The sequence below is a fragment of the Massilia rubra genome (assembly GCF_011682065.1).
Lineage (GTDB): Bacteria > Pseudomonadota > Gammaproteobacteria > Burkholderiales > Burkholderiaceae_D > Telluria_A > Telluria_A rubra.
In genome coordinates, this window is record NZ_VUYU01000019.1 from 1 (window position 1) to 57,671 (window position 57,671).

At 64.4% G+C, this 57,671-nt stretch carries 50 protein-coding genes and 1 tRNA gene (1 of these 51 running past the window's edge); 20 read left to right on the plus strand and 31 right to left on the minus strand.

The window, feature by feature from the left end; genetic code table 11:
• Positions 1-331: 331 nt before the first annotated feature.
• The 5 genes from F0185_RS23765 to F0185_RS23785 all read right to left on the minus strand — a co-directional run bounded on the left by F0185_RS23765 (position 332) and on the right by F0185_RS23785 (position 2,266).
• Positions 332-517 (minus strand): hypothetical protein, encoded by a 186-nt coding sequence (locus tag F0185_RS23765; RefSeq protein ID WP_167228638.1) that lies wholly within the window; start codon positions 515-517, stop codon positions 332-334.
• Positions 514-936, minus strand: a complete 423-nt coding sequence (locus F0185_RS23770; protein WP_167228640.1) for a hypothetical protein — start codon at positions 934-936, stop codon at positions 514-516. The genes F0185_RS23765 and F0185_RS23770 overlap by 4 nt, the downstream gene beginning before the upstream one ends.
• Positions 933-1,265: a hypothetical protein gene (locus F0185_RS23775; protein WP_167228641.1), complete on the minus strand. Its 333-nt coding sequence runs from the start codon at positions 1,263-1,265 to the stop codon at positions 933-935. The genes F0185_RS23770 and F0185_RS23775 overlap by 4 nt, the downstream gene beginning before the upstream one ends.
• Positions 1,266-1,427: 162 nt before the next feature.
• Complete coding sequence (locus F0185_RS23780; protein WP_167228643.1) at positions 1,428-2,069, minus strand: KilA-N domain-containing protein; 642 nt, start codon at positions 2,067-2,069, stop codon at positions 1,428-1,430.
• Positions 2,066-2,266, minus strand: a complete 201-nt coding sequence (locus F0185_RS23785) for an Arc family DNA-binding protein (protein ID WP_167228645.1) — start codon at positions 2,264-2,266, stop codon at positions 2,066-2,068. Before F0185_RS23785 ends, F0185_RS23780 begins: the two co-directional genes overlap by 4 nt.
• A 130-nt stretch (positions 2,267-2,396) precedes the next feature.
• On the opposite strand from F0185_RS23785, the gene F0185_RS23790 reads away from it, so the two are divergent.
• Together F0185_RS23790 and F0185_RS23795 are read left to right on the plus strand one after the other, a co-directional pair.
• On the plus strand, positions 2,397-2,780 hold the full coding sequence (locus F0185_RS23790; protein ID WP_167228647.1) for an Arc family DNA-binding protein: 384 nt from the start codon (positions 2,397-2,399) through the stop codon (positions 2,778-2,780).
• Positions 2,781-2,793: 13 nt separating this feature from the next.
• A complete protein-coding gene (locus tag F0185_RS23795; protein ID WP_167228649.1) occupies positions 2,794-3,432 on the plus strand; it encodes a hypothetical protein in 639 nt (212 codons plus the stop codon).
• Between the two features lie 321 nt (positions 3,433-3,753).
• On the opposite strand, the gene F0185_RS23800 is transcribed toward F0185_RS23795, so the two are convergent.
• Positions 3,754-3,830 (minus strand) — tRNA-Pro (locus tag F0185_RS23800).
• Positions 3,831-4,072: 242 nt separating this feature from the next.
• On the opposite strand from F0185_RS23800, the gene F0185_RS23805 reads away from it, so the two are divergent.
• Both F0185_RS23805 and F0185_RS23810 read left to right on the plus strand, forming a co-directional pair.
• On the plus strand, positions 4,073-5,575 hold the full coding sequence (locus F0185_RS23805) for an ATPase domain-containing protein (RefSeq protein WP_167228651.1): 1,503 nt from the start codon (positions 4,073-4,075) through the stop codon (positions 5,573-5,575).
• A 14-nt stretch (positions 5,576-5,589) separates the two neighbouring features.
• A complete protein-coding gene (locus F0185_RS23810) occupies positions 5,590-7,122 on the plus strand; it encodes a hybrid sensor histidine kinase/response regulator (RefSeq protein WP_167228653.1) in 1,533 nt (510 codons plus the stop codon).
• Here the strand turns inward: F0185_RS23810 and F0185_RS23815 are convergent.
• The 3 genes from F0185_RS23815 to F0185_RS23825 form a co-directional block, all read right to left on the minus strand.
• Positions 7,119-9,335, minus strand: a complete 2,217-nt coding sequence (locus F0185_RS23815) for an ATP-binding protein (RefSeq protein WP_167228655.1) — start codon at positions 9,333-9,335, stop codon at positions 7,119-7,121. The genes F0185_RS23810 and F0185_RS23815 overlap by 4 nt on opposite strands.
• 128 nt (positions 9,336-9,463) lie before the next feature.
• Positions 9,464-11,350, minus strand: a complete 1,887-nt coding sequence (locus F0185_RS23820; protein ID WP_167228657.1) for an MFS transporter — start codon at positions 11,348-11,350, stop codon at positions 9,464-9,466.
• A gap of 63 nt (positions 11,351-11,413) precedes the next feature.
• Complete coding sequence (locus F0185_RS23825) at positions 11,414-12,148, minus strand: helix-turn-helix domain-containing protein (RefSeq protein WP_229477165.1); 735 nt, start codon at positions 12,146-12,148, stop codon at positions 11,414-11,416.
• Between the two features lie 140 nt (positions 12,149-12,288).
• Here F0185_RS23825 and F0185_RS23830 point away from each other — a divergent pair, with 140 nt between their 5' ends.
• Complete coding sequence (locus F0185_RS23830; protein WP_167228659.1) at positions 12,289-12,702, plus strand: hypothetical protein; 414 nt, start codon at positions 12,289-12,291, stop codon at positions 12,700-12,702.
• Positions 12,703-12,704: 2 nt separating this feature from the next.
• The gene (locus F0185_RS23835) at positions 12,705-13,499 is read left to right on the plus strand and encodes a DUF2145 domain-containing protein (protein WP_167228661.1); all 795 of its coding nucleotides are present in this window, start codon (positions 12,705-12,707) and stop codon (positions 13,497-13,499) included.
• Between the two features lie 6 nt (positions 13,500-13,505).
• Here the strand turns inward: F0185_RS23835 and F0185_RS23840 are convergent, their stop codons facing one another.
• The 5 genes from F0185_RS23840 to F0185_RS23860 all read right to left on the minus strand — a co-directional run bounded on the left by F0185_RS23840 (position 13,506) and on the right by F0185_RS23860 (position 19,634).
• Entirely contained in the window at positions 13,506-14,570 is a 1,065-nt protein-coding gene (locus tag F0185_RS23840; RefSeq protein WP_167228663.1) for an ABC transporter ATP-binding protein, read from the minus strand.
• Between the two features lie 24 nt (positions 14,571-14,594).
• Complete coding sequence (locus F0185_RS23845; protein WP_167228665.1) at positions 14,595-16,361, minus strand: ABC transporter permease; 1,767 nt, start codon at positions 16,359-16,361, stop codon at positions 14,595-14,597.
• 63 nt (positions 16,362-16,424) lie between these two features.
• Complete coding sequence (locus F0185_RS23850; protein ID WP_167228667.1) at positions 16,425-17,516, minus strand: ABC transporter substrate-binding protein; 1,092 nt, start codon at positions 17,514-17,516, stop codon at positions 16,425-16,427.
• A gap of 26 nt (positions 17,517-17,542) precedes the next feature.
• Complete coding sequence (locus tag F0185_RS23855) at positions 17,543-18,487, minus strand: tripartite tricarboxylate transporter substrate binding protein (RefSeq protein WP_167228669.1); 945 nt, start codon at positions 18,485-18,487, stop codon at positions 17,543-17,545.
• Between the two features lie 70 nt (positions 18,488-18,557).
• A complete protein-coding gene (locus tag F0185_RS23860; RefSeq protein ID WP_167228671.1) occupies positions 18,558-19,634 on the minus strand; it encodes a porin in 1,077 nt (358 codons plus the stop codon).
• Between the two features lie 144 nt (positions 19,635-19,778).
• Here F0185_RS23860 and F0185_RS23865 point away from each other — a divergent pair, with 144 nt between their 5' ends.
• Positions 19,779-20,471, plus strand: coding sequence for a response regulator (locus F0185_RS23865; protein WP_167228673.1), 693 nt, complete (start codon positions 19,779-19,781; stop codon positions 20,469-20,471).
• Between the two features lie 7 nt (positions 20,472-20,478).
• Positions 20,479-21,957: a sensor histidine kinase gene (locus F0185_RS23870; RefSeq protein WP_167228675.1), complete on the plus strand. Its 1,479-nt coding sequence runs from the start codon at positions 20,479-20,481 to the stop codon at positions 21,955-21,957.
• Here F0185_RS23870 and F0185_RS23875 read toward each other — a convergent pair.
• Both F0185_RS23875 and F0185_RS23880 read right to left on the minus strand, forming a co-directional pair.
• A complete protein-coding gene (locus F0185_RS23875) occupies positions 21,954-23,276 on the minus strand; it encodes a homoserine dehydrogenase (RefSeq protein WP_167228677.1) in 1,323 nt (440 codons plus the stop codon). The genes F0185_RS23870 and F0185_RS23875 overlap by 4 nt on opposite strands.
• Before the next feature lie 22 nt (positions 23,277-23,298).
• On the minus strand, positions 23,299-24,528 hold the full coding sequence (locus F0185_RS23880) for a pyridoxal phosphate-dependent aminotransferase (protein ID WP_166897618.1): 1,230 nt from the start codon (positions 24,526-24,528) through the stop codon (positions 23,299-23,301).
• 239 nt (positions 24,529-24,767) lie between these two features.
• Here F0185_RS23880 and F0185_RS23885 point away from each other — a divergent pair, with 239 nt between their 5' ends.
• From F0185_RS23885 to F0185_RS23900, 4 genes are all read left to right on the plus strand, one after another.
• The gene (locus F0185_RS23885; RefSeq protein WP_167228679.1) at positions 24,768-25,175 is read left to right on the plus strand and encodes an Mth938-like domain-containing protein; all 408 of its coding nucleotides are present in this window, start codon (positions 24,768-24,770) and stop codon (positions 25,173-25,175) included.
• Between the two features lie 258 nt (positions 25,176-25,433).
• Entirely contained in the window at positions 25,434-25,904 is a 471-nt protein-coding gene (locus F0185_RS23890) for a peroxiredoxin (RefSeq protein ID WP_167228681.1), read from the plus strand.
• A 248-nt stretch (positions 25,905-26,152) separates the two neighbouring features.
• Entirely contained in the window at positions 26,153-27,958 is a 1,806-nt protein-coding gene (locus F0185_RS23895) for a PhoH family protein (protein ID WP_167228683.1), read from the plus strand.
• Positions 27,959-28,171: 213 nt separating this feature from the next.
• Complete coding sequence (locus tag F0185_RS23900) at positions 28,172-28,576, plus strand: hypothetical protein (RefSeq protein WP_167228685.1); 405 nt, start codon at positions 28,172-28,174, stop codon at positions 28,574-28,576.
• Positions 28,577-28,697: 121 nt separating this feature from the next.
• Here F0185_RS23900 and F0185_RS23905 read toward each other — a convergent pair whose 3' ends face one another.
• The 4 genes from F0185_RS23905 to F0185_RS23920 form a co-directional block, all read right to left on the minus strand.
• Positions 28,698-29,393: a FecR family protein gene (locus F0185_RS23905; RefSeq protein WP_167228686.1), complete on the minus strand. Its 696-nt coding sequence runs from the start codon at positions 29,391-29,393 to the stop codon at positions 28,698-28,700.
• A 28-nt stretch (positions 29,394-29,421) separates the two neighbouring features.
• The gene (locus F0185_RS23910) at positions 29,422-33,969 is read right to left on the minus strand and encodes a two-partner secretion domain-containing protein (RefSeq protein WP_167228688.1); all 4,548 of its coding nucleotides are present in this window, start codon (positions 33,967-33,969) and stop codon (positions 29,422-29,424) included.
• Between the two features lie 12 nt (positions 33,970-33,981).
• Positions 33,982-35,556: a ShlB/FhaC/HecB family hemolysin secretion/activation protein gene (locus F0185_RS23915; protein WP_167228690.1), complete on the minus strand. Its 1,575-nt coding sequence runs from the start codon at positions 35,554-35,556 to the stop codon at positions 33,982-33,984.
• Positions 35,557-35,772: 216 nt separating this feature from the next.
• The gene (locus tag F0185_RS23920) at positions 35,773-38,040 is read right to left on the minus strand and encodes a CHASE2 domain-containing protein (RefSeq protein WP_167228692.1); all 2,268 of its coding nucleotides are present in this window, start codon (positions 38,038-38,040) and stop codon (positions 35,773-35,775) included.
• Positions 38,041-38,281: 241 nt separating this feature from the next.
• Between F0185_RS23920 and F0185_RS23925 the strand changes: the two genes are divergently transcribed.
• The gene (locus F0185_RS23925) at positions 38,282-39,172 is read left to right on the plus strand and encodes an MBL fold metallo-hydrolase (protein ID WP_167228800.1); all 891 of its coding nucleotides are present in this window, start codon (positions 38,282-38,284) and stop codon (positions 39,170-39,172) included.
• 22 nt (positions 39,173-39,194) lie between these two features.
• Positions 39,195-41,561 carry a GspE/PulE family protein gene (locus tag F0185_RS23930; RefSeq protein ID WP_167228694.1) on the plus strand — a complete coding sequence of 789 codons (2,367 nt, stop codon included), beginning with the start codon at positions 39,195-39,197 and terminating at the stop codon, positions 41,559-41,561.
• 18 nt (positions 41,562-41,579) lie between these two features.
• Here the strand turns inward: F0185_RS23930 and lepB are convergent, their stop codons facing one another.
• On the minus strand, positions 41,580-42,491 hold the full coding sequence (lepB, locus tag F0185_RS23935; protein ID WP_167228696.1) for a signal peptidase I: 912 nt from the start codon (positions 42,489-42,491) through the stop codon (positions 41,580-41,582).
• A 108-nt stretch (positions 42,492-42,599) separates the two neighbouring features.
• Here lepB and F0185_RS23940 point away from each other — a divergent pair, with 108 nt between their 5' ends.
• Entirely contained in the window at positions 42,600-42,956 is a 357-nt protein-coding gene (locus F0185_RS23940; protein ID WP_167228698.1) for an antibiotic biosynthesis monooxygenase family protein, read from the plus strand.
• An 8-nt stretch (positions 42,957-42,964) separates the two neighbouring features.
• On the opposite strand, the gene F0185_RS23945 is transcribed toward F0185_RS23940, so the two are convergent.
• Complete coding sequence (locus F0185_RS23945; protein WP_167228700.1) at positions 42,965-43,129, minus strand: hypothetical protein; 165 nt, start codon at positions 43,127-43,129, stop codon at positions 42,965-42,967.
• Positions 43,130-43,503: 374 nt separating this feature from the next.
• Here F0185_RS23945 and F0185_RS23950 point away from each other — a divergent pair, with 374 nt between their 5' ends.
• Together F0185_RS23950 and F0185_RS23955 are read left to right on the plus strand one after the other, a co-directional pair.
• Complete coding sequence (locus tag F0185_RS23950) at positions 43,504-43,911, plus strand: hypothetical protein (RefSeq protein ID WP_167228702.1); 408 nt, start codon at positions 43,504-43,506, stop codon at positions 43,909-43,911.
• A 105-nt stretch (positions 43,912-44,016) separates the two neighbouring features.
• The gene (locus tag F0185_RS23955; protein WP_167228704.1) at positions 44,017-45,783 is read left to right on the plus strand and encodes a GspE/PulE family protein; all 1,767 of its coding nucleotides are present in this window, start codon (positions 44,017-44,019) and stop codon (positions 45,781-45,783) included.
• Between the two features lie 63 nt (positions 45,784-45,846).
• Here F0185_RS23955 and F0185_RS23960 read toward each other — a convergent pair whose 3' ends face one another.
• The 8 genes from F0185_RS23960 to F0185_RS23995 form a co-directional block, all read right to left on the minus strand.
• Positions 45,847-46,857 (minus strand): inorganic phosphate transporter, encoded by a 1,011-nt coding sequence (locus F0185_RS23960; protein WP_167228706.1) that lies wholly within the window; start codon positions 46,855-46,857, stop codon positions 45,847-45,849.
• 11 nt (positions 46,858-46,868) lie between these two features.
• Entirely contained in the window at positions 46,869-47,495 is a 627-nt protein-coding gene (locus F0185_RS23965; RefSeq protein WP_054263945.1) for a DUF47 domain-containing protein, read from the minus strand.
• Between the two features lie 85 nt (positions 47,496-47,580).
• Entirely contained in the window at positions 47,581-48,966 is a 1,386-nt protein-coding gene (locus tag F0185_RS23970) for a replicative DNA helicase (protein WP_166891655.1), read from the minus strand.
• A gap of 141 nt (positions 48,967-49,107) precedes the next feature.
• A complete protein-coding gene (gene rplI / locus F0185_RS23975) occupies positions 49,108-49,560 on the minus strand; it encodes a 50S ribosomal protein L9 (RefSeq protein WP_166891657.1) in 453 nt (150 codons plus the stop codon).
• Positions 49,561-49,586: 26 nt separating this feature from the next.
• Positions 49,587-49,877 (minus strand): 30S ribosomal protein S18, encoded by a 291-nt coding sequence (gene rpsR, locus F0185_RS23980; protein ID WP_008450941.1) that lies wholly within the window; start codon positions 49,875-49,877, stop codon positions 49,587-49,589.
• Positions 49,878-49,911: 34 nt separating this feature from the next.
• A complete protein-coding gene (gene priB, locus F0185_RS23985; protein ID WP_167228708.1) occupies positions 49,912-50,205 on the minus strand; it encodes a primosomal replication protein N in 294 nt (97 codons plus the stop codon).
• 40 nt (positions 50,206-50,245) lie between these two features.
• The gene (rpsF, locus tag F0185_RS23990) at positions 50,246-50,650 is read right to left on the minus strand and encodes a 30S ribosomal protein S6 (protein WP_166891664.1); all 405 of its coding nucleotides are present in this window, start codon (positions 50,648-50,650) and stop codon (positions 50,246-50,248) included.
• Positions 50,651-50,939: 289 nt separating this feature from the next.
• A complete protein-coding gene (locus F0185_RS23995) occupies positions 50,940-51,386 on the minus strand; it encodes a DUF29 domain-containing protein (RefSeq protein ID WP_167228710.1) in 447 nt (148 codons plus the stop codon).
• Between the two features lie 231 nt (positions 51,387-51,617).
• Between F0185_RS23995 and lexA the strand changes: the two genes are divergently transcribed.
• The gene (gene lexA, locus F0185_RS24000) at positions 51,618-52,253 is read left to right on the plus strand and encodes a transcriptional repressor LexA (RefSeq protein ID WP_166891669.1); all 636 of its coding nucleotides are present in this window, start codon (positions 51,618-51,620) and stop codon (positions 52,251-52,253) included.
• Between the two features lie 34 nt (positions 52,254-52,287).
• On the opposite strand, the gene F0185_RS24005 is transcribed toward lexA, so the two are convergent.
• Positions 52,288-53,013, minus strand: coding sequence for a tetratricopeptide repeat protein (locus F0185_RS24005; protein ID WP_167228712.1), 726 nt, complete (start codon positions 53,011-53,013; stop codon positions 52,288-52,290).
• Positions 53,014-53,202: 189 nt separating this feature from the next.
• Here F0185_RS24005 and F0185_RS24010 point away from each other — a divergent pair, with 189 nt between their 5' ends.
• Complete coding sequence (locus F0185_RS24010) at positions 53,203-56,889, plus strand: WGR and DUF4132 domain-containing protein (protein ID WP_167228714.1); 3,687 nt, start codon at positions 53,203-53,205, stop codon at positions 56,887-56,889.
• Positions 56,880-57,671, plus strand: the 5' portion of a protein-coding gene (locus tag F0185_RS24015) for a DUF4132 domain-containing protein (protein ID WP_167228716.1). 318 nt of this gene lie beyond the right edge of the window; 792 of the gene's 1,110 nt are visible here — the first part of the coding sequence; its start codon is at positions 56,880-56,882; the stop codon falls past the right edge of the window. The genes F0185_RS24010 and F0185_RS24015 overlap by 10 nt, the downstream gene beginning before the upstream one ends.

The window sequence follows — 57,671 nt, forward strand, 5'->3', positions numbered from 1 at the left end:
ATGCGCCGCCCAAAAGGCAAGAGTAAACGCGATCTCGGCAAAGTTTACAAGCCCCTCTGCAACTCATTGAATGTAAAAGACTTTATTGGGTCCTGGCGACTTATGTATAAGGGCATGCATGACGCCCCCGACCGCAAGAGCGCTGTCAACCCTTTGCCTATGTCCTCGGCGTGATTCCGCGCTTGGATCAGAGTCCACGTCCTGATCTCGCGTGGCACGCCCTGGTCGCTTGCCAAGATCGCAAGCAAGCATGCGGCCAGGCCGGCGAGCCTATTCATCTCTTCGGCATGCTCGGCGGGTTCAACCGGGACGACCTTTTGCTTAGCGGCGGTCATATCGCCTCCTTGGTGATTTTGTCCAGTTCGTCAGCCACGTCAGCCGCCATAGTGGCGCAGGTTTGCAGGGCATCCGCCTGCGTATGAGACGCCAAAATAGGAATCGCGGCCAGCAACGCGCTGATTACGTTGGCCAGGCCTGCCAGGCGGCGGACGGTTACTTCGTCGACATTACGGTTCACGCTTCACCTGCGCTTTCTGCTGAAGGCTTGGGACCGTCTTTACGGCGCATTGGCGATGTGACTGCTCGCCTCTCATCTGTGTCCAAGTCGGATTGCAGGTTAGCCTGCTCTTCTTGGAGAAACTGGGCTTCCACTGCAATATGCTTAATCAGCCCGCCGAGATGTTCCAGAACGCTCGCTGATGGAGGAAATTCGCTGTTATTTGCAGCACTGAACAGCAGATGTCCAATCGCTTCGATCCCACCCATCAGCATGTAGTTAGCGTTGAACGCGTGCTTGATGGCTGCCGTCACCATCTGACGCTCATCGCTCGACATGACGCGATCAACTGGGAAATGGCTAGGCAACTGCCTGAGGAGACTGCCTAACTCGTACGGCGCGCGTTCGACATTTTGGAGGTGCGGGTTTGCGGCGCTCATGCTGGGACTCCGCATATAGGGCTGCCTTTTGCGAAAGCGAGCTCTTCAATTTTCGCGCTTCCGTCCTTGATCTTTTCGATTGACGAACCCAGCAGCCGAGTGAACGCGTACAGGGTGTCGATAGTTTCTTGGTCGCGCTCGGTGTACTCGAAATGCTCCAGCAGACCCATGATCGCCAAGTTGAGCGCACGCATGTCCATTTGCGCAGTATTGATATCGCTGGCGGCTTTCTTTACCGCGTCCAGACTACCGCGTACCGCCAAGGCGAATGCGGATTCAGATAAATATTGCGCTTTAGGTAAGTTGGTGCTATCGTTCGTTTTGTGCATTTTAGTCTTTCAAAGGGACGAAAAAATCCACGCGGCCCGGAATGTCTCTAGCATCCCTGTGGCCACAACCCCTGGTTCCGCCAGGCCGGTTGGTACTGACTTCGAGGGGCGCCCGGCAAGGCGCCTCTTTTCACGTCAGGGTATGTTTTCCTTTTTTGCTAATTAACCTTCCACCTCCTCAAAACCTGACAAGGCCAACTGACCAGCGCCAGCTGTCGACATCTGGCCAGTAACATGTAGCAGGCGCCAGTCGGCGGGCGTATCGGTGCCGCTAGCGATGCGCGCGGCCACGGGAACAACACGATTGGCTTGGGCCTTGGTCATAAATCGGAAGTTGGTCGAGCCGGCGGCCGCGTTGAAGGCGCGGTAACTTACCGGGAAGGCAAGGCGGTACCGGGCCAGTGCGTGGGCAGCGGCAAGGTAGAGGGGCATGCGTTCGGCTACCGTACTCAGGTCGCCGGCGAGGTCGCCGCACGTCGGGTCGCCGCGCAGGATCAAATCGATCTGGTAATCGCACCAGACAGCAAAGCGCATGTCGAGCCACTGTGAGAAGCGTACAGCCAGCTTCGGGTGCAACCAGGTGCCACCGTTGTTACCACGCTTCGTTTTATGCCAAATGCGATTTTGGCTCGCATTTGAAATGGAACTCAAGACTGAGATGTATTCCTTCGTTTCATCAAGCTTGAGCCAGTCGTTCGGCTTTTTTCCATACTTCCCCGCCGCCGTAGTCGCGTTGAACCAGCCGTCGTCTTGAAAGCTGAATGCGACACCCTGGTACTCGGCGGTCACTAAAGCGGCGGTCATGAGGTAGCCCGTCCGACGTCCGCAAGCGCCGTCGCCAGCCCTTGCTCAATCAGCACAAGGATCTCAGCATTCATCGAACGCTTGTTTGCTGCCGCTCGGGCCTTCATGGCCGCGCGCTGCCCTTCATCGTGAAATCGAAGTATGAAACGATCTTTTGCATTGTGTTGTGCTTGTCCGCCACTCTGAATTTGGCTCATGTACCCTCCTAGTTTTCGCATGGCCCCGTGCCATATTTTTACTATAAGGCACGAGGGCATATAGCGCAAGGAAATTTATGCCCTCGTGCCATCCTTACCTAAAGGGCCTTGTGCCAGTATCATTGAGGGTATGGAAAAACCTACCAGAGCAGCGACGGGGCGCGACTCCGACAAGTACATCGTCCGCTTCCCAGACGGCATGCGCGACCAGATAGCCGAACTGGCCAAGGCGAACAACAGATCCATGAACGCGGAGATCGTCGCTCGCCTCCAAGAATCCATTACCGACGTTGATCCGGATGCCCTGCCGCAAATTAAGATAGTGCTGGATGCGGGAGACCAACCTATAAGTTGGGACGAGATCCACGAGTACATGGCCGCCCTACGGAAGAAAATGCAGATCAATGATGTGGTCTTAAACGTGACCGTTCTCGCAGGGGAACACGTATCCAGCGACGAGCGCGACGCTGAAGTCGCTGCGCTGGCGAAAAAACTGCGAAAAAAACCTGCCTAGGCACATCCAAGTCGTGCCGAGTGATTTTGAGACCTTTTTAATTGCGATGAGATCGTCGTTCCGACGAATATCGTACGCCACCAAAGGTGAAGTGACGCCCGAGGATCTGCATAGCGACGCATGGCTGGTGGCGATCAAGATCGAAGCGAAGCGAGGTCACGCAGTCGATTTTTCCAATCCCGAAGATCAAGACTTGCTCATGCGAGACCTTTACTGGCATGCGGTGCGCGGACGAGACTTCACTCTACGGCATGCGGCTAGAATCGATGAGGTTCGTCCAGACGCAGCGCCGTTGGCCGACGTACTGCCTGGACATCCCGACGAAGATCCGCTCATGCAGCTGATCCGGCGCGAGGAGTCGGCCGCCGGGGACCAACGACTGATCGACAGTTTCTCCCAAGCTGTCGCGTACATCAGGACGAATGAGAATTTTCGTAACGACCGGCCGGCGATCTGCCGCCATCTGGCTATTTCCACATGGGTATATGATCGGCGCGTTTCCGATGCATCGGAAATCTACAGTCGGCAGGATTCGCTATTTGATCGCAAAACCCGGATAGCCAAGCGTTTTAAACCGGCACCAGGCAGGCAATACGCGCCGACGTGCGCGCTCTTGGACGTCGATGCGATGCAATTCACTTTTGGCTTCTAGGAATGGCACGCGTGGCGGAGCAGCCGTTTTTCATTACCGTAAAGCACCGGACGGCCGGATCACGATGAGCATGCCGGCGCACTACCAGTGGGTGGAAACGCCAGGGTGACGGGTGGCTCATAACGACGGGTGGCACCTCCAGAATGCGACAGGAAGTCGGGCATTCTTCTGGGACGGAATCATCCATTGCGAACCAAAGCGATGCGGTACTGTATAACCAAGAACTAAGGCACCTGTAAGGCACGAACCCTAGAAATGCAAAAGGTTGCCATTTGGCAACCTTTCTATACTTCGTAACTGCTTGATTTTATTGCTTAATTTTGGTCGGGACGGAGTGATTCGAACACTCGACCCCTTGCACCCCATGCAAGTACGCTACCAGGCTGCGCTACGCCCCGACGAGTTGCGAATTATATCAGAGCATCTTGCGTTTTTGTGACACAAAATCGTACCTCGCGCGTGCGGCCGGACGCACTTTGCGCTGCCTCAAACTCCTCCCAGAAATACGCCTTGTCTGTCTACAACCCTACTGGCGGTTTGCTTCCGTACAGAACTACGACCCAATCCGCATTCATGTACTATTTCTTAAACAGTGTTGTAATTTACGAAATTTACGATGAGAAAAACGGAGATGCCCTCCATGGAAATTCAGAACAGCGACACCAGCCGCTTTCTTTCAACCGGCGTCCCCGGACTGGACACCATTCTCGGCGGCGGCCTCACCAGCGACCGCCTGTTTCTGATCGAAGGCGAGCCCGGCACCGGCAAGACCACGCTCGCCCTCCAGTTCCTGTACGAAGGCGTGCGCCGCGGCGAATCGGTCATCTATATCACCCTGGCCGAAACGCGCGTCGAACTCAAGGCGGTGGCGCAGTCGCACGGCTGGTCGATGGACGGCATCCACGTCGAGGACATCATCCCCAACGAGAACATCCTCCACCCCGACCACCAGTTCACCATTTTCCACCCGTCCGAAATCGAGATGGGCATGACCACCCAGCGCATCCTCGACACGATCGAAAAGTACAAGCCGACCCGCGTCGTCCTCGATTCGCTCTCCGAACTGCAGCTGCTGGCCGAAAGCCCGCTGCGCTACCGCCGCCAAGTGCTCGCGCTCAAGCAGTACCTGTCCGGCAAAGGCTGCACCACCCTGTTCCTCGACGACCGCACCGCCCTCTCCGGCGACCTGCAGGTGCGCAGCGTGGCGCACGGCGTCATCACGCTCGAACTGATCAACCAGGACTACGGCTCCGAACGACGCCGCGTGCGCATCGTCAAATACCGCGGCATCGCCTTTCGCGGCGGCTCGCACGACTATAAAATCGTCACCGGCGGCCTGGTGGTGTTCCCGCGCCTGATCGCCGCCCACACGCGCGTGCACACCGAACGCAAACGGCTCTCGAGCGGCATCGCCCAACTCGACGCCCTGACCGGCGGCGGCCTCGATGAAGGCACCAGCACCCTGCTCTCCGGCCCACCGGGCACCGGCAAGTCGTCGCTGTGCGCCCAGTATGTGTATGCGGCCACGCAGCGCGGCCAGAAAGCGGCCATGTTCCTGTTCGAGGAAGCGGCCAACAACCTGCTGCTGCGTTCCACCGGTCTCGGGATCGATCTCGAGGGCGCGATCGACAGCGGCCTGCTCACCATCAAGCAGATCGACCCCGCCGAAATGGCGCCCGGCGAATTCATGCAGGCGGTGACCGACGCCGAAGCCGGCGGCGCGCGCGTGATCGTCATCGACAGCCTCAATGGTTTTCTGAAGGCCATGCCCGACGAGCGCTTCCTCGCCACCCACATGCACGAACTGCTCACTTACCTGGGCCAGCGCGGGGTAGTCACCATCCTGGTCGGCGTGCAGCCTGGCCTCATCGGCGGCAGCATGAGCACCACGGTCGACGCCAGCTACATCGCCGACAGCGTCATCATGCTGCGCTACTTCGAAGCGCGCGGCAAGGTGCGCCAGGCCATTTCGGTGTTCAAGAAACGCGTCGGCCTGCACGAGCGCACCATCCGCTTGTTCTCGATGAGCAGCAAGGGCATCGAAGTGGGCGAAGTGCTGACCAACTTCCACGGCATCCTGACCGGTGTTCCCACCTTCGACGACAGCCAGTCCCACGTGCTGTTCGACGACGACAACGGATAAGCGAAAAGCAGCTTATGGAAAAGCGTATCCTGATCTACGCCCCGACCGGGCAAGACGCGGTGCTGGCGTCGAAAATGCTCACCCTCGCGCAAGTCGACAACCTGGTCGCCGAAAACGTCCAGAAACTCGCCGAAGAACTCTTGATCGGCGTCGGCGCCGTGCTCACGGTCGAAGAAGCGCTGCCGAACGGCGGCATGAAAGCGCTCGGCGAATTCGTCCAGCGCCAGCCCAACTGGTCGGACCTGCCGATCGTGCTGCTCACGCACCGCGGTCCCGACTCGCTCAGCGTGCGCCAGGCCATCAGCGCCCTCGGCAACGTCACCCTGCTCGAGCGCCCGGTGCGCACCCTGACCCTCATCACGTCGCTGCAATCGGTTCTGCGCGCCCGCGAAAAGCAGTACCAGGTGCGCGAGACCGACCGCCGCAAGGATGAGTTCCTGGCCAGCCTCGGTCACGAACTGCGCAACCCGCTCGCGCCCATCCGCACCTCGATGAGCGTACTCAATCACCTGTATCCCGACCAGGCGCCCGTCAAGAAGGTGAGCGACGTGATCGAGCGCCAGGTCGCCCATCTCACCCGGCTGGTCGACGACCTGCTCGATGTGGCCCGCATCAACAGCGGCAAGATCGAACTGCAGCGCGACTACACCACCTTTGCGCAGGTGATGGAACACGTCACCGAACTGTGCTCGGCCGCGGCGGCGAGCAAGCGCATCAAGATCGACGTGGCCATGCCGCCGGGCGACGTGGTGCTCTACGCCGACTACGCGCGCGTGGTGCAGATCGTCGCCAACATCGTCTCGAACGCGGTCAAGTTCACGCCGGCCGACGGCTGCATCACTGTGCGCGGGCAGGTCGAATTCGGCGCCCTGAACATCTACGTCAAGGATACCGGCATCGGGCTCGAGGCAGCCGCCATCGGACGCATCTTCTTCATGTTCGAGCAAAGCCGGCCGCCCTCGGGCCAGATCGCCAGCGGTCTCGGAATCGGTTTGAGCCTGTCGCGCCAGTTCGCCGAAATGCATGGCGGCAGCGTGCACGTCACCAGCGAGGGACTTGGCAAGGGCAGCGAGTTTATCGTCACCCTGCCGGTGGTGACCGAAGCGCGTCCGGCCATGGCCACGCCCATGGCCGACGTCATCGGCTCGATCGACCGGCGTCCCAAGGTGCTGGTGGTGGACGACAACCGCGATGCGGCGGACTCGCTGCAGGCGCTGTTCGAAATGGAAAACTGTAACGTGGCCACCGCCTACGACGGCTTTGAGGCGGTGCAGGCGGTGGAACAGGGCATGCCCGACATGATCGTGATGGACCTCGGCATGCCGAGCATGGACGGTTACGAGGCGGCGCGCCGCATCCGCTTGAAACCCGGCTCGCAGTCGGTGCTGATGATCGCCCTGACCGGCTGGGGCCAGAGCGACGCGCGCCAGCGCACCCTGGACGCGGGCTTCGACCATCACCTCATCAAACCGGTCAACTTCGACGACATCAAGCGCCTGGCCGACGGCCGCCTGGCCAAGGCGCAGGGCTTGCGCCTGATCGGCTAGCCGGCCGTTTTCGCCAGCTGCGGCGCCTCGAGCGCCTCCATCAGGCGCGCCATGTCCACCGGCTTGACCAGGTGCGCGTCGAACCCCGCGCCGAGGGCGCGTTCGCGGTCGCTGTCCTGCCCATAGCCGGTCAGCGCCACCAGGCGAACCTTGCTCGTTGCCGGGTCGGCGCGCATGCGCCGCGCCACCTCGTAGCCGTCGATGCCGGGCAGGCCGATATCGACCAGCGCAATATCGGGGCATGCCAGCGCAGCCTGGCGCAGGCCGTCGACGCCATCGATGGCCGTGTCGACCCGGTACTGCTGCGCTTCGAGCATCATGGCCATCATCTCGCGCCCGTCCTCGTTATCTTCGATCAGCAGCACGCGCTGGCGCGACGAGGGCGCCGGCGCCGGCACGCTCACTTCGGATTGGGGCGCTTGCACGCGCGGCAGGCGCAGCTCGAAACTGCTGCCCAGGCCGATGCCGGCGCTGCGCACGTCCGCCCTCCCGCCATGCATCAGGGCCAGTTGGCGCACCAGCGCCAGCCCCACGCCCAGGCCGCCCTGGGCGCGGTCGAGCGGGCGCGCACCCTGCACGAACAGGTCGAACACATACGGCATCAGCTCCGGCGCGATCCCGATGCCAGAATCGGATACGCACAGCACCGCTTCCTCGCCTTCGGCCTTCACGCTCACCGAAATCGTACCGCCGGCCGGGGTGTATTTGAGTGCGTTGTCGAGCAGGTTCGAAACGATCTGCTCCAACCGGGTCGGGTCGCCATCGACCCACACCGGCGCGCTATCGACGCGCAACTCGTGGCGCGCCGAGCGCTGCGAGGCGCGCAGGGTGGCCATGTAATTGTCGATCACCTGGTCCAGGCGCAGCGCGCGCCGCTCCAGCAGGATCTTCCCGGAGTGAACCCGCCCCATGTCGAGCAGGTCGTCCACGATGCGGGTCAGGTGCCCGCTCTGGCGCGTGATGATCTCGCGCGCGCGCTCGCTGGCGGCGGCCGGCATGCCCGGATGGGCCATCACGCCCGTCGCGTTCACGATCGCCGCCAGCGGGTTGCGCAATTCGTGCCCAAGCATCGCCAGGAATTCATCCTTGGCCCGGTTCTGCTGTTCGGCCTTGGTGCGCGCCTCGTGTTCGCGCTCGAACAAAATCTCGCGCTCGGTTTCGGCCGCAAGGCGCGACTGCTTTTCCTGCTCGACCACCGCCGCCGCCGCCGCGATCGCGGCCTGCACCTCGTCCACCTCGGCCACGCCCGAGACGTCGCTGCGGGCCGCCTCGCCGCTGCCGCCGAGCGCATGCGCCGAGCGCGCCACCTGGCGGATCGAGCGCGACAGCCGGCGCGCAAAGAACACGGCGGCGAGCGTGGCGCAGCACACCGCCGCCGCCAGTCCGATAATCGACACCATCAGCGCGCCCCGCGCCGCCGATTCGATTTCGGCTTCCGGCACGCCCACGGCCACCGTCCATCCGGACAGCGCCGAGCGTTCCAGCACCGTGTACAGCTTCATATTGTCGTCGCTGGCGTTGCGGATCACGCCGATGGTTTTGCTGCGGATCGCTTCGCGCAGGTCCGGGCGGGTTTCGCCGCGTCCGCTCGCGCCGCCGCCGTAGGTCTGGGCGATCGTCATGCCATTGCGGTCGTACACGCCGGCCAGCCAGGTCGGCGGCGCGTTCACCTGGGTCAGCACGCCGTTGAAATGGTCGATCTTGAAACCCTGCGCGATCACGTAGCGCATGCCATCCGGCGTCGTGACCGGCACGTCGACCACCACCAGCAAGGCTTGCGTGACGACCCCGCGAATCAGGTTGGAAATTTGCGGCGTGCCGGCGCCCAGCACCTGGGCCACGCGCTGGGCCGCATCCGGCTCCGGCAAGGGTGCGCCGAACGGCACCGCGGTATTGATCAACTGCTGCCCGCGCTCGTCGAGCAGCGCGGTCCAGGTGGCGCCCACCTTGTCGGCGAAGCGCGCCTGCTCGTAGAAGCCGGCCAGGTCGCCGCGCGCCAGGTGCGGCGAGGTGGCCAGCATGCGCACCGCGCTCTGGGTGTTGGTCAATTCGCGGTCGATGCTTACCAGCGAGATGCGCGCCGTTTCGCGCACGCCCTTGAGCGCCGCTTCGCGCTCGGCCTTGAGCAGCATGTTGAGCGAAATCGTCGAGAACAGAATGACCGGAATCAGGATCGCCGCGACCATCAGCGCGAGATAAGCGCGGATTTTCATGGCACCGGCGTCAAAAGACTGTTCATGGAATGCTGCGGCCTTTGAAAAGCGGGAGAAGTGGCAAAATGGCGTACGATTGCAATTATAACCACTTTCTCACGAATTCTTACCGTCGGATAAACCCGCCCTTACTTCCAGTCGCCGCGCAGCGCCAGCACCTGCTGGTGCAGGTAATCCGGGGTGGCCTCTTCCGGCGCCACCGGCGCGCCGACCGCCAGCGCCAGGCGCGAACGCGGTCCGCGCGCAAAACTGCGCTCGAACAAGTTGCCCGGGTCGCGCGTGAGCAAACTGCCCCACAGGCCGCGCAGCGCCATCGGAATGACCGGCACCTTGCTGCGTTCGACGATCTTGGCGATCCCGCCGCGGAACTCGCCCATCTCGCCGGTCGAGGTCAGGCGCCCTTCCGGGAAGATGCATACCAGGTCGCCTTCGTGCAGCGCCTGGGCGATGTCGATGTACGCCTTCTCCATCAGGAACGGGTCTTCCTTGGCCGGCGCGATGGGAATGGCGCGCGCGGTGCGGAACAACCAGCCCATGAGCGGCATCTTGAAGATCTTATGGTCCATCACGAAGCGGATCGGGCGCGGGCTGGCCGCGCCGATCACCAGCGCATCGACATAGCTGACGTGGTTGCACACCAATACCGCCGGGCCTTCCTCGGGAATGCGCTCCACGTCCACCGTCTTGACGCGGTGGATGGTGTGGATCAGCATCCAGGCCACGAAGCGCACCAAGAATTCCGGCACCAGCGAGAAGATGTACAGCGCCACCAGGGCATTGAGGATCGCGGTGGCGAGGAACATCTGGGGTATCGTGAAGTGCAGTTTGATCATCAAGATCGCCATGCCGGCCGCGCCGATCATGAACAGCGCGTTCAGGATATTCATGCCGCCGATGGTGCGCGACAGGTGGGCCGGCTCGCAGCGTGTCTGGATCAGCGCGAACAGCGGCACGATGAACAGGCCGCCGAACACGCCCACCATCGCAATATCGAACAGCACGCGCGTCACGCCCGCCTGCGCCAGCATGCCGAGCATGTCGACCGGCAGCGCCGGGCGCACATAGCCCATGCTGGCGAAATACAGGTCGATCCCGAACAGCGACAGGCCGATCGAGCCAAACGGCACCAGGCCGATTTCGACCTTGTGGCCCGAGAGCTTTTCGCACAGCAGCGAGCCGACGCCCACCCCGACCGAGAACACGGTGAGCAGCATCACGAACACGCTGTAGTCGCCATTGAGGAACTCCTTGGCGTACAGCGGGAACTGCGACAGGATCATGGCGCCATAAAACCAGAACCACGAGTTACCCAGCATCGACAGGAACACGGTGCGGTTCTTGCGCGCGTGGCCGATGTTGCGCACCGATTCGGCAAATGGATTCGGATTGATTTTCAGGTCCGGCATCGGCGCCGGCGAGTGCGGAATGCGGTAGCTGGCCGCAAGCCCAAGCACCGCGAAGAACATGGTGGCGCCGGCCACCAGGACCAGTCCATTGGACTTGACGACCAGCGCCGCGCCCAGGATCTGCCCGAGCAGGATGCCCACAAACGTGCCCATTTCGACCACCCCGTTCCCGCCGATCAGCTCTTCCGGTTTCAGGTGCTGCGGCATGTAGGCATACTTCACGGGGCCGAACAGGGTCGAATGCACGCCCATGCCGACCACGGAGGCGATCAGCAGCCACAGGGTGTGCGTCATCCAGCCGATGCCGGCCACCAGCATGATGGCGATCTCGAACATCTTCACGAAGCGCGCCAGGCGCCCCTTCTCGACCTTCTCGGCGATCTGCCCGGCGGTCGCCGAAAACACGACGTAGGGCAAGATGAACAGGCCGGGAATGAGGCTGTTCAATACGGCCGGATCGAGCGTGGTCCAACTGGCCGCCTCGTACGTCAATATCACCAGCAAGGCGGTCTTGAACACGTTGTCGTTGAAGGCGCCGAGGAACTGGGTCCAGAAGAACGGCGCGAAGCGGCGCTGCGTCAGGAGGGAAAACTGGCTGGCTTGACTCATGCTGATCGTTCTCTCAGGGTCTTGATGTGGCAAAAAAGGTGGCTGTTCATCGTCAGGGTACCATCACGGCTGGCGCAGCAAGGCCTTGAAGGCCTGCGGCACCCACGGCCGCGCGGCCACGATGAAGCTGATCGCGTGGCGCTGGTCGAACGGCAGGCGCGTTTCGTGCTGGTGCTGCTGCGAGAATTCGGCCGCTACCTGCTTGAGGCGTTCGAGCAGCGCCGCGCCGGACTGCTTCGACAGCATCACGTTCACCAGCCGCATGACTTCATCCTCGCCATCGAAGCGCGAGTTCAGGTAGTCGGCCGCCGCCTCGTGCCGGAAGTAGCCCTGGATCGGGCCATTCGCGATCCAGCCGAAGGTGCGCGCGATCAGCAGCTTGACCCGGTTATTCGGCAGCAGCTCCAGAAAGCCGATGCGGTCCAGGCGCAGCAGGTATTTGGTCACTTCCGCTTCGGTCATGTCGTAAAAACGCACAATATCGTCGAAGCAGATGTGGTTCATGGCCGACACGGCCACCACCAGCAGGCGCGGGTCGCCAATGATTTCGCGCTCCTGCGCCAGTGTCAGGTGCGAAATCAGGGTCGGCGCCGACTGCGCCGCACTGAGCTCGTCGAACTCGATACCGGTGGCGGTCAGTATCTCGTCGAGCCGCTGCAAGGTGAAATTCTTCTGTGAAAACATACGCTTAACGCTGGCCTCCGACATGCCGATCCGTCCGGCCAGGTCGCCGTAAGTGATGCCGCGCCCCTTCAACAGGCGCTTCAAGGTGTCGACAAGTGTAATTGCGTGCGGCATTTCCGTATCCCTATGAATTCTGGTAGCAAATACTAATACTTATTCGCAATAAAAGCGATACGGCCTATCATTTCATTTAGCAAACACAAATTTTGCGTAAGATGTCCTTGCCAACCCGGCCAACCCGATGAAAGAACCGCATGAAAACCAAGCTGATGATCGTCGCCCTCGCCTGCGCCCTGTTCGGCGCCAATCCGGCCGCGCTGGCCCAGGGGTCGAACCTGTCGTCCACGCCGAGCAATGCATCGGGCGCGGTGGTGATGGGAAGCCTGCTGGTGGTCGCCGTGGGGGGCAGCGTGGTGGCGCAAAGCGTGGAGAACGTGGCCGACGGCACCCTGGTGGTGCTCAAGAACGTGGCCGACGGGTCCACCGCCACCGTCAAATTGAGCGGCGACGGCGCCAGGGGCTTGTCCAACCTGGTCGGGCAGACCGTCACGGTCACCGCCACCGCCAGCGGCCATGTGCTGATCGCGGCCGGCAAGGTGATCGCCTTCATTCCGACCGAAATCGGCAAAAGCCTGCTGCACCACTCGCAAAACGGCGAGAAGGGCTGAGCATGATCGGCCTTGCTCTGCGTCTGCGTTTGCTCCTGCTGCTGGCGCTGGCCATGGCGCTGCCATTCGCGCACGCCGGCACCGCCTGCGAGGAAGTCGCGCAGGATGCAAACAACTTCGTCAAGGCGGTCAAGCTGGCCGAAAACACCAGCGCCGCCCTCGACGCTTCAGGGGCCGAGGTGGCGCTTATCGCGCGCGTCGGCCAGGATCTGTCCAAATACGACCTGCGCTACTCGCACATGGCCTACGCCTGGCGCGACCATCCCAAAGGCCGCTGGACCGTGGTGCACCTGCTGAACCAGTGCGGCACCGCCAGCTCCAAGGTGTTCGACCAGGGCCTGGCCAACTTCTTCCTCGACGACTTGTTCGCCTACGAGAGCCAGATCGTGATCCCGGGCGCGCAAAGCCAGAAGCGCATCGTCGCCATGCTGGCCTCCGAGGCGCCGACGCGCCTGCACGGTGCGCACTACAACATGCTGGCCTTCCCGTTTTCGACCAAGTACCAGAACTCCAACCAGTGGGTGCTCGAGACCTACGCCGCCAGCGAGTCCGCCATCGGCGATCGCAGCGCCGCCCAGTCCTGGCTCAAGCAGGCCGGCTACGCGCCGAACACGATCTGGGTGCCCTCGGTCAAGCGCCTCGGCGCGCGCGTGTTCCGCGCCAACGTGGCCTTCGACGACCATCCGCTGGGGCGCCGCATCGCCGGCCAGATCGACATCGTCACCGTCGAATCGGTGGTGCGCTTCGTGAAGAAGCGCGATCCGGCCGTCACCGAGAGCGTGGTCGGCATCCGCTAAGGCAGGTCAGAACACCCACAGCTTCTCGGGCGGCATGTGCAGCCAGTAGCTGCCCGCCTCCAGCCGGTGCTTGGAATACGCGCGCAGGCTGAACTCCCCGCGCTTGAACAGGCATTCCCAGCGATCGCCCAGGTACATGCAGGTCAACAGCGGCAACTCGAGCGCGTTATCGACCTGCTGGGCGCTGATTTTCACATCCTCCACCCGGATCAGCGGCGTGGCCTCGCCACCGCTGCGCGCGCCGCGCGCCGTGCCGCGCATGCTCACCCCATCGACCAGCACCGTCAACGCGCCATCGCTGGCGGCCACCACCTGGCCTTGCAGGCGGTTGTTACTGCCCATGAATTCGGCGGTGAACAAGGTCTCGGGCGTCTCGTACATGCTCTGTGGTGAGCCCTGCTGCTCGATCTTGCCGTTATTGAGCAGCAGGATGCGGTCCGAAATCGCCATCGCCTCGCCCTGGTCGTGGGTGACCATCAGGGCCGACAGGCCAAGCCGCACGATCAGCTCGCGCAGGAACGCGCGCGCCTCTTCGCGCAGCTTGGCGTCCAGGTTCGAGAGCGGTTCGTCGAGCAAAATCACGGGCGGGTTGTACACCAGCGCGCGCGCAATCGCCACCCGCTGCTGCTGGCCGCCGGAGAGCTGGTGCGGATAACGCTCGCCCAGGTGGCCCAGGCCCAGCTGGCCCAGCACTTCCTTGACCTTCGATGCGATATCGCTCTTGCCCATCTTGCGCAGGGTCAGCCCGTAAGCCACGTTGTCGAACACGGTCTTGTGCGGCCACAGCGCGTACGACTGGAACACCAGTCCCAGGCTGCGGTGCTCGGCCGCCATCTCGAACTTGCGCGCGCCGTCGAACACGCGCCGCTCGCCGATGTCGATGGTGCCGCTCTTCGGGCTTTCCAGCCCCGCCACGGCGCGCAGCAAGGTGGTCTTGCCGCTGCCCGAAGGCCCCAGCAAGGCCACCACTTCGCCGCGCTGCAGGTGCATCGATACGCCCTTGAGGATCTGGTTGGCGTGCGCGCCGGTGCCATAATCGAGGTGCAGGTCGTTGACAGTCAATTCATTCATGAAAATTTCCGATCCGGATAGAGTTTATTGATGCAGCTTGACGCCGAAGCGCAGCGCAATGCCCAGGCCAATGGCCACCAGCGTGATATTGATGAACGAGAGCGCCGCCACCAGGTCGGTCGATCCACCGGCCCACAGCGACACCAGCATCGCGCCGATGACTTCGGTGCCCGGCGTAAGCAGGTACACCCCGGTCGAGTATTCGCGCTCGAAGATCAGGAACACCATCAGCCAGGCGCCCAGCATGCCGAATTTGATCAGCGGCAGCGTCACGTCGCGCGTGACCTGGCCGCGCGTTGCGCCCACCGCGCGCGCCGCCTCTTCCAGTTCCGGCCCCACCTGCAGCAGCGCGGTCGAAATCAGGCGCATCCCGTATGCCAGCCACACCACCGAATACGCCAGCCACAGGGCGAAGATGGTCGAGCGCACTTCGCGCAGCAGCGGAATCGCATGCTCGCTGAGCCACAGCGCCGGACCGAGCCCGCTCGCCTTGAGCATGCCATCGAGCCAGCTTGGCACGAACAGGAACACCCACAGGAACGACAGGCCGGCCAACAGGCCCGGTACCGCGCGCGGCACCAGCACGCTGTAATCGAGCATGCGCGTAATGCCATCGGGCTTGCGGTGCATCGCCAGCGCGATGGCCGTGTAGCACACCACCGCCAGCGCCCCGCCGATCACGCCGATCAGCACCGTGTTGATAATCCCGCGCACCAGAGAATGCTGCTCGAGGATGTCGCGGAAGTGCTGCAAGGTCAGCACGTCCCACAGCACCACGCCCTCGCCCCAGTTCTGCACAAAAGAGCGCAGCACGATGCCCGACAGCGGCAGGATGATCGTCACCAGCAGCCAGCCGGCCAGCAGCGCGAACGCCAGCCACTTCCAGCGCCCCAGCGGCATGGCCTTCTGGCGCGCGCCCTTGCCCTTGATCGACACGTACTTGTTGGCCGACTTGAGCAGCCAGCGCTGGATCATCACCAGCGGCATGGTCACCATCACCAGGCACACCGCCACCGCCGCCATCAGGTGGTACGAGGGCGTGCCCATCTTGTTGGTCAGCTTGTACAGGTAGGTGGCCAGCACCAGGTGGCCTTCCGGGTCGCCCAGCACCAGCACCAGGCCGAACACTTCGAAGCCGAGGAAAAACACCAGCACGCCGGCATACGCCAGCGCCGGCATGATCATCGGCAGCGACACGTTCATCATCACGCGCAGCGGCGAGGCGCCGGCCACGCGGGCCGCCTCCTCCACGTCCGAACCCAGGCTTTTCAGCGCCGAGGAAGCGTACAGGTACACGTGCGGCACGTGGGTCAGGCCGGCGATGATGACGATGCTGGTGAACGAATAGATATTCCAGGGGATGAAGCCGAGCAGCTGCTTGGCCCACACCGAATAGAAGCCCACGGGTCCCATCGACACCACATAGCCGAAGCCCATCACCATGGGCGAGACGAAAATCGGCACCAGCAGCAGCGGCGCGATCGCCCCGCGTCCCGGCAGGTCGGTGCGGACCATCAGGAAGGCCAGCATGCCTCCCAGCGGCACCGCGATGGCGGCCAGGCCGCTGGCGAGGATCATGCCGTTCTTGAAGGCCTGGGTGAAATCGGGGTCGTCGAAAATGAAGGCGTAAGCTTCGAAGCCCAGGGTTTTTTCCGGCATGAAGAACGGCGCGGACAAAAAACTCTGGTAAAAAATCAAAAACAGCGGCAGGAAGATGGCGACGCAGGCGAGCGTCACCACCAGGCCGCGCGGCCAGTTAAGCCGCGTGGCCCGCAATGATAAGGTGGTCATGTCAGGTCCGATCTTGGGATGAAGGAGGTGGGCGCTGGCCCACCGTGCTGGCGCTTACAGGGCTTACTTCTTGCCGGCGGTTTCTTTCCACTGCTTGAGGAAGGCCATGCGCTTGGCAGGCCCGAGGAACTGCAGCACGATCGGGTGTACCGGAATCGGCTTGACGTTCTTTTCGCCGATGATCTTGATCAGTTCCGCCGACGTGGTCTCGCCCTTGACGTCGGAGCGGATCGCGAACAGCTTCGCATCGTTGGCGATCACGGTCTGGCCACGCACCGACAGCAGGTAATCCATCCACAGCTTGGCCGCGTTCGGATTCTTGGCAGCCTTGTTGATGAACTGGACGCGCGACATGATCAGGGTGTAATCGGCCGGCAGCACCACGCCCAGCGACGGGTCGGTCTTGGCGCGCACCAGCGCGTAGGAACCGAGCACGTTGTAGCCGATCAGGTTTTCGCCCGACGAAATCCGCTCCAGCATGGTGCCGGTGGACGACTGCACCCGCACCTTGGCCGCGCCGAAGGCGTTTTCCAGGTCCAGGAACTGCGGGTTTTCGCGCGCATCGGCGGTCATGAACATGAAGCCCACGCCCGATTTTTCGATATCGTAGGTGGTGACCTTGTCGCGGAATTTTTCGGTCTTGATCAGGGTCGCAAAGGCGGCGTGGGTGCGCGGTACTTCGTTGACGGCCAACAGGCGCTTGTTGTAGACGATGGCGGCCGGCTCGAAGGTGGTGCCGTAGGCGCTGTCGTTCCACACCGCCCATGCCGGCAGCTTGGCCGCTTCGTGCGACTTGTACTGCAGCGCGTGGCCGTCCGAGGCCAGGCGCATCTGCAGGTCCATGGCCGACGACCACACCACGTCGGCCGTATTGCCGCCGGCGGCCGCCTCGGAAATGAAGCGGTTGTACACTTCGGTCGAATTCATGTCGTTGTATTCGACCGTCACGCCCGGATACAGGGCGTTGAAATCCTTGATCAAGGGCTGCGCGGCCTTGCTGTCGGTGGCCGAATAGATCACCAGCTTGGCCTCCTTTTTGGCGCCGTCGATGATCTTCTGGTAGTCGGCCGGGTAGCCCGCCGGGACCTGCGCCAGGGCGCTTCCCGCGAAGGCAAGGGCAATGCTGGCACTGATAAAGGAACGTTTGATATTCATGGTGTCTCCGGATTGTTGTTGTGTTTTTAACGAATCAGTTTGAATTGCCTGGCCTGCCGGTTGTAGTCGGCGACGGCCTTGTGGATGTAATCGGTCAGTGCCTGCCCGGTCAGCGTGAACGGATACAAGCCGTGCGCCGCCCGCAGCTTGTCGAAATCGGGGCTGGCCGTCATGCGCTCGAAACTGCCTACCCAGCGCCGGTACTCGCTGTCGGCCACCTTGGGCCCCATCCACACGCCGCGGATGATCGGCCACACCACATCGACGCCCTGCTCGCGCGCGGTCGGCGCCTGCGCCAGCACGCCCGGCAAGCGCTGCTCCGACAGCACCGCCAGCACCCGCACCTTGCCGGCGCCCGAGTACAGGCTCGCTTCCGAGGCGTCGCCCGAAACCACCTGCACATGGTTGGCGTGCATCGCGGTAAACGCCTCGCCGCCGCCTTCCAGCGCCACGAAACGCAGCACCTTCGGGTCGATCCCCGCGCTTTTGGCCAGCAGCGCCATCTTCATCCAGTCCTGGCTGCCGATGGTGCCGGACACGCCGATCAGCACCTTTTCCGGCTCGCGCCGCAAGGCACCCAGCAGGTCGGCCAGGTTGCGGAAAGCCGAATCGGAACGCACCGCGATCATCCCGTAGTCGGCACCCAGGGCGGCCACCCAGCGCACGTCGTTTTCGCTGGCCTTGCCGAACTTGCCCTGCGCCAGATTCAGGAGCGAGCCGCCCGAAAACGCGACCAGCGTATCTTTCTCGCTGCCGCGCTGGGCCGCCATGGTGTGCCAGGCCACCGCGCCGATCCCGCCCGGCAGGTACGACAGGCGCAGCGCCGGGGCATCTGCATCGCCCTTGAGCCCTTCGCGCGCCAGCTTGCAGGTCAGGTCCATCGCGCCGCCCGGCTTGGACGGCACGATGCATTCGGCGCCGGCGGCATGCACGGCGGCGCAGGCGATCAGGATGGAAAACAGGGTCTTCATGGCGGTGGCCTCTCAAGTCGGGCGCGGCGATCGGACAACCATGATAGCCCCGCCAGTCATGCACAGCGCATCAGAAGCGATGCTGGATACCGGCCGTGAGCCCCTTTTGCGTCGTGCCGAAACCGGCGTCGTCGCGCGACAGTCCCACCAGCTTGCCGTTATCGGCCTTGGCGTAGGCCGCCGCCACATACAGGTCGGTGCGCTTGGACAGCGCATACATGCCGCGCGCCACATACATGACCGGGTCGGCGTCGGTGTTGCTTGGGACGTTCTTGACGTTGACGTAGTACACCGCGCCGGTCAGGGTCACCGCCGGCGTGGCGAAGTAGCTGGCGCCGCCCCACCAGGTGGTGGCGCGCACGTCCGGGGTGGCCGCCTTGGCCGCTTCCAGGGTGTAGTCGCGCGCGCCGGCGGTCAGGCGCATCACCTCGGTCTTGTAGTCGACGGCCGCATGGTAGGCCGTGGTCTGGTCGCGCCGTCCGGTGCCGGCCAGCGTATTGGCGTTCACCTGCTCGTAGGCCGCCATCGCCGCGAAGCTGCCGCGCGTCCAGGAGCCGGCCACCGAATACTTGCGGCTGTCGGCGCTGCTGCCGGCCTGCTCGCCCAGGCCGATGCTGGCGCCGTATTTGAAGTCGCCGCTCTTGCCGGAGTATTTGACCAGGTTGTCGAAGGCGGTCGTCATGCCGTATTTGGACGGACCGGTGGCGTTCGACGAGGTGGCCCACGAGTAGTTCGGCGCGTAGCCGAGCGGGTCGAACAGGATCACGAAGTCGTAGGTGGTGGTAAACGAGCGTCCGATCACCACCCGGCCAAAGCCGCCGTCCAGCCCCACGAAGGCCTGGCGCTTGAACAGCGCGCCGTCGGCGGCGCCGGTATCCATCAGGATCCCGCCTTCCAGCCCGAACACGGCTTTCAGGCCGCCGCCCAGGTCTTCGGCGCCGCGCAGGCCCCAGCGCGAGGTGTTTTTACCGCCCGAGATGACGCGGGTGGCGTTGTCGCCGGCGGCGTTGGTATTGGTGGTGTAGTCGACGCCGGCGTCGATCAGGCCGTAAATCTGCACGCTGGACTGGGCCTGGGCGGCGCTTGATGTCGCCAAAGCGGCCGGCAGGGCGGCCGCCAGCGCGAGCGTAAGCACGGATGGTTTCATTCTTGTCTCCTGGGTTTATATGTTTTATGTGGTACCGGACCCACTATATGTTCGCCATCCTTTCAATTGGCTTTCAGTGCGCGCATGTACCGGCCAGGCCACACAGTCCGAGCTTTTTTGCGCGCTTGGGGCTACACTGCCCCGATGCGAATACTCCTGGTTGAAGACCACATCGAACTGTCGCACTGGCTTTCCAAGGCCCTGCGCGACGCCCACCTGAGCGTCGAATGCGCCGCCAACGGCGCCGACGCCGACGCCCTGCTGCACACGCAGGACTACGCGCTCGTTATCCTCGACCTGACCCTGCCCAAGATGGACGGCCTGGACGTGCTGCGCCGCCTGCGCGCCCGTGGCGGCGCGCGCGCCAAGACGCCGGTGATGATCCTCACCGCGCGCGGCGGCCTGGAAGAACGGGTCCAGGGCCTGAACCTGGGGGCCGACGACTACCTGGCCAAGCCGTTCGAGCTGGCCGAACTCGAAGCGCGCGTCAAGGCGCTGCTGCGCCGCAGCCAGGGCGGCGAAGCGCTGGTGCACCAGTGCGGCGCACTCAGTTTCGACACCAATACCCGCATGTTCTCGTACGGCGGCGCGGCGCTGGCGCTGACCCCGCGCGAACACGCGGTGCTCGAAGCGCTGATTACCCGCCCTGGCCGCGCGGTCTCGAAAGAAAAGCTGTTCGATGAAGTGTTCGCGCTGGAGGACGACGCCAATCTCGACGCCATCGAGCTGTATATCCATCGGGTGCGCAAGAAGCTCGAACGCGATCACGTTGGCGCGGCCGCGATTACCACCCTGCGCGGCATCGGTTACCTGCTGCAGCCGCGCGGCACGCCATGACCTGGCGATGACGCCGCTGTACGCCACCCTGCGCCGCAGGATCAAGGCCGCGCCCCTGGGCAGCCTGCGCAGCCAGCTGCTGCGCTGGCTCCTCATTCCGCTGGTGCTGCTTGTGGCCCTGAACGCGGTGTCGGTGTACGACAACGCGCTCGACGCGGCCGACATGGCCTACGACCGCTCGCTGCTGGCGTCAACCCGCGCGCTGGCCGAACGGGTCGCCATCAAGGATGGCAAGGTGGTGGCCGATGTGCCCTACGTGGCGCTCGACTCGTTCGAAACCGATACCTTGGGGCGCATCTACTACAAAGTGAGCGGCATCGACGGCGAGACCGTCTCCGGCTTCGACGACCTGCCGCCGGTGCCGGCCAATGTGCCGCGCTCGGAAGCCTATCCGGCGCTGGTGCGCTTTTACCACGCCGACTACAACGGCGAGCAGGTACGCATCGCCGCCCTGCTGCAACCGGTGTACGACGATTCGATGCGCGGCATCGCCCTGATCCAGGTCGGCGAAACGCTCGACGCGCGGCGCGGCCTGTCGCGCAAGATCCTGCTCGACACGCTGTTGCGCCAGGCCGTGATGGTGCTGGCGGTCGCCTCGCTGGTGTGGTTTGCCGTGCGACTGGTGCTGCGGCCCCTGATGCGCCTGAAAATCGAAGTCGAAAACCGCGCCCTGAACGACCTGTCGGATGTCGACCAGGCGCTGGTGCACAAGGAGGTGCGACCGCTGGTGGCGGCCATGAACGGCACCATGTCGCGCATGCACAACCTGATCGCCAGCCAGCGCCGCTTCATCGCCGACGCCTCGCACCAGTTGCGCACCCCGCTCACCGTGCTCAAGACCCAGGCCGAACTGGCGCTGCGCGAAAACGACGCGGCTGCGATGCGCGAGATCGTCAGGTCGATCGCCGCCACCACCGACGCCACCGTGCACCTGGCCAACCGCCTGCTCTCGCTGGCGCGGGTCGAACATGGCAGCGAGGCGGCCAACATGGCGCCGGTGTCGCTCACCGCCATCGTGCGTCAGGTGGGACTGGAAATGGCGCTGCCGGCCGTGCAAAAGCAGATCGACCTCTCGCTCGACGCGTTCGAAGACGCGCTGGTCGACGGCCAGGAACTGATGCTGCATGAAATGGTGAGCAACCTGGTTGACAACGCAATCCGTTATACGCCGGCCGGCGGCAAGGTAGCGCTGCGGGTCAGGGTCGACGGCGCCAAAATACAGCTCGATGTGGAGGACAGCGGCTGCGGCATCGCCGACGACGAGCATGAAAAGGTGTTCACCCCGTTCTACCGTTCCTCGGGTGCGCTCGAGACCAACCCCGGCGGCACCGGCCTGGGACTGGCCATCGTGCGCGAGGTGGCAAGCCTGCACCGCGCCGACGTGCGTCTTGCCGGCGCCAGCCCGGCGCCGGGCCTGAAGGTCACGATTCGCTTCGATGCGGCCGCCGCGCCAGGGCGCCCCGCAGCGCGGGGCGAGAGCGTTTAACTCAGGTTTTCGAGGCGGATCTTGACGACCTTGCCCACCACCGCGTCGAGTTCTTCGATCTTGCCGATCGCCGCATCGATGTTCTTTTCCTGCGTCTGGTGCGTCAGCATGATGATGTCGGTGCGCGTTTCGCCTTCGCCCGGCTCTTTTTGCATGACCGCGTCGATCGAAATGCTGGCGTCGGCCAGGATGCGCGTCAGGTCCGCCATCACGCCCAGCTGGTCCTTCACGTACACGCGCAGGTAGTAGCTGGTGGTGATCTCGGACATCGGCAAAATCGCCACGTTGGTCAGCTGGTTCGGCTGGAACGCCAGATGCGGCACGCGGCATTCCGGATCGGCCGTGGCCAGGCGGGTGATGTCGACCAGGTCGGCGATCACCGACGACGCCGTCGGCTCCGCGCCCGCGCCCTTGCCGTAGTAAAGGGTGGCGCCGACCGCGTCGGCCTGCACCAGCACCGCGTTCATCGCCCCTTCCACGTTGGCGATCAGGCGCTTGACGGGAATGAGGGTCGGATGCACGCGCAACTCGATGCCTTCCACCCCATCGACGACGGCGCGCTTGGTGATCCCCAGCAGCTTGATGCGGTAACCGAGCTGCTCGGCGTAGCGGATATCGATCGCCTGCAGGCTGCTGATGCCTTCCACGTGCGCCTTGTCGAACTGCACCGGGATGCCGAACGCGATCGCCGCGATGATGGTCGCCTTGTGCGCGGCGTCCACGCCTTCGATGTCGAAGGTCGGATCGGCTTCGGCGTAGCCCAGTTCCTGCGCCTGTTTCAGCACGGTGCCGAAATCGAGGCCCTTGTCGCGCATCTCGGACAAAATGAAGTTGGTGGTGCCGTTGATGATGCCGGCCACCGATTCGATGCGGTTCGCGGTCAAGCCTTCGCGCAGCGCCTTGATGATCGGGATGCCGCCGGCCACCGCCGCCTCGAACGCCACCATCACGCCCTTGGCCTGGGCCGCCGCGAAAATCTCGTTGCCGTGCAGCGCCAGCAGCGCCTTGTTGGCGGTGACCACGTGCTTGCCGTTGGCAATCGCCCCCAGCACCAGCTTCCTGGCCGTGTCGCAGCCGCCAATGAGTTCGACCACGATGTCGATGTCGGGATGGTTGACCACCAGTTCAGGGTCGCCCACCACCTCGCAGTCGGCGCCGACGATGGCGCGCGCGCGATCCACGTTGCGCACCGCGACCATCGCAATCTCGATGCCGCGCCCGGCGCGGCGCCGGATTTCTTCCTGGTTGCGTTTAAGGACGTTAAAGGTGCCGGCGCCAACTACGCCAAGGCCGATCAGGCCGATTTTGATGGGTTTCATAGTTCTTTATCTGGAAGAGGTATCAGCCGCGCCCATGGCGGCGTCGGTAGCCGTCAAGGAAGCGCGCAATGCGGCCGCAAGCGTCGGTCAGGTCGTCGGAATTGGGCAGGAACACGAGGCGGAAGTGATCCGGCGCGATCCAGTTAAAGCCCGTTCCCTGCACCACCAGGACTTTTTCTTCGGCCAGCAGGTCGTAGGCAAACTGCTGGTCATCCGCGATCGGGTACATCACGGGGTCGAGGCGCGGGAACATGTACAGCGCAGCTTTTGGCTTCACGCAGGTCACGCCCGGAATATCGGTCAAGAGTTTGTGCGCCATGTCGCGCTGGCGCAGCAGGCGCCCGCCGGGGCCGACCAGGTCATTGATGCTCTGGTAGCCGCCGAGCGCGGTCTGGATGGCGAACTGGCCCGGCGCGTTGGCGCACAGGCGCATCGAGGCCAGCATGTTCAAGCCATCGATGTAATCCTTGGCGTGGCGTTTTTCGCCCGACACCACCATCCAGCCGGCGCGGTAGCCGCACGAACGGTAGTTTTTCGACAGGCCGTTCAAGGTAATGAACAGCACATCGTCGGCCAGCGCGGCGATCGAGTCGTGCTGCTCGCCGTCGTAGAGGACCTTGTCGTAGATTTCGTCGGCCAGGATGATCAGCTGGTGCTGGCGCGCCAGTTCGATAATCTCGAGCAGGATTTCGCGCGGATACAGCGCGCCGGTCGGGTTGTTCGGGTTGATCACCACGATCGCCTTGGTATTGCTGGTGATCTTGCGGCGCATGTCGTCGATATCGGGATACCAGCCGGCCTGCTCGTCGCAGATGTAATGCACCGGGTTGCCGCCCGACAGGCTCACCGCCGCGGTCCACAGCGGATAGTCCGGCGCCGGCACCAGCACTTCGTCGCCGTTGTTGAGCAGGCCGTTCATGGCCATGACGATCAGTTCCGAGGCGCCATTGCCCAGATAGATGTCTTCGATCGTCACGCCAGTGATGTGCTTGCTCTGGGTGTAGTGCATGACGGCCTTGCGCGGCGCGAACATGCCTTTCGAATCGGTATAGCCGGCCGCGCCGTGCATGTTGAGGATCATGTCCTGCACGATCTCGTCGGGCGGGTCGAAGCCGAACACGGCCAGGTTGCCGATGTTGAGCTTGATGATTTTGTGGCCTTCTTCCTCCATCTGCTTGGATTTCTCCAGCGCGGGGCCGCGGATTTCGTAGCAGACGTCGTCGAGCTTGTTCGATTTCAGAATCGGTCGCAAAATATTTCCCTGTTCAGTGGCGCTTTGTTGCAGTGCGAAAAAGACCCATTTTGCCGAAAGGAGATAATTTAAGCAACCTTCGGCTACTACCTAAATTGGCGACAACACGCGACATCGTGGTAGTTTGGCGTCTTTTGCACGTGGATCTCGCGAAAATTCGCGGTTTACTGGACTTTGTGGCATGCTAACGCCACGCGCAGCGCCCGAGTGCCCTGCATCACCTTTTCTGCACCCACGCCATGAAGCTCCATTCCAGCACCACCCAACAATACCAGACCGTGACCGGTTACGACGAAACCGGCGTCGAAATCAACGCCCAGCGCTATGACTATAGCCTGCTGCTGATGCCCGAGGTGCCCGCGCGCGCCTGGGACGTGGCCGATTTCGAGGCCCTCACGGCCGCGCATTTCGAAAAAATCGGACAGGACAATCCGGATGTGGTCATCCTCGGCACCGGCGACAAGCAGCGTTTCGTCCATCCCAAGCTGGTCGCCTCCCTGCTGGAGCGGCGCATCGGCTGCGAGTGCATGGATAACAAGGCCGCCTGCCGCACCTACAACATCCTGATGGGCGAGGGGCGCAAAGTGACCCTGGCGTTGATCCTGGGCGAGGCGCGACAACGAACGCACGCTGGCGACGACCGCTAGCTTTAAGACCGTCTTTCCCGCGCAGGCGGGAACCCAAGTTTGCATGCATTTCGACGGTGCGACATACTTGGGTTCCCGCCTGCGCGGGAACGACGGCGCGGGCGGCGCGACAGATAACGATAGAGCGACGCAAGAGTAACGGCGCTACTTGCAATCCGGCACTCCGCCTCCATATAGGGTGCGCCCAAACACGTTTCCCCTCCCCTGTTGCGCTGCGGGGTATAAAATCAGCGCTGACTCACCTTCAGGAGAGAACCTGTGGCTGATAGCCAAACTGCAGCACCCTATACCGACTTCTCCGCCGCCATGACGGGCGACAAGCCGTTCCAGCTGTCCGGCCGCCCTGCCCGCTACACCGTGCTGTACTTTTATCCAAAAGACAATACGCCCGGCTGCACCACCGAAAGCATCGCTTTCCGTGAGCTGCACGAGCAGTTCCAGCAAGCCGGCGCCGAAATCTACGGCATCAGCCGCGATTCGCTGCGCTCGCACGAAGGCTTCAAATCGAAGCTCGGCCTGCCCTTCGAACTCATTTCCGACCCGGAAGAAGCCATGTGCCTCCAGTTCGGTGTGATGAAAATGAAGAATATGTACGGTAAGCAAGTGCGCGGCGTCGAACGCAGCACGTTTGTAATTGACGCTGATGGTAAATTGATGAAAGAATGGAGAGGCGTGAAAGTCCCTGATCACGCCGAGGCCGTGCTGGAATTTGTAAAGAGCCAACCTTGAGAGGGACAGCCAGAATCCAGGGGACCCTGTCGATCAACCCGCAGCAGAACCGATTGCACCAGCCATTTTGAGTCACACCTTCCGTTTTCAGCATCATCCCAATCTGGCGGCCTGCCGGCCCGGCCACTATGCCGGGCCCGACCACCACCCCCTTAGTTCGCACAGCCGGATCGCGCCCGCCGCCACAAGCGCCGCCTGCGCCGACGCCTCCGGGCTATCCTCCTGCACCTTTTTAGATTGAGACCCTGATGCCACTGCCAAAAATCCCCACCAAGCCAGCCACCCTGCTGCTGGCCGAAGACTATCCGAAAGCCGACCGCGGCAATAAGCCTGCGCCGGTAGCGGCCGCCAAGCCGAAACTGAGCGCCGTCGCCGAGATCGCAGCCGAGCCGGTCGCCAAAGCGCCGGCCAAGACCACACGCGCCAAGGCGCCAGCCAAGCAGGCTGCCCTGGTCGCCGCATCGCCGCAGGCCGCCCCGGCGCCGCTGGTCACCTCGCACGCCGTCATGGAGACGCCAATCGCCAAACCTGCGGCGCGCGGCAAGGAAAAGCAGCCGCTCGACCTGGAAGCGCCGCACCCGGCCAAGCACAAGGCGGTCGAACTGCCCGTCAAGTCCTCCACCAGCCGCAATGCCGACCAGACCGGCAAGACCAAGATGTTCGTGCTCGACACCAACGTGCTGATGCACGACCCATCGTCGCTGTTCCGCTTCGAAGAGCACGACGTCTACCTGCCGATGATGACGCTCGAAGAGCTCGACGACCATAAAAAAGGCATGTCGGAAGTGGCGCGCAACGCACGCCAGGTCTCGCGCACGCTCGACGCGCTGGTCGGCAACATCGACGATGGCGCGATCGAGAGCGGCATCCCGCTCGCCAAGCTGGGCAACAAGGACGCCAAAGGGCGCCTGTTCTTCCAGACGCGCCTGCAAAACGGCCCGACCCTGCCTGAAGGCTTGCCGGTCGGCAAAGCCGACAACCAGATCCTGGGCGTGGTGCGCAACCTGGAAGCCGAGCAACCGGGCCGCGCCATCGTGCTGGTGTCGAAAGACATCAACATGCGCATCAAGGCGCGCGCGCTGGGCTTGCCCGCCGAAGACTACTTCAACGACCACGTGCTGGAAGACAGCGACCTGCTGTACTCGGGCATCGTGCAGTTGCCGGACGACTTCTGGAACAAGAACGGCAAGGACATGGAGTCCTGGCAGGAAAACAAGAACGGCGTCTCGTCGACCTTCTACCGGGTCACCGGCCCAACCATGCTGACCCTGCTGGTGAACCAGTTCGTCTACCTGGAACCGAAAAATGGCGAAGCGCCGTTCTACGGCCAGGTCAAGCAGCTCAACGGCAAAACCGCCGTGATCCAGACCCTGCGCGACTTCAGCCACAACAAGAACAACGTATGGGGCGTCACCGCGCGCAACCGCGAGCAGAACTTCGCGCTGAACCTGCTGATGAATCCGGAATGCGACTTCGTCACCCTGCTCGGCCAGGCCGGTACCGGCAAGACCTTGCTGGCGCTGGCGGCCGGCCTGGCGCAAGTGCTCGAGACCAAGCTGTATAACGAAATCATCGTCACCCGCGTCACGGTGCCGGTGGGCGAAGACATCGGCTTCCTGCCCGGTACCGAGGAAGAGAAGATGGGTCCGTGGATGGGCGCTTTCGACGACAACCTCGAAGTGCTCAACAAGTCCGATTCGGATGGCGGCGAGTGGGGTCGCGCGGCAACGCAAGACCTGATCCGCTCGCGCATCAAGATCAAGTCGCTCAACTTCATGCGCGGCCGTACTTTTGTGAACAAGTTCCTGATCATCGACGAAGCGCAGAATTTGACGCCCAAGCAGATCAAGACCCTGGTCACGCGCGCCGGTCCCGGCACCAAGATCCTGTGCCTGGGTAACATCGCACAGATCGACACGCCTTACCTGACCGAAGGCTCAAGCGGCCTGACCTACGTGGTCGACCGCTTCAAGGGCTGGTCGCACAGCGGCCACGTGACCCTGGCGCGCGGCGAGCGTTCGCGCCTGGCCGACCACGCGAGCGAAGTGCTGTAACACGCTTGATCCTGTCTCGCTAATCACTGACTAGTTCAGTCGAAACGGTCTCTCTCCAGTCATCTGGACAGAGGCCGTTTTCTTTTGCCGGATGCTTTGTAAGGGACGCAATGGACACACTGCCGCATGGCCAATGCGCGCCGCTGGTCGGCCGCGCAGCCGAGATGGACGCGCTACGCAATTTCGCCCACCTGCTCAATCTGGAAAACCATCATGAATAAACTGATGCTCGTAAGCGGTACCGCGCTGGTCCTGCTGGCCGCGAAGGCATTGGCCCAGCCTGCCCCGCCCGGCCCGGCCGCCGACAAGATCGCCACCCTGGTGTCGGCGCTGGCGAAGAACCCGCTCTGGATGAACGGCCTGACGCCGCACGTCAAGCTGGGCGGCGACGCCACCCCGCCGGAAGTACTGGACCGGTATTTTCAGATGGCGGGCTTTGACGCGGGAGCGGTCGGGAACTACACGATTGTCGCCATGCGCGCTGTGGTTATCGCGCCGGACGACGAAAGCTCACCCAGGATGACCGCCGTGCTGGTCGAGTCCGATCTCGGCCCGAAGATTGTGCTGATGCGATTCGAGCGCAATGGATGGTGGACGCGCGCCTTTGATGCCAGGTAAACACCGCCCTGGCGTCAGCCGCTTTCCAGCGCCGGCCGGTGACGCTCGCGATAGCGTCCCGGCGACACATTGAACCAGCGCCTGCGCGCGCAGGGCGGCGCCGTACGCTGACCCGGCGCCGTCAGCGCACTTCGCAATCGACGCCCTGCGCGGCGCCCTTGGACGCGCTGTTGGCGCCCGGCGCCTGCGACATCGAAAACGATGGCGGCGGCGAAAACCGGATGGCGGGGCTGGCCGGAACCAACACCGGCGGGGCCGTCAAGCTGGGCGTAAAGCCGAACTGCCCGGCCGAAAAATTGCTGCTGCCCCCCTTGTTGCTCACGATGATGGCGCCGTCGAGCACATTCAGATACAAGCCTGGCGGCTGGGCCGGCAGGCCGCCGGGCGTGGACCCGCTCCTGGGCGGCACGCCCGGCGCGACGTACTGGGCGACGAAGGTGGTGCCGCGAATACCGATGGTGGCGGCCGGCGTCTTGAGCGAAAACTTTTCCTTGTTGCGCTTGCCGAGCAGCCCGGTCAGCGAACGCAAGCCGCCCTGGACCAGGCTGAAGCTGGCGCTGTCGGCGTCGGGCTTGGCGCCGTCATAGGCAAACGCTTCGATCACGAAGGTGGTATCCGGGCGCAGCGTCATTTCGCTGTTGTCGATGAACCTGATCTGGGCGTAGGTGTTCTTTTGCGACATGAGCGTGTCGCCCGACTCCACTTCCGACCTGACGGCCAGCACCTTGACCGCGCCATCGGCCTTCTTGACCATCAACGGCCCGCTCAGGTTGATGACCGTGCCGGCCACTTGCCCCGCCCACGCCGCCGTCCCCATGCAGCTCAGCAGGAAACCCGCAAGCGCCTTAATTGCAATACGTCTTTTTGCGCAGTTCACTTGCATCTCCTTGAGTTGTACCCGTGGCGGCCTTGGCTACCTGTGTTTCCGAGAGCTCCTTGCCGAGCGGCGCCTGGGCCTGCGTGCTGCCCGGCAGCGTGGACTGGCTGGTCGCTGTATTGATCAGATAGACGCTGTCCTGGATCGCTTGCGTCACGGCCTCGCCCGCCGCAAGCCCGGTGGGCGGCGTTACCACCGCGCAGCCCGGCGCGGACGGATTCGCCACGCAGGCATTGACTGTCGGCAGCACCACCGTACACCCCTGCAAGGTGGGACTACCCACGCATTGCGCCAGGGTCGGCAGCACCGCGCCGCAACCGGCGGCCGTTGGCGTAGTGACGCACTGTCCGAGTGACGGCAAGACCGCGACGCAGCCAGGCGCCGAGGGCGCGGCCACGCACTGCGGCAGCGACGGCAGCACCGCAACACAGCCGGCCAGCGTTGGCGTGGCGCTGCACTGCGACACGCTCGGCAGCACGGCCGAGCAGCCCGCCAGCGCCGGATTGGCGCTGCAGCTAGCCAGGCCCGGCAGTACTACGGCGCACCCCGGCAGCGCGGGATTGGCGACGCACTGGTTCAGGGCGGGCAAGACCACGGCGCAGCCGGCAGTGCCGGGCACCGATACGCACTGCGCCAGGGTTGGCAACACCACGCTGCAACCGGCCAGGGCTGGCGCGGCCACGCATTGGTTCAGGCTGGGCAGCACCGCGACGCAACCGGACTGGAACGGTGCGGCAATGCACTGGGACAGGGTCGGCAGCACCGAAGCGCAACCGGGCAAGGTCGGCATGGCGACGCACTGGGCAAGGCTTGGCAAGACCACGGCGCAGCCGGCCTGGCTTGGTGCGGCGACGCATTGGGCAAGGCTTGGCAGCACCACGCTGCAACCGGCCTGGCTTGGCGCGACGGCGCACTGGGCCAGGGTCGGCAGCACCGCGCCGCAACCGGCGAGCGACGGGGTGCTCACGCACTGGGCAAGGCTCGGCAGCACGGCGCCGCAACCGCTGGCGGCCGGATTGGCCACGCACGCGGCCAGGGTCGGCAAGACCGCGCTGCAACCCGCGGTGGCGGGCGCGGCGATACAGGCCGACAAGGTCGGCAACACCGCCGCGCAGCCGGCGGTGGCCGGCGCGCTTGTACACACGACCAGGCTCGGCAACACGACGGCGCAACCGGGCGTCGCCGGGGCCGCGCCGCAGGTCGCAAGGCTTGGCAAGACCGCAGAGCAGCCCGCCGTGGCCGGCGCGGCCAGGCATTGGGCCAGGTTCGGCAGCACCGCGCCGCAACCAGCGGTCGATGGCGCGGCCTCGCACTGGGCCAGGCTCGGCAATACCACGCTGCAACCGGCCGTGGCCGGATTGCTCACGCAAGTGCCCAGGCTCGGCAGCAGGGAAGCGCAATACGAGATCGCCGGATTGCCCAGGCAGCTTTGGAACGCTTGCGCCAGGATGCCCGCGCAGGCGCTTTGCGACGGGGTGGCGATGCACGACTCGACGGTGGGTGTCGCCGGAATCGTGCCCGGACCGGTGCCCGTCACGGTGCCGCTGGCGCTGGTGGCCGTGCCGCTGCCGCTCACCGTCGGCGCGCTCAGGGTGATGTTGCCGGACGTGGCGCTCAGGCTGCCGTTGTTGATGATCGCCCCGCCCTGCAAGCTCATGTTGCCGGCGCCGGAGGCGACGCTGCCGCTCGGCCCCACGGTCAGGGTGCCGCCGTTGCCGGCCGTAAGCGCCAGCGCGCCGCCATTGGACGCCACGCTGCCATCGATGGTCAGCGGGCTGGCGGTGCTCAAGCTGATCGCGCCGCCATTGCTGCGCACGCCCTGCCCGCCGGCCATGACCGTCATGCCGCCCTTGTTGGCCACCGTGATCGGACTGACGTTGGCCACGCCGGTCTGGGTCACGCTGCCCAGGTTCAGGGTGCCGGTATTGCTGATGTCGATGTCGCTGGTGCCGCCATCGGTGGCGTTGTCCGCCGTCAGCGCCGAGGTTTGCGTATAGAACGGCGACGGCGTGGCGCCGGACGAGCCGATCTGCCCGCGCGCGCTCAAGCCAATGGCGCTGGCGCGCGCCGGCGCCGTGCTCGTATTGGCGATGCTCGATCCGGACAGGTACAGCGAACCGGGCGTGATGACGGCGTCGTGCAAGGTCAGATTGCCGGCGCCGGCGATCAGCGCCAGCTTGCTGCCGGCGGTCAGGTTGCCCGACATGTCGAGCAGGCCGGTCACGTCCAGCGCGCCGGTCTGGTTGGCTTGCCCGCCAATGATGAGCTTATCGGCCGTGACCAGTTTCAGTTCGCTCTCGCTCAAGCCCAGCTGCCCTGGGCCATCGACCGCGTTCGCGCCGGCGTGGATGATGGTCGCGCCGTCATGCGGCGCCAGGGTCACGCTGCCGCCAACGGCGCCGGTGGACGTGATCAGCCCGCCCAGGGTCATCGCGTCGGAGTGGATGGCGATATGGTCGGCGCTGAGCATGCCGTTGGCCGTGGTGAGCACCGCCCCATCGGCATAGCCGTGGCGCGCCAGGGTGAGCACGCTGCCGGTGCCGGGCAGCATGATCAGCGGCGCGGTCACGCTGATGGTGCCGCCGCTGCGCAAACTCAGGGCTTGCGTTTCCAGCGGGGTCGCTGCGCCGCCCAGTTGCCCAGTGACGCTGATGACGCCTTCATAACTGTCGCCGCCGATGATCAGATCGCTGGAATGGATCGGGTTCAGGTCGAACGGCGACAGGCGCAGGATCGACTGCGACGGGCCGCCGTTGGCAATTTCGATCGGGCGCCCCGGCGTGAGCGGCGCGATGCTGACCACCGGCCTGGCGCTGCCCGCCGGGCCGATCATTCCGCCCGGCATGCTGACTTGGTCGGACACGATGGCGATGGCGGCGCCGCCTTGCAGGGTCGAATTGCTGTTCAGGGTGAACTGCTTGCCAGCGACAAACGCCATGCTGCCGCTGCCGCTGTTGACGACGGCGCTGCCGCCCGCGCCGATATAGACCGAGTCGCCGCTCATGCTGACCGCCCCGCCGCCGGTGCTGACGGTGCTGTTGACGAACACCCCGCCGCTGCCGCTGGCATAGGGCGACGCATTCGCGTTCAGGGTCAGCGCCCGGCCCGAGGTCGATACCGGCGCGTTGATGGTGATGTGGTTGCCGGCGTCAATCGTCAGGCTGCCTGCGCTGCCGGCCGAGAGCGCGATGGCCCCGTCCACCAGCACGTCGTGCGTCGCTTGCACCTTGATGGCGGTGGCCGGCGCGGCCGAGTTGAGCATGGCCACGTCGAGCAGGGTCACCGCAGTGCTCGGCATGCCATCGGCAAAGGTATCGACCGCGTCGAGCAGCACCGTGCTGCCATTGTTGCCGATCGTGACATCGTAGGGATCGAGCAGCCAGCCGCGCGCCTCCACCCGCATGCCATGCACATCGAGATGGCGGCCCGAGGTTTCCACCTGCCCGCCGCGCGCCGTGATGCGGCCGCTGGCGCGCGTGGCGCCGTCGGACCACAGCACCACCGTGCCGCCGTCGGCGTCGATGGCCGCGTTCTTGCCCATCACGGTCTGGCGCGCATTGCGCACCAGCGCATTTTTTCCCTGCCAGCCGCCGCCCAGCAGCACGCTGCCGCCGGCCGCCTCGATGCGGGCGTCGCCCGTCATGCCGACCCGCTCTCCCTGCACGCTGAGCGAGCCGCCCCTGGCGCTGGTGACGCTGCCCGCCTCGAGCAAGGCGTCGGCGCTGGCCTTGAACACGATCTGGCCATGCTCGCCCACGCGCGCGCTGTCGGCGCTGAGCGCGCCGCGCTGGCGCACCAGGGCGCCATAGATGCCAACCTTGCCGCCCTCGGCCACGATGCGCCCCAGGTTGAGCGCTTCGCTGGCCGGGGCCGACACCACCACATGCAAGTCGGGATTGCGCGAATCGACCAGTTGCACGCTGTGGCCAGCCGCCAGCACCACCTCGCCCTGGGGCGAATGAATGACGCCGCTGTTCTCCACGTTGGGCGCGATCAGGAACACATGGCCGCCGGACGGCGTGCTGATGCTGCCCTCGTTGCGCACCGCCGCGGCGCCCGGCGCCGCGCTGAAGTTGCGCTTGCCGGCCAAAAAGTCGGCGTTCGACAGGTTCAGGCTCGACGCCGTCAAGCCATTGACATCGATGCGCGCATCGCGCCCGAACAGCACGCCGTTCGGGTTAATCAGGAACACCTGCCCGTTCGATTGCAGCGCCCCCAGGATGCGGCTCGGGTCTTGCCCGACGATGCGGTTGAGCACCGCGCTATTGCTGTCCTGCTGGATGAAGCGCGTGATGTCGCCGGCATTGACCGAAAAGCTTTGCCACTGAATGATGGTGTTGGGCGTATTCGTGATCGAAAATACATTGCCCTGCTGGCCGAAGCTGGCCTGCCCGGCCAGCACTTGCGGCGACTGCGGCGCCCCGCGCGCCAGGCCCGTGGCCAGCAGCAGGCAGGCGCACAGCAGGCGCAGGGCCGGGCCGGTGGGGGTGTTGGTCGTGTTGGTCGTGGTCTTCATGGTGTTTTACCTCTAGTAGGCCAGGCCCACACGGACGTGCAGTTTATTGTTGCGGGTGGCGCCGGCGTCGCTGCGCAGCACATGGCCGTAGTCGAGCTGCATGGTCATCGAACTGCCCACCGCCACGCGCCAGCCGAGGCCTGCGCTGGAAACCGTGGCGCGCGCATATTCGCCGGCCAGCGCCTCGTTGCGGCGGCCGTGGGCGGCATCGTAAAACGCCAGCATGCGGCATTGCCAGCGCGCGCCGCACCAGTTGGGCGTGTACAGCTCCAGGTTGGCCAGCACCCCGGAATCGGTCGACAGCGCGCGCTCTTCCAGGCCGCGCACCGAACTGGCGCCACCGGCGCCGAACTGCTCGCCCGGCACCAGCGCGTCGCCGCTCCACTGGCCGTTGAGCAGCACGCGCGCCTGCCAGTCCTTGGCCAGCGCGCGGCTGAAAGCGCCGGCGAAGCGCAGCATGCCGTAGCCGGCTTTGGCGCCGGCGCGCGCGCGTTCGAGGTCGGCCTGGCCGCCACGGCTGCCGCCGGGGAGGTTGCGCGCCACGCCGAGCGACACATTCGCTTCGCCGCCGGCCCACGGCAGGCTGGCCACCCAGGTCACGCTGAGCGGATGGACGGTGACGTCGTTGCCGACCTCCTGGCCGAAGAACAGCACGCTGTTCTTGTAAGCCTTGTAGTCGATCCCGTACACCAGGCGCGCATCGAGCTTGCCGCGCCGCGCCAGGCCCTGGTTGTAGCGCATCCCGGCCATGCTGCCCTTGCCGCTCACCGCCAGGTTGACGATGCCGGCCGTGATGGTGCCGGAATCGACATCCGAGTAGCTGGCGTACAGGTCGACCGAGTCGCCCAGTTCATACAGCGGAATATGGTAGCCGGCCCCGTACACGCTGACCTTGCTCGGTTCTTCGGCGCTGGTGGTGTACTGCAGGCTGCCGACATGGTCGCGCCCCCACAGGTTGGCGTGCTGCACGATGGCGCTGACGTGGGTCTTGCCGGTCTGCGCGTTGCCGCTGTTGTCGACATTGAGCATGGCGGTCCACGGCTTGCCGTCGCTGACGTCGAGCACGGCGTCGACCGTGTCGTCGGCGCTGCCGCTTTGCAAGGTCATCCGGATCTTGCGCGCCGGGTTCTCGTTGGCCATGCGCAGGTTCGACGAGACCCGGTCCAGGTCGGGCGTGCGCCCGGCTTGCAGGGTGGGCAGGCTGCGCCGCACGTTGGCTTCGTCAAACACGCGGTTGCCGCGCACCTCGATCCGTCCGATGGTGGGCTGGGTCACGGTCAGGCGCACCGCGCCGCCCTTGAGTTCCTGTTCCGGCAGCTGGACCGTGACCACCTGGTAGCCGCGCGCGTGGTACAGCGCTTCGAGCGCTTCGAGCGCGCGCTGGACGTCGCCGAAGTCGCGCCCGGCGCCGGTGTAGGGAGCGAGCGCGGCGTCGATTTCGGCCTGGCCGAGCAAGGTATTGCCGGCCACCTCGTAGCGGCTGATGTCAAAACGGATCGTCTCGGACGCCGGATCGGCGGCCCAGGCGGCGCCGACCGCCGCGGCGAGCGCGGCGCCGGCGATGAGGCGCGCAAAAGGAACATTCATGGCGTTGCCCTGACGGCGACGGGGGAAAGTGGCATGGTCTTATCCCAATGATGAGAATGATAAAAGTGGCAACTTTGTTACGCGTATTCAATAAGTGTAATGCCGTCCCCGGCCGGCACGGCCCGAATGTTGAGCGAAACCGGCGCTTTTTTGAAAAGCGTTGCAGGCAGGCGTCAGAGGAATATGAGAATGACAAATACGCGGCTGGCGACACGTTCACTTGGTGTCGAACACGGTCACGCCATCCCAGCCGGCGCCAGGCGGATCGGCGCGGTACAGCGCCAGGCGCTCCAGGTACAGGCGATACAGCCGGCAATCCGGTTCCTCGCCTGCGAGCGCCGCCAGCATGGCGCCGGCCGCCTCCCAGTCGCGCGCGCGCAGCAGCGCCAGCGCCGTGTGCCAGCGCGCCAGCCGCGCCACCGCCGCCGGATCAAGCGCGGCTGCCATGCCGAGCGGCTCGAAGATCGCAACCGGCGCATGCTTGCCCTTGACCCGCACCAGGTCCAGTTCGCGCCAGGCGAAGCCGGGAGCGGCGGCGCACGTGGCCTCCCCGACCACGATGCCGGCCCCGTACACCTTGGTGACGCCTTCCAGGCGCGCGGCCAGGTTGACCGCGTCGCCCATGACGGTGTAGGCGCGGCGGATGCGCGAGCCCATGTCGCCGACATGCATCATGCCGCTGTTGATGCCGATCCCGATGTGCAAGGGCGGCCAGCCGCGCGCCTGGAACTGCGCGTCCAGGCGCGCCGCGCTGGCCTGCATCAGCAAGGCGGTGGCCACGGCGCGCCGGGCATGGTCGGCAAAGGACACCGGCGCGCCCCAGAAGGCCATGACGGCGTCGCCGATGTATTTGTCGAGCGTGCCGCAATGGCTGTCGCGGATGTCTTCCGACATGGCCGTCAGGTACAGGTTGATGTATTCGCGCAGGGTTTTCGGATCGAGTCCTTCCGAAATGGTGGTGAAACCGCGCACGTCGACGAACAGCACGCTCAGTTCGCGACTTTCGCCCTCCATGGTGTACTGCTCGGGATTGTCGGCCATTTCGGCCACCAGTTCGGGCGCGACGTACTCGCGAAAGCGCGACACCAGGGCGTGGCTTTTGCGCACCTCGACAAAGTAGCCGAAGCCCAGGTTGAGCACGAACAGGGCCAGGATCAGCAGCACCAGCACGGCGGCGCCGAGCACCATGCCGGCTTCGTAGTAGAGGTAGAAATTGAGGCCGATGGCCGCCGCCAGCGCCGCCGCCGTCAGCAGCACCGCGCGCAGCGGCGCCAGCAGGGCCGGCGCCAGCGACAGCACCAGGCCGAAGGCCAGCACCAGCCCGCACTCGAACAGATAGGCGGCGGCGGGACGCGACTTGAAGTCGTTGTCGAGGATCGACTTGAGCAGGTTGGCGTGCACTTCCACCCCGGGGAACTCGGGATTGACGGGCGTGGCGCGCAGGTCGTTGATGCCGGGCGCGGTCGAGCCGACCAGCACCAGCGCGCCCTTGAGCTGCGCCGGCGGCGTCGCGCCGGTAAGCACGTCGAGCGCCGAGACGTAGCGAAACGCGCCGCCGGCCGGGCCGCCGCGGCCACGGAACTGCACATAGGTGGTCAGCCCTTCGCCCACCGGAATGCGCAACTGCCCGCGCGGCAAAAAGAGCGAGATCGACGGCACCGCGCCGCTGTCTTTTTCGGCCTGCGACAACTGCTCGACGGTGGTGTCGAAATACGGCGCGATGGCGCGCGCCTTCAGGTACACGGCGGCGGTGGCCAGCGACAGCGAGGGATAATACGCCTCGCCGATGCGCTGCAACAGGATCGACGAGCGGATCACGCCATCGGCGTCGGTGGAGGCGGTAAAGATGCCGGCGCCGGCGGCGGCCTGCTGCAGGCGCGCGATATTGGCTTCGTAGCCGTCCGCCGTGTAGGCCAGCAGTTCGCGCCCGTTCAGGCTCTCGACCGTAAACGCCGGCGCCGGCAGCACGCCCTTGCGCAGCTTGTCCGAGACGTTGTAGCCGAGCACCACGTTCTGCCCGCGCAGCGCGTCGGCCAGCAAGCCGTCGTAATCCATGCCCGCTTTCAGGCGCGCCAGTTGCGCCTTCAGGCCGTCCACCCCGGCCAGTTCGGCGCCGGCCAGGCGTTCGAGCACGGCGTAGCCGGACGAGGTATCGGGTTCCGGAAAGGAGATGTCGAAACCGACCGCGCCGGCGCCGTAATGGCGCGTCAGTTGGGTCACCAGGTTGGCCTGGATATCGCGGCTCCACGGAAAGCGCCCGAGCGCGGCCAGGCTCTTTTCATCGATATCGACAATGACGATGCGCGCGTCGAGCACGGGCGCCTCGATGCGCATGCGCAGGCCGGCCACGAAGCCGTCCATGCGCTCGACCGAATCGCTGTGAAAAAAGCCCAGCGTGGACAGCGCCGCCAGCGCGGTGAGCGCGAGCCCGAGCAGCCAGCGTGGGGCGTATTTACGCAGCCGGCGTGCGCGCTTGCTTATCATTGTGCAGCTTGCATGAGGATTCACCCGTCCGTCGGAAGGCCGCGCCAGGCCGCATGGCACTCCGGATGAGTGTAGCGCCGCTCGCCGGCCCTGTACACCGGTGCGCAAAAAAGCGTGGGCAAAACGGCACGAAAGCGGGGACGCGCGATTGCGACGGCAAAATGTGCAGCCACGCGCAGGCAAAACCGCTATGATCGACCGTAATTGCAACATCGACGGTTCCGGCCATGAGAGTGACGACATGAAATTGCGCTTCTGGGGCGTGCGCGGCTCGATTCCTTCGCCGGGGCCGCGCACCGCGCGCTACGGCGGCAACACCACCTGCATCGAAGTGGGCACCGACGACGGCACCCTGATCATCCTCGACGGCGGCACCGGCATTTTTGCGCTGGCCCAGGACCTGCTCACGCGCTTGCCGGTGACGGCGAATATTTTCATCACCCACAGCCACTGGGACCATATCCACGGCCTGCCTTTTTTCACGCCGCTGTTCCTCCCCACCAGCCGCATACGCCTGCACGGCGCGCGCGACGAGGCGTCCGGCCAGGGCATCGAGCACATCATGGGCGTGCAGCTGCAAAACAGCTATTTTCCGGTCGGCGAAGCGCAGATGGCGGCCACCATCGACTACCATACGCTCGAGGTCGGGGTGGCCGTCGCGGTGGGCGACGCGCTGGTCGAGAACGTGGTCATGAACCACCCGGTGAGCAACCTGGGCTACCGCATCAGCTGCAACGGCAAGTCGCTGTTTTTCACGGGCGACCACGAGCCTTTCTTCAACCCGTATCCGGAACCCGACCCGCGCCACGCGAACTGCCAGCGCGAGATCGATCAGCGCCAGCTGGCCATCGACCGCGCCATGCACGGCGTCGACGCGCTGGTCCATGACTGCTCGTACACGCGCGACGAATACCCGTCCAAGCGCGGCTGGGGGCACGGCACCTTCGACGCGGCCATCGCCAGTGCGGTGCGGGTCGGCGCGCGCACCCTGTACTGCACCCACCACGAACCGACCCGCAGCGACGACGAACTCGAAGCGGTCTTCGCCGACGCCCTCCTGCGCCACGGGCCGCTGCCGGACGGCCTGTCGGTGGTGCTGGCCTACGAAGGCCTGGAAGTGACATTGAACTGAACCAGCCGAAAGCGACGACACCATGAACGATGCGGCAAGCGGCAAGCACGGAGGCGACGACGACACCGGCGCGCGCCTGGATTTTTCCAAAAGGCTGCAGGCGGTCACCAACAAGATTCACGCGACCGCCAATCTCGATGAAATCATGCTCGACCTGGGCATGGATTTTTGCGACCTGTTCGACTGCGACCGCTTCACCCTGTACGCGGTCACGCCCGAAAAAGACCATATCGTTTCCAAGGTCAAGACCGGGCTGACGACGTTTCGCGAACTGCGCCTGTCGATTTCGCCCAGTTCGATCGCCGGCTTCGTGGCCCTGAGCCGCAAGGCCCTGAACATTCGCGACGCCTACGACGAGCAAGAGCTGCAGCGCCTCGCGCCGGGCCTGCACTTCCAGAGCGGAGTGGACCAGCGCACCGGCTACCGCACGCGCGAAATGCTGGTCGCGCCGCTGCTGACGGTGCAGTCGAACGAGCTGCTCGGCGTGATCCAGTTCATCAACAACCGCAAGGGCGGACCGTTCTCGCCGGTGTGCGTGGAAGGCGCGCAAGACCTGTGCGAGACCTTGTCGGTGGCCTTCAGCCAGCGCCTCAAGCCGCCGCAGACGATGCGCACCAAGTACGTCGGGCTGGTGCACGAGGCGGTGCTGTCGGCGCCCGAACTGGAACTGGCCACGCGTTCGGCGCGCAAGAAGAACCTCGATATCGAGGAGGTGCTGTCCAAGGAGTTCCAGGTGCGCGCGGCGGCCATCGGCGACTCGCTGTCGAAGTTCTTCGGCACCCCGTACGAGCCGTACAAGCCGGACCGGATCAAGCCGACCGACCTGCTGCGCAACCTCAAGGCGCAATATGTCGAGGAAAACCAGTGGCTGCCGCTCGAAGAAAGCGCCGAGGGCCTGCTGGTGATGGCGCTCGACCCGGAGCGCATCCATGCCAGCAAGATCGTCAACCAGATCTTCCCCAAGGCCAAAGTGCTGTACCGCGTCACCACGCGCGAGGAATTCCGGCGCACCGCCGAACAATTCTTCGGCGCCGCCGTCGACGCCGTGGGCGGCTCGGTGGGCGAACTGCTCTCCGGGATGGACCAGGACGAGGTCGAGGGCGACGGCACGCTGGACGTCTCGGCCGCTGTCGAAAACGAACTGGTCAAGCTGCTCAACAAGGTCATCATGGATGCCCACCGCCAGGGCGTCTCGGACATCCACATCGAGCCCTTGGCGGGCAAAGGCAAGACCGGGATCCGCTTTCGCAAGGATGGCTCGCTGGTGCCGTACATCGAAATCCCGGCCAGCTACCGCAATGCGCTGGTCGCGCGCGTGAAGATCATGTGCGACCTCGATATTTCGGAGCGGCGCAAACCGCAGGACGGCAAGATCAAGTTCAAGAAATACGGCCCGCTCGACATCGAACTGCGCGTGGCGACCATTCCATCCTCGGGCGGGGTGGAGGACATCGTGATGCGCATCCTGGCGGCGGGCGAGCCGATCCCGCTCGACAAGCTGGGCGTGTTGCCATTTAACCTGGAGCGCCTGCGCGCGGCCATCGAAAAACCGTACGGCCTGTTTTTCGTGTGCGGGCCGACCGGGTCGGGCAAGACCACCACCTTGCACTCGGTGCTCAGCCACCTGAACACCCCGGACACCAAGATCTGGACCGCCGAAGACCCGGTCGAGATCACGCAAAAGGGCTTGCGCCAGGTGCAGGTCAACCGCAAGGCGGGGCTCGATTTTGCGACCGTGATGCGGGCGTTCCTGCGGGCCGACCCGGACGTGATCATGGTCGGCGAAATGCGCGACAAGGAAACCGTCAGCATGGGCATCGAAGCGTCGCTCACCGGCCACCTGGTGCTGGCGACGTTGCACACCAACAGCGCGCCGGAATCGATCGTGCGCCTGCTCGACATGGGCATGGACCCGTTCAACTTCGCCGACGCGCTGCTGGGCATCCTGGCGCAGCGCCTGGCCAAGCGCCTGTGCGCCTCGTGCAAACAGGCCTACCATCCGGATGCGGCCGAGGTGGACTTGCTGCTCACCGAATTTTGCAGCGAACTGCTGGCGACCGACGCCTTCGTCAGCGACCCCGAGGCCGGGCGCGCGCAGGTGCTGGCCGGCTGGCGCAGCCGCTACGCCAATGCCGACGGCCAGTTCACCCTGTACCGGGCCGTCGGCTGCGGCGAGTGCAACAAGGGCTATCGCGGGCGGGTCGGCCTGCACGAACTGATGATCGGCACCGACAAGGTCAAAAAACTCTTGCAGGAGCACAGCCGCGTGGCCGCCCTGCTGGCGGCGGCGCTGGAAGACGGCATGCTGACCCTGAAGATGGATGGCATCGAAAAGGTCCTCTCGGGCATCACCGACATCAAGATGGTGCGCCAGGTGTGCATCAAGTAAGCCGGCCGCGCGCCGTCCTTACTGCATGATGCGCACCACCTTGCCCAGCACCTGGTCGGCGCGCACGAAGCCCCAGAACCGGCTGTCGTAGCTGTTGTCGCGATTGTCGCCCATGACAAAATAGTGGCCGGGCGGAACTTCGCATGCCTGCACCAGGTGTTCGTAGACGCAGCCGTGGTCGCGCACCAGGCGCTCCCCGGCGCCCGGATCGGTCTCGTTGAGCAAGGTGTCGAAGCGCACGCCGTCGAGGCTGTTTTCAAAACGCGGCATCGCTTCGAGGCGGTCGGGCTCGAAATACGCATCGAGCGGGCGTACGCGCGTGGCGCCGCCGTTGACGAATACCTGGCGCTCGCGGTATTGCACCTTGTCGCCCGGCAGGCCCACCACGCGCTTGACGTATTGCTGGGTCGGGTCGAGCGGGAAATCGAAGGCGATGATGTCGCCACGCTTCAGAGGCGCCGAGATTGGACGCGACGCCAAGCTCATGCCATAGGCGCTCACATGGCCATAGCCCCATTTCTGCACCAGCAGGTTGGCGCCCGCCCGGATGGTCGGCGCCATGGACGTCGAGGGTGCGCGAAAGGTTTCATAAAAGCAGGCGCGCAGGCCGACCACGACCAAAAGGTACAGCAGCGCGATGGCCAGCAATCCATACCAGCGCGTGTAGCCCGGCCTGACAGCGCGCGGCGGGGCGCGGCTGGCCACGCGGTAGCCCAAGGTCACGCCGAGCACCACCAGGGTCAACTGGAGCACCACCATGGCGCCGTTGGCCAGCGGCCCCGGAAGCAGGAAGAAGATGGCGCACGCCAGCAGCAAGGCGCCACCGAACAACAAGGCGCCCAGGCGCGGCGCGCCGGCGTACACCAGGCCCAGCGGCATGGTCGCCAGGTTCAGGCCGGTAGCGATCCACTTGTTCGGTTTCCAGTTCATGCGCACCCCATCCAATCAGAAAGCGGCATTCTCTCACGCAACGAGGATTGTCCAACAAGTTGATTGCTGACATGGCACAATTGCCGTTCACTCATTCCCAGGCACGCCATGTATTCTTCCACCTTCATTTTCGGCACCAAGGATCTCGACGACGAGTTTCATCAGCTCGACAAAACCATTGCCGAGGCGGCCAAGTCGCTGCCCGGCTACCTGGGTGAAGAAGCGTGGGAAAACCGCGCCACCGGCTTGTTTTCGAACGTGTATTACTGGGACAGCCTGGAAGCGCTGCAAGCGTTGATGCAACATCCGGCCCATCTGCAAGCCAAGGCGGCGCAGGCCCGCTGGCTGGACGGGTATCACGTGGTCATTTCCGAAGTGATTCGTACTTACGGAAATGCCGAACTGGGGCACAGGATGAACGTGCCCGCGAGCACTGCGCCGGCTGATCTCCACGCGGCGCAGTGACGGCCCCGCTAGACCGGCGGCAGCTTGTCCAACTGCGTTACCGTGGTCCACAGCACACATCCTGACAGCAGCCCGAGTATCACCGGCGGCACGATTCCCCAGGCCAGCCAGTTGCATACGATCAGCAAGGGCAGCACGATCGCAAAGCGTTTACCGTTCGCGCCGATGGTCACCTTGGTTCCGCAGGCTGGACAAGCCCCCTGCTTGACGCGCGGACGGCCGGGACCCGCAAGGAATATCCCGAGGGGGACCTGGCAACGGGGGCATGTGTATTTCATAAGCAATAAAGAGTGAAAGTGAGTGGCGGAATTATCGCCCAGGTCGCGCGTGCATCATACAGCGGGGTGAGCAGGCTCGAACCGTGCGCCCAGCAAGCCCATAAACAAGGGCAAGAAAAATCTGCCCGACGCGCAATGCCGTCCCGGCCGGCGGCATTGCGTGCCTCATCGCGCCCGGGCCAAGGCGGCGGCCGCCGTTTGACAGCAACGCCGCTACGGGGCTACTCTATCGATCCGGCCCGTTCCCCCGCTGCGGCGATCCGACCACCATGCTCCAGGCACCAACTTTTCCGATCCGCACCGAATGTCCGCCTGGCGCCTGCGTGTGCCAGCGCGACGCCCTGCTGGCCGAGCCCGGCGGCGACACGCGCATCCTGCGCCTGACCCGCGAGGAAGAAAAGAAACTGCTCGCCCATATCGACGGCATCGCCAGCTACGCCGAACTGAACAAGCTGAGCGAGCGCCTGCGCAGCCAGCTCGGGGTGGTCTTGCAGATCACGCCCAGTCACAACGAGGTAAAAAGCGCACGCGGCCTGAGCATTGTGCTGGAAGACCGGCCGGGCCTGTGCCGCAAGACCCGTCAGGCGGTCCCGAGCGCGATCCGGCGCTCGCTCGAGCGCCACCCGGACATCATCTACGCCATCCTCGACGCCCACGACTTGCTCGGCCCTAACTGACGCGCGCGGGCGATTCCGGTTCCGTCCGCACGCCTGAGCGAGGTCAAGCGCGGTGCTGCGGAATGTCCACATCATGGGGTTTTCCAGCGCCATGACGGGGGCCGCATGCAAGCACACAGCAAGTACGACGCGCTGGTTCTGGACGCGCTCATCTCCGCCGCCGAGCTCGAACAGGCGCGGCACGCGGCGCATGCGGCCCTGCTCGACATCGAAGACGTGCTGGTGAGGGACTTGCACCTGCCCCTGGCGGCCATCGGCAACGCGCTGGCGCGCCATTTCGGGGTGCGCTACGAAGCGTTTGCCCCGGGGCGTATCAAACCCGTTTCCCTGCTCAAGAACCTCAAGGCCCAATACGTCGACGACAACCAGTGGCTGCCGCTCGACGAAGACAAGGACGGCCTGCTGGTGCTCGCGCTCGACCCGGAACGGGTGCGCGCCAGCCGCATCGTCAACCAGGTCTTCCCCAGGTCGAGCATCGTCTGGTGCGTCACCACGCGCGCCGAATTCCGGCGCACGGTCGACCAGTTCTTCGGCACCACCGCGCGCAGCGACGGCAGCTCGCTGCGCGAAGTCTTGTCCGGCATGACGCACGACGCGAACGACAGCGAAGACACCCGGCCGGTCTCGCAGGCGGTGGAAAATGAACTGGTCAAGCTGGTCAACAAGGTGATCATGGATGCCTGGCGCCAGGGCGCGTCCGACATCCACATCGAGCCGCTGCCCGGCAAGGGGCGCACCGCGATCCGCTTTCGCAAGGATGGCGCGCTGGCGCCCTACATCGACATCCCGGCCGGCTACCGCAACGCCCTCGCCGCGCGCGTGAAGATCATGTGCGACCTCGATACCTCCGAGCGGCGCAGGCCGCAGGATGGCAAGATCAGCTTTGGCAAGTACGGCCCGCTCGACATCGAACTGCGCGTGGCCACCATTCCGTCGGCCGGCGGGGTGGAAGACATCGTCATGCGCATCCTGCCGGCCGGCGACGCCATGGCGCTCGACCAGTTGGGCGTGCTGCCGCATAACCTGGCGCGCCTGCTGGCGGCGATCGGCAAGCCGCACGGCCTGTTCTTCGTGTGCGGGCCGACCGGTTCGGGCAAGACCACCACCCTGCATTCCCTGCTGGCGCACCTGAACACGCCCGACACCAAGATCTGGACCGCCGAAGACCCGGTCGAGATCACGCAAAAGGGCTTGCGCCAGGTGCAGGTCAACCGCAAGGCGGGGCTCGACTTCGCGACCGTGATGCGGGCCTTTTTGCGGGCCGACCCGGACGTGATCATGGTCGGCGAAATGCGCGACCGCGAAACGGTCGGCATCGGCATCGAGGCGTCGCTGACCGGGCACCTGGTGCTGGCCACCCTGCACACGAACAGCGCGCCGGAATCGATCGTGCGCCTGCTCGACATGGGCATGGACCCGTTCAACTTCGCCGACGCGCTGCTCGGCGTGCTGGCGCAGCGCCTGGCCAGGCGCCTGTGCGGCGCGTGCAAAGAAGCCTACCAACCCGGCGCGGCCGAAATGGCGCAGCTGGCCGGCGAGTACTGCGCCGAAGTTGCGCACGCCGGCGCGGCGCCCGACGCGGTGCTGGCCGCCTGGCGCGCGCGCCATGCCGATGGCGAGGGGCGCTTCACCTTGTACCGCGCGCGCGGCTGCGCCGGGTGCAATGGCGGCTACCGGGGCCGGATCGGCCTGCACGAACTGATGATCGGCTCGGACCACATCAAGCGTCTGTTGCAGGAGCGCAGCCGGGTCGCGCTGCTGCTCGCCGCCGCCCTCGATGAAGGCATGCTGACCCTGAAAATGGATGGCATCGAGAAGGTCTTGCTGGGCCTGACCGACCTGCGCACGGTGCGCCAGGTGTGCATCCGTTAGCGCCGGACGAAAAAAAGACCGCCGGTCGGAACGGGCGGTCTTGCTTGCCGGGGCGCGTGCCCCTTACATGATGTGGGTACCGATCCACCATGCCACCGCCGCCATGAAGGCCGACGCCGGAATCGTGAAAATCCAGGCCCACACGATATTGCCGGCCACGCCCCAGCGCACCGCCGACATCTTCTGCGACGCCCCCACGCCGACGATGGCGCCGGTGATGGTGTGCGTGGTCGATACCGGAATACCGAAAAAACTCGACATGATCAAGGTGATCGCGCCGCCGGTTTCGGCGCAAAAGCCGCCCACCGGTTTGAGCTTGGTGATCTTCTGGCCCATGGTCTTGACGATGCGCCAGCCGCCGAACAAGGTGCCGAAGCTGATCGCCGCGTAGCACGAAATGATCACCCAGCTTGGCGGGGTGGTGTCGGCCGGGTTGCAGTAACCGCTGGCGATGAGCAGCATCCAGATGATGCCCATGGTTTTTTGCGCGTCGTTGCCGCCGTGGCCCAGGCTGTACGCGGCCGCCGAGAACAACTGCGCGCGGCGGAACCAGGTATCGACCTTGCGCGGGGTCGACTTGACGAACACCCAGGCCACGATCAGCATGATGATCGAGCCCAGCGCAAAGCCGAGCAAGGGCGCGACCACGATGAAGATGACGGTCTTGAGCAAGCCGCTGCCGATCAGGGCGCCGGTGCCGGACTTGGCCACCGCCGCGCCCACCAGGCCGCCGATCAGCGCGTGCGAGGACGACGATGGAATGCCGTAGTACCAGGTAATCAGGTTCCAGATGATGGCCCCGACCAGGGCCCCGAAGATGATGTACTGGTCCACCACCTTGGGATCGATGGTGCCCTTGCTCAGGGTGGCGGCGACGTGCACGCCCACCACGCCGATGGCGATGAAGTTGAACACGGCGGCCATGGCGACCGCGGTCTGCGGCTTGAGCACGCCCGTCGAGACGACCGTGGCAATCGCGTTGGCCGCGTCGTGGAAGCCGTTCATGAAGTCGAACAGCAGCGCCAGGGCGATCAACATGCCGAGCACGTAAATGCTGATTTGGATATGTTCCATGCTGGCGCCGCTTACGCGTTTTCGACGATGATGCCTTCGATGATGTTGGCAACATCCTCGCAGCGGTCGGTCACGGTTTCGAGGATCTCGTAGATCGCCTTGAGCTTGATCAGGTTACGCACGTCCGGTTCATCGCGGAACAGTTTCGACATGGCGGCGCGCATCACATGGTCGGCGTCGGACTCGAGGCGGTCGATCTCTTCGCAGATGGCGACGATCTTTTGCGAGTTGTCCATGTTGTGCAGCAGGCCGACGGCTTGTTCGACTTTCTGGCAGCAGGCCAGGCACAGTTCGGCCAGGCGCTTCGCTTCCGGGGTCACCGCCTTGAGGTCGTACAGCGACACCGTCTGCGCCGCGTCTTCCATCAGGTCGAGGATATCGTCCATGCGCGTGATCAGCTTATGGATGTCGTCGCGGTCGATCGGGGTGATGAAAGTCTTGTGCAGCATGTCGACCGTGGCGTAGGTGATCTTGTCGGCTTGCTTTTCGATGCTTTCGATCGCGTGGACGCGGTTTTCGAGGTCGTCGAAGTTGGTCATCAGGCCAACCATTTCATGCGCGCCCTTCACGCATAGTGCAGCGTGCTGGTTGAAGAGCTCAAAAAACTTGCCCTCGGTGGGCATCAGGCGTCCAAACATGGTTTCTCCGTTAAAGCGCGTTAAAGCGTGATTGATACTGCGTGATACTGCTGAAGGACGCCGCTCGTGGCGGCGCCGTTATGGGTTAGTCGCCCTGGTAGACCGCCAGGTTACCGCTGTAGTTACCGAACTTGGTGTACTGGCCGATCCAGGTCAGGCGGATCGAGCCGATCGGACCGTTACGCTGCTTGCCGATGATGATCTCCGCGGTGCCCTTGTCGGGCGAGTCCGGGTTGTAGACCTCATCGCGATACAGGAAGATGATGACGTCGGCATCCTGCTCGATAGCGCCCGATTCGCGCAAGTCGGACATGATGGGGCGTTTGTTGGGGCGTTGTTCCAGCGAGCGGTTCAGCTGGGACAGGGCGATCACGGGACAGTGCAGTTCCTTGGCCAGCCCTTTCAGGCTACGCGAAATCTCCGAAATCTCGGAGGCGCGGTTGTCGCCCGGCTGGCTGCCTGTCATGAGCTGGATGTAGTCGATGATGATCAGGCCAAGCTTGCCGCACTGGCGCGACAGGCGGCGCGAGCGTGCGCGCAGCTCGATCGGGTTCAATGCCGGGGTCTCGTCGATGTACAACTGGGCGTCGTTCATCTTTTGAATCGCGTGCGTCAGGCGCGGCCAGTCTTCGTCGTTCAGGCGGCCGGTGCGCAGGCGGTGCTGGTCGAGCTGGCCGACCGAGCCAAGCATACGCATGGCCAGCTGGGTGCCGCCCATCTCCATCGAGAAGATCGCGACTGGCAGGCCCGCTTCGATGGCGACGTTCTCGCCGATGTTGACCGAGAACGCGGTCTTGCCCATCGACGGACGGCCGGCCACGATCACCAGGTCGCCCGGCTGCAGGCCGGAGGTCATGCGGTCGAGGTCAATGAAGCCGGTCGGCACGCCGGTGATTTCGCTCTGGTTGTCGCGGCTGTAGAGTTCATCGATGCGCTCGACCACCTGGGTGAGCAGCGGCTGCACCGCGATCCAGCCCTGCGAGCCGCGCGCGCCCTGTTCGGCGATGGCGAAAATCTTGGACTCGGCTTCGTCGAGCATCTGCTTGACTTCCTTGCCCTGCGGGTTGAACGCATTGCCCGAGATTTCGTCGGCCACGGTGATCAGTTTGCGCAGCACGCCGCGGTCGCGCACGATTTCGGCGTAGCGCCGGATGTTGGCCGCCGACGGCGTGTTCTGCGCCATCGCGTTCAGGTACTGCAGGCCGCCCACATCTTCGGCCTTGGCGATGTTGCTGAGCGCCTCGAACACGGTGATCACGTCGGCCGGTTTCGACTGGTTGATGAGTTTAACGATCTGCTCGAAGATGATGCGGTGATCGTAGCGATAGAAGTCGTCCGCATGCATCATGTCGGCAATGCGGTCGAACGCGGCGTTATCGCGCAGCAAACCACCGATCACAGATTGTTCTGCTTCGATGGAATGGGGCGGGATGCGGAGTGCGTCGAGCTGCGGATCGGATGGTGCGTTCATGGCGCGAATTATACCTGCTTCGGGTCAACTGGCTGACATAATTGGGGAGATTTGGACGTAAAAAAAGCCGGGAAGACCCGGCTTTTTCGTAGTTGCATTGCAAGCATGATGCCTGCAATGCAACAGTGTGACATGCGCTACTTAAGCAGCTTCGCCAACAACAGCGATCGTGATCTCGGCCACGACGTCGGTGTGCAGAGCGACTGCAACAGCGTGTTCGCCAGTCGTTTTCAGCGGGCCGGTAGGCATGCGTACTTGCGATTTTTCTACAGCGAAGCCCGCTTTCGTCAGCGCTTCAGCGATGTCGAAATTGGTGACCGAACCGAACAGACGGCCATCGACGCCCGCTTTTTGAGCGATCGAGATGGTCATGCCGCCCAGCTTGTCGCCTTGGGCCTGGGAAGCGGCCAGCTTGGCAGCTGCTGCTTTTTCCAGTTCGGCGCGCTTGACTTCGAATTCAGCGACGGCCGATGCGGTAGCACGGCGAGCCATGCGTTGCGGGATCAGGAAGTTACGTGCGTAACCGTCTTTGACTTTAACAACATCGCCCAGGTTGCCGACGTTAACAACTTTTTCCAACAGAATGATTTGCATAGAGTTCTCCAGTTTATCCGCAGCGATTAAGCGTGGTGCAGATCGGTGTATGGCAGCAGCGCGAGATAGCGGGCGCGCTTGATTGCGGTGTCAACCTGGCGCTGGTAGTGCGCTTTGGTACCGGTCAGGCGTGCTGGCATGATCTTGCCGTTTTCCTGGACGAAGTCTTTCAGGGTGTCTACGTCTTTGTAGTCGACCTGTTCAACGTTTGCTGCGGTGAAGCGGCAGAATTTCTTACGCTTGAACAGTGGGTTCTGTTGTTTGCGCTTTTCTTTAAGCTTGAGCTTGTTCTTGTCGAATTTTTTACCGAATGCCATTTGAGGCTCCTGTATCTAAAAATGTGCTGACGCCTCAGGCGGCGGCACAGAAATCAATGATGTGAAACACCAGGCTTTTGCTGCTGCGGTTCTTCTTGGCCAAAAATCCCGTGAACTGATGAACGGCGCCCAATTCGGCCTGGCTGAATCGTCCCGAAATCTCGCCCGCGGCAAGCGCGGTGATTTCGAATTCGACCAACCTGGCAACCCCTGCTTCCATCTGCTGCGAACTGTGCATCAGGGTGGCGGTCACGATGGGCACGCCGGCCGGGGTGTAGCGCAATACGTCGCGCTCGCAAATCTGGGCTACGAACTGGAGTTGATTCACCGAGGTGAGGTCATTCGCGTTCAGGGAGTCTTGTCAACAATTACGCTGCTGCGGCTGGAGCTGGCGCTGGCGCGGCTGCAGGAGCAGGCGCTTCAGTGCGGTGGCTCTTGGCTGCGTCTTCACGTTGTACCGATTTCATCATCGGCGACGGCGTGGTTTCAGCCTTCTTCATCTTAACGGTGAGGTGACGCAGCACGGCATCATTGAATTTGAACGCGGTTTCGAGTTCCACGAGGGTCTCGTTGTCGCATTCGATGTTCAGGCAGATGTAGTGCGCTTTTGGCAGCTTCTGGATCGAGTAAGCCATCTGACGACGGCCCCAGTCTTCAACACGGTGAACCGAACCGCCGCGCGTGGTTACGCTGGCTTTGTAGCGTTCGATCATCGCCGGGACTTGCTCGCTTTGGTCCGGGTGGACGATAAAAACGATTTCATAATGACGCATGCATAACTCCTTAGGGACGTTTAAACAAATGCCCACCTCGGCGTCAAGACGAGTGTGGGAAGGGAAAGCCGGCGATTATAGCGTCAATTTGGACAACAAGCAACACTTCGATTGCCCTGGACCATCATGCGACGGGCACGGCGGTCGCTTTCTCACAGATAAATACCGGGCAGCGACGCTCACGCCTGCAGCGCGAGCAGCGACGTCGACAACGCTCCTACGCCGGGCTGGTCCGCCGTGGCGCCCTTGGCATGATCCCCACGCATCGCAGGCAGGCGGACCCGTCCCGTCACGGCACGAAGTCGTCGTCGAGCAATTGTTGCACGCTATAGGGTAAAGCCGATGGAAATCCGTTTCTGGATAGACCGGTTTCCCTGGCGGCCATGCGCCTGGCCCGCGCATAGCGTTGCTGGGCCACGTGTGCGATGGTCGGAACCAGGCTCGGACTTTCGCGCACGAGCTCGTCGATCTGGCCACGCTGGTGGTCGATCGTATTGAGCCAACTGGGCGACTTGTGGCTGGGCTGGAACTGGCATTTAAGTAGATGCATCATCAGCACTTCCAGGCGACTTCCCAGCTCCCTGCGATGATGTCCCACCATGGCTCTCAGCTCCTCTATCAGATGATGAACGTCAAGCTGATCGAACTGCCTTGCACTTAACAAACTCGCCTGCTGCTCGACCCACAGTACGAAGTCGTCCTCATATTCAACAGGTGGCACCATGAGACGGTCCATGACATCACTCCTCGATCGTTGTCGCGCTACGGCGCCAAGCACCTTGCCGAACAATTGCTGCGCCGTCACCCTGCGCTTTTACGTCCTTGCTTCGCACCGCAAGGGGCGTCCTCTTCTCGATGTTGGACAGCCCCTGTCGCAAATAATTCCCCGTTCCGCTAATTAACCCTTGCATTGCGCGAAATACTGTACAAAAATACAGTCTGTCCATATACACAGTCCCGCACATCGATGATCAAGCTCACACCACGGCAAGAACAAATCCTCAACCTGATCAAGGATGCGATCGAGAACACGGGCTTTCCTCCGACCCGTGCCGAGATCGCCAATGAACTGGGCTTCAAGTCGGCCAACGCGGCCGAAGAGCACCTGCAGGCGCTCGCGCGCAAGGGCGCCATCGAAATTTCGCCGGGCACCTCGCGCGGCATCCGCCTGATCGGCGCCAGCGTCGACGCCATTCCCATGCCGCCGCCGAACCTGCTCATGTCGCTGCCGCTGGTCGGGCGCGTGGCCGCCGGTTCGCCCATCCTGGCGCAGGAACATGTGGAAGCGACCTACAGCGTGGACCCGGCGATGTTTTCGTCGCGGCCCGATTTCCTGCTCAAGGTGCGCGGCTGGTCGATGCGCGACGCCGGCATCATGGATGGGGACTTGCTGGCCGTCAAAAAGGTCGACAGCGCCAAGAATGGCCAGATCGTGGTGGCCCGCATCGGTGACGACGTCACCGTCAAGCGCTACAAAAAGACCGGCTCGCTGATCGAACTGCTGCCGGAAAACCCGGACTTCAAGGTCATCCACGTCGATCCGGCAAGCGACGATTTCGCGCTCGAGGGCCTGGCGGTGGGCTTGATGCGCAGCTGGAACTGAGGGCGCGGGCGCAGCCTGGCTGCGCCCGCCCGGTTCAATCGCCCTTGCGCGGCGCGGTTGCGGCCGCATCGGTCACGATGCGGTTGTGTTCCTTGATATAGGCGTCGGTGGCGCTGCGCCAGGCGCCGAAGTCGGCCAGCACCAGCTTGGCCGAGACCTTGGCGTTTTCGGCGATGCCGGCATACACGCCTTCCAGGTGCAGGCGCGACTGCTCGGCTTCGTCCTTGGTCAAGAGGTCGGCGATGTCCTTGGGAATGCGCTTGGTCAGCGGGCTCGCGTCGTTCAGGTTGCGCACGAAGGCGTTGTAGCAATCCTGCCAGGCGGCGACCTTGGCCGACACGCTCTCGATGTCGTCATTCTGCTTCGACATGGCCGGAATGCGCGGCGCCGGACAGCGGAACTGCCCTGCGCTGAGCTCGGCGCCATCGTATTTGGATATCCAGTAATCGAGCTCGGCGCGCCGCGTGTCGCGCTTTTTGATCATCTCGAGCGAGCCGGCGGCGGTCTTGTTGCCCTTGGCCGCCGATTTCTTGAACCAGGCTTCGGCCTTGGCCAGGTCCACCGTCCCTGCCTCGCCGTAAAAATACATTTCGCCCATATGCAATTGAGCTTCGGCATTGCCGGCATTAGCCAGTTTGGTGTAGAGCTGCAACGCTTGCGGATAGGACTTTTTCGCGAACAGGGCGTTGGCGTCGGCCAGCTCGTCCGCTTGCGCCACGCCGCCCAGCATCAATGCCAGGCAAAACAGGGTTTTCTTCATTGCATGTCTCACGATGGGATGTCCGGATTCGCATCATAACCGGATTGGCGCGGCTCGACAGGGGCACCGCTTTGCCGTAAAGTATCATTTTTTACAACATTTATCATTACTTATGAGCAAGCGAAACAAGTGCGCGGTGCGCGCCGGCAACCGGTTCCCCCTTCCCTTCAAGCTCGCTTAGGACGCCCAATGCGACGTTTCGAATGCTGCGAAGGCGCGTCCAACAAATTCTGGGAAGTCGGGCAGGATGGCTGCGATGTCCATGTCCGCTACGGCAAGGTGGGCACGGCGGGACAAGGGCAAACCAAGACCCATCCGGACCACGCGACGGCGGTGGCGGCAATCGACAAACTGATACGCGAAAAAACCGGCAAGGGCTATGCTGAAACCGGCGCCGCGCCGCCGCTGGCAGCTGCGCCTCCGGCGCCGCCCGCCCCCGCTGCCCCGCCCGCCCCGCTCCGCATCGCCGTGCCAGGCGGTGTGGCGCCCTGGCTGGCGGTCGAGCCGCTGGTCGACATCTCGCCCGAACTGGCGGCGCTGGCAATGCCGTCGCGCCGGTTTCCCGGCATAGCGCGCGCCATCGACGCCGGCGCATGCTGGAACGACTTCAAGCTGGTCACCCGCGATTGCACATTCAGTGCGGAGCTCTCCGATCCCGTGTACCGCGCTGCCGTGAGCGAAACCATCGAGCGCATCGCCCACGACCGGCGGCGCGGTTCGCCCATGTCGGACGCCATCATGATGCTGCTGGAAGCGAAAACCGGTTCCGGCTACGACGAGGTGCACACCAGCGCCTTCACCGACTTCCTGGTGAGCGACCGGGGCTTGCCCTACGCCGTCGCCGTGTATCTGCAGCGGCTGGGAATGGTCCTCGACCAGGAGCGCGATCCCTCCGGCCTGGCGTACGCCATCAGCGCCGACGTGGACAATAGCGGCTACAGCTGGCTAAACGGCGGCTACCGCGAGGTCGACATGCTGTTGCGTGAGCACCTGGCGCAGGCGCGCGAGGAGGACTGGAACGAGTGCGTGCGGTCGATGCGGCAGGCCGCACCATCGCTGCCCGACTGGCGCCGTCCCCTGCTGGCCATCCTGCTGCCCGATGCGCCGGACCTGGCCAACGAACTGACCCTGGGCACGCAGTCGCCGGAAGGCCAGCCACCCGCACCCTGGTTCGAACAATACGAGTGGTTCAAGGCCTACGCCAGCTCGGACGCCGCCCTCAAGGCGTTGCGCCGCTGGCCCAAGGCGGCAAGCTGCGGTGAGTACCACATCGGCAGCTCGGCCAGGCACGCGGCCACGGTGGTGCGCGACCGTGGCGCCGGCGCGGTCGCGCTCCTGGCCCCGCATGCCATCTACAAGGAAGCCTCCGACGCGCTCAGTTGCATCGGCACGTACGAAGCGATGACGGCGCTGGCGCTTGAAACACTGGGCAAGTCGTATTCGTCCGCGCGTTTTGACGCTGCGGCCGCGCGCTGGCCGCAAGCGGCGATGGCCGTGTTGAGCGAACTGATTGCCAGGGACGGGTGCGGACCGCATTTCGCACGCTGCGCGCTGGCCCAGGTACTCGCCACCAGCGCCCACATGGTCCCGGCGTTCAAGCCGTGGCTGTCGGCAGGTGCGTGGAAGGTACTGTCGAACGCCGCCGCGCGCTACCTGGCCGTGCCGGACATCGCCGACGCGGCCGACCTGCCGCCGGTGCTGGTCAACCCGCCCTGGAAAAACCCATCGAAAAAGTCGACCCACGCAGCCGCGCTGGCGCTGGCCCCGATGCCCCTGGCGCCGGTAGAACGATGGAGCGCGCAGCAGCGCGAACAACTGGGCAAGGAGACCCGCCACGTTCACTACCACGGCCCGGCCACGCCGTTCGCCGACGCCGCCATCGCGGCCGGCGACGCCGATGCGCTGATCGCGGCATGGCACGCCAGCACCGGCTCCTACCATCCGCCGGAACAAGGCGCGCGCCTGATCGCGGCGCTGCCGGCGCCACTGAACGCCCAGGTCTGGAACGCGCTGGCCACCACCGACATCAACCACCCGGCCTGCGCCATCGCCGCCACGGGCCTGGCCGGCTTGCCCGCCCTGGTGCTCCTGGTCGCACAGCAGCCGGTCGATAACCTGGCCTACGCGCTGCACTTCGGCGCGGTCGAACTGGCAGCGCCGGTGGCGCGTGCCTACGCCATGCCCAAGCCGAAAAAGATGATCGCCAGCGCGCGCAACTGGCTGCTGCGCAATCCGGAACATGCCGCCTGTGGCCTGGCCGCCGCCGCCCTGGGCGAAGCGGGCGCGCCGCGCGAGCAGGCGCGCCAGGCCCTGCGCATGCTGGCCGGCGCCGGCCATGACGGCGTGCTGATGGACGTCGCCGCCCGCTATGGCGACGCCGCCGTCACCGACGCCATGCGCGCCATGCTCGATGAAGATCCGCTCACGCTGCATCCGTCCAAGATCGGCAAGTTGCCATCGTTTTGGGACCCGCTCGGATGGACCCGCCCTCTCTTGTCCAGCAACGGCAAGGCGCTGCCCGACACGGCGCTCGACATCATCGGCGCCATGCTGCGCTTCCCCCACACCGACCGCATTTACGCCGGCGTGACCCAGCTCAAACAGGCCTGCACGCCGGACTCGCTGGCCGATTTCGCCTGGGAGCTTTTCCGCGCCTGGGTCGAACGGGGCGGCGATACCAAGGAAAACTGGGCGTTTTACGCGCTCGGCATGCTTGGCAACGACAACAGCGCGCGCATGCTCGCGCCGCTGGTGCGCGCCTGGCCCGGCGAAAGCCTCAACGCGCGCGCCGTGGTGGGCCTGGACGTGCTGGCCATGATCGGCAGCGACACCGCCCTGATGCTCCTGCACGGGATCGCCCAAAAGGTCAAGTTCAACGCACTGCGGTACCACGCATACGACAAGATCAGCGAGATCGCCGCATCGCTCGAACTGAGCACCGAGGAACTGGAAGACCGCCTGGTGCCCGACCTGGACCTGGACGAACATGGCGAAATGCAGCTCGACTTCGGCCCGCGCCAGTTCCGCGTCGTCTTCGACGAGGCGCTCAAGCCCTGCCTGCGCGATGCGCAGGGCGCGCGCCTGGACGAGCTGCCCAAGCCGAAAAAGACCGACGACGCCGAGCTGGCGGCGGCCGCCGTGGCGCGCTACAAGCTGCTCAAGAAGGATGCGCGCAGCATCGCAGCCCAGCAGGTGCTGCGCCTGGAACAGGCAATGTGCGGGCGGCGGCGCTGGACGGCGCAAGCCTTCCGTGACTTCCTGGCAGGCCACCCGCTGCTGCGCTATCTGGTGCAGCGCCTGGTGTGGGGCGCGTACGACGGCGACGGCAAGCTGCTGGCCAGCTTTCGCGTCGCGCCCGACGGCGGCTACACCGACCATGCGGACGACGCCTTTGCACTGGCGCCGGGCGACGCTATCCGGATCGGCATCCCGCACCCGCTCGAATTCGACCCGGCCGTCCTGGCCGCCTTCGCCCAGCTGTTCGCCGACTACGAACTGCTGCAGCCGTTTGCCCAACTCGCGCGCGACACGCACACGCTCACGCAGGCCGAGCGCGACGGCCAGGCGCTGGCGCGCTGGGACGGCGCCGTGGTCAGCACCGGACGCCTGCTTGGCCTGGTCGAGCGGGGCTGGCACCGCAACATCGGCAGCGGCGGCGAAACGGTCGAATTTTCAAGGTGGTTCGGTCGGGGCAAGCTGGCGCACCTGCACATCGCGCCGGGCCTGACGGCAGGCTTCATCCACGGTGACGAAGTACAGACGCTGGTCAGGCTGGTCCTCGAACACTACCGCGTCGAGGAGGACGCGCGCCTGTCCGCGCTCGACCCGATCGATGTCAGCGAATTTATCCGGGTAATGGAGCAATTATGCGCGTGATACCGCCGTCCGATTCCATCGCGCCGTGGCTAGCGGCCGGCGCGCTGGCCGACATGCCGCCCGAACTGGCCGCGCACGCCCTGCCCTCGCGCCGCTACCCCGGTCCACCGTTTTGCGCGACCAGCAGGGAGCGATGGGTGCTGTTCCTGACCCGGATGCGCGAAAACTGCACACTGCAAGCGGGCGGCGATTGCGCGCACCAGCCGGCCGTGATCGACACCATCGAGCGCCTCGCCAAGCGCAGGCAGCTTGGCACGCCGGAAACCGATGCGGTCCTGCTGGCGATGGAAAAAATTAACGAAAAAAGGCGGCCGGCGTCCGAAGGCTGTCCTTTTCTCGACGTGCTGGTGGCGGACAAAGGTCTGCCGTATGCCTTCGACATCATGCTCCGGGCGCAGCGCCTATGCCTCGAACCGGCTGCCGGCCCCGATAAAAACGGCTATGAAGTGCACGCCAACAGCGACGGCGCCCGCCAGCCCTATGGCATCACCGACCTGGCGCTGCGTGCCCACCTGGCGCACGCCCCGCAACAGATCTGGGAACAATGCGTCCGCATGGCGCGCGACGCGGCAAAGGAACTGCATGCCAGCACCCGCCCGCTGCTGGCCGCGCTGCTGCCCGATGCGCCGGAACTGGCCAACGAACTGGCGCTGCACCTGGCGCCAGCCGACGTCGCCGCCTTCGCCCGGCTGTTCGCAGACTATGAACTGCTGCAGCCGTTTGTGCAGATCGGGCGCGACACGCACCTCCTGGACGACGGCGAAGAGAAGCTCCACGCGCTC

Excerpts from the sequence above, each read along its gene's own strand:
- F0185_RS23825 (WP_229477165.1), bottom strand. The coding sequence starts at position 12,148 with ATGCCGCACGCAATTACACTTGTCGACACCTTGAAGCGCCTGTTGAAG.
- F0185_RS23835 (WP_167228661.1), top strand. The coding sequence starts at position 12,705 with ATGATCGGCCTTGCTCTGCGTCTGCGTTTGCTCCTGCTGCTGGCGCTG.
- F0185_RS23875 (WP_167228677.1), bottom strand. The coding sequence starts at position 23,276 with ATGAAACCCATCAAAATCGGCCTGATCGGCCTTGGCGTAGTTGGCGCC.
- F0185_RS23850 (WP_167228667.1), bottom strand. The coding sequence starts at position 17,516 with ATGAATATCAAACGTTCCTTTATCAGTGCCAGCATTGCCCTTGCCTTC.
- rplI (WP_166891657.1), bottom strand. The coding sequence starts at position 49,560 with ATGCAAATCATTCTGTTGGAAAAAGTTGTTAACGTCGGCAACCTGGGC.
- F0185_RS23865 (WP_167228673.1), top strand. The coding sequence starts at position 19,779 with ATGCGAATACTCCTGGTTGAAGACCACATCGAACTGTCGCACTGGCTT.
- F0185_RS23905 (WP_167228686.1), bottom strand. The coding sequence starts at position 29,393 with ATGGGGACGGCGGCGTGGGCGGGGCAAGTGGCCGGCACGGTCATCAAC.
- F0185_RS23885 (WP_167228679.1), top strand. The coding sequence starts at position 24,768 with ATGAAGCTCCATTCCAGCACCACCCAACAATACCAGACCGTGACCGGT.
- F0185_RS23940 (WP_167228698.1), top strand. The coding sequence starts at position 42,600 with ATGTATTCTTCCACCTTCATTTTCGGCACCAAGGATCTCGACGACGAG.
- F0185_RS23815 (WP_167228655.1), bottom strand. The coding sequence starts at position 9,335 with ATGAAAATCCGCGCTTATCTCGCGCTGATGGTCGCGGCGATCCTGATT.
- rpsF (WP_166891664.1), bottom strand. The coding sequence starts at position 50,650 with ATGCGTCATTATGAAATCGTTTTTATCGTCCACCCGGACCAAAGCGAG.
- F0185_RS23995 (WP_167228710.1), bottom strand. The coding sequence starts at position 51,386 with ATGGACCGTCTCATGGTGCCACCTGTTGAATATGAGGACGACTTCGTA.
- F0185_RS23830 (WP_167228659.1), top strand. The coding sequence starts at position 12,289 with ATGAAAACCAAGCTGATGATCGTCGCCCTCGCCTGCGCCCTGTTCGGC.
- F0185_RS23775 (WP_167228641.1), bottom strand. The coding sequence starts at position 1,265 with ATGCACAAAACGAACGATAGCACCAACTTACCTAAAGCGCAATATTTA.
- F0185_RS24005 (WP_167228712.1), bottom strand. The coding sequence starts at position 53,013 with ATGAAGAAAACCCTGTTTTGCCTGGCATTGATGCTGGGCGGCGTGGCG.
- F0185_RS23900 (WP_167228685.1), top strand. The coding sequence starts at position 28,172 with ATGAATAAACTGATGCTCGTAAGCGGTACCGCGCTGGTCCTGCTGGCC.
- F0185_RS23780 (WP_167228643.1), bottom strand. The coding sequence starts at position 2,069 with ATGACCGCCGCTTTAGTGACCGCCGAGTACCAGGGTGTCGCATTCAGC.
- F0185_RS23925 (WP_167228800.1), top strand. The coding sequence starts at position 38,282 with ATGAAATTGCGCTTCTGGGGCGTGCGCGGCTCGATTCCTTCGCCGGGG.
- lexA (WP_166891669.1), top strand. The coding sequence starts at position 51,618 with ATGATCAAGCTCACACCACGGCAAGAACAAATCCTCAACCTGATCAAG.
- F0185_RS23960 (WP_167228706.1), bottom strand. The coding sequence starts at position 46,857 with ATGGAACATATCCAAATCAGCATTTACGTGCTCGGCATGTTGATCGCC.
- F0185_RS23930 (WP_167228694.1), top strand. The coding sequence starts at position 39,195 with ATGAACGATGCGGCAAGCGGCAAGCACGGAGGCGACGACGACACCGGC.
- F0185_RS23790 (WP_167228647.1), top strand. The coding sequence starts at position 2,397 with ATGGAAAAACCTACCAGAGCAGCGACGGGGCGCGACTCCGACAAGTAC.
- F0185_RS23810 (WP_167228653.1), top strand. The coding sequence starts at position 5,590 with ATGGAAAAGCGTATCCTGATCTACGCCCCGACCGGGCAAGACGCGGTG.
- F0185_RS23860 (WP_167228671.1), bottom strand. The coding sequence starts at position 19,634 with ATGAAACCATCCGTGCTTACGCTCGCGCTGGCGGCCGCCCTGCCGGCC.
- F0185_RS23955 (WP_167228704.1), top strand. The coding sequence starts at position 44,017 with ATGCAAGCACACAGCAAGTACGACGCGCTGGTTCTGGACGCGCTCATC.
- F0185_RS23855 (WP_167228669.1), bottom strand. The coding sequence starts at position 18,487 with ATGAAGACCCTGTTTTCCATCCTGATCGCCTGCGCCGCCGTGCATGCC.
- F0185_RS23805 (WP_167228651.1), top strand. The coding sequence starts at position 4,073 with ATGGAAATTCAGAACAGCGACACCAGCCGCTTTCTTTCAACCGGCGTC.
- F0185_RS23910 (WP_167228688.1), bottom strand. The coding sequence starts at position 33,969 with ATGAAGACCACGACCAACACGACCAACACCCCCACCGGCCCGGCCCTG.
- F0185_RS23820 (WP_167228657.1), bottom strand. The coding sequence starts at position 11,350 with ATGAGTCAAGCCAGCCAGTTTTCCCTCCTGACGCAGCGCCGCTTCGCG.
- F0185_RS24010 (WP_167228714.1), top strand. The coding sequence starts at position 53,203 with ATGCGACGTTTCGAATGCTGCGAAGGCGCGTCCAACAAATTCTGGGAA.
- F0185_RS23770 (WP_167228640.1), bottom strand. The coding sequence starts at position 936 with ATGAGCGCCGCAAACCCGCACCTCCAAAATGTCGAACGCGCGCCGTAC.
- F0185_RS23785 (WP_167228645.1), bottom strand. The coding sequence starts at position 2,266 with ATGAGCCAAATTCAGAGTGGCGGACAAGCACAACACAATGCAAAAGAT.
- F0185_RS23845 (WP_167228665.1), bottom strand. The coding sequence starts at position 16,361 with ATGACCACCTTATCATTGCGGGCCACGCGGCTTAACTGGCCGCGCGGC.
- F0185_RS23950 (WP_167228702.1), top strand. The coding sequence starts at position 43,504 with ATGCTCCAGGCACCAACTTTTCCGATCCGCACCGAATGTCCGCCTGGC.
- F0185_RS23965 (WP_054263945.1), bottom strand. The coding sequence starts at position 47,495 with ATGTTTGGACGCCTGATGCCCACCGAGGGCAAGTTTTTTGAGCTCTTC.
- F0185_RS23915 (WP_167228690.1), bottom strand. The coding sequence starts at position 35,556 with ATGAATGTTCCTTTTGCGCGCCTCATCGCCGGCGCCGCGCTCGCCGCG.
- F0185_RS23840 (WP_167228663.1), bottom strand. The coding sequence starts at position 14,570 with ATGAATGAATTGACTGTCAACGACCTGCACCTCGATTATGGCACCGGC.
- F0185_RS23970 (WP_166891655.1), bottom strand. The coding sequence starts at position 48,966 with ATGAACGCACCATCCGATCCGCAGCTCGACGCACTCCGCATCCCGCCC.
- lepB (WP_167228696.1), bottom strand. The coding sequence starts at position 42,491 with ATGAACTGGAAACCGAACAAGTGGATCGCTACCGGCCTGAACCTGGCG.
- F0185_RS23895 (WP_167228683.1), top strand. The coding sequence starts at position 26,153 with ATGCCACTGCCAAAAATCCCCACCAAGCCAGCCACCCTGCTGCTGGCC.
- rpsR (WP_008450941.1), bottom strand. The coding sequence starts at position 49,877 with ATGGCATTCGGTAAAAAATTCGACAAGAACAAGCTCAAGCTTAAAGAA.
- F0185_RS23870 (WP_167228675.1), top strand. The coding sequence starts at position 20,479 with ATGACGCCGCTGTACGCCACCCTGCGCCGCAGGATCAAGGCCGCGCCC.
- F0185_RS23920 (WP_167228692.1), bottom strand. The coding sequence starts at position 38,040 with ATGATAAGCAAGCGCGCACGCCGGCTGCGTAAATACGCCCCACGCTGG.